General features: G+C 65.0%; 39 protein-coding genes. 11 read left to right on the forward strand and 28 right to left on the reverse strand.

What is annotated here, in order from left to right:
• The 6 genes from J4E58_RS28795 to J4E58_RS28820 form a co-directional block, all read right to left on the reverse strand.
• Positions 1 to 373 (reverse strand): NUDIX domain-containing protein (locus J4E58_RS28795; RefSeq protein WP_207255348.1); only part of this gene is annotated, 373 nt, incomplete at its 3' end.
• 103 nt (positions 374 to 476) lie between these two features.
• Entirely contained in the window at positions 477 to 938 is a 462-nt protein-coding gene (locus tag J4E58_RS28800) for a DUF6392 family protein (protein WP_087090891.1), read from the reverse strand.
• A complete protein-coding gene (locus J4E58_RS28805) occupies positions 939 to 1400 on the reverse strand; it encodes a DUF6392 family protein (protein ID WP_256583242.1) in 462 nt (153 codons plus the stop codon). It lies immediately after the preceding gene.
• 8 nt (positions 1401 to 1408) lie between these two features.
• A complete protein-coding gene (locus J4E58_RS28810; protein ID WP_087090893.1) occupies positions 1409 to 1888 on the reverse strand; it encodes a DUF6392 family protein in 480 nt (159 codons plus the stop codon).
• A 12-nt stretch (positions 1889 to 1900) separates the two neighbouring features.
• Positions 1901 to 2371 (reverse strand): DUF6392 family protein, encoded by a 471-nt coding sequence (locus tag J4E58_RS28815; protein ID WP_087090894.1) that lies wholly within the window; start codon positions 2369 to 2371, stop codon positions 1901 to 1903.
• Between the two features lies 1 nt (position 2372).
• Complete coding sequence (locus J4E58_RS28820) at positions 2373 to 3764, reverse strand: S-type pyocin domain-containing protein (RefSeq protein ID WP_087090895.1); 1392 nt, start codon at positions 3762 to 3764, stop codon at positions 2373 to 2375.
• Between the two features lie 287 nt (positions 3765 to 4051).
• On the opposite strand from J4E58_RS28820, the gene J4E58_RS28825 reads away from it, so the two are divergent.
• Both J4E58_RS28825 and J4E58_RS28830 read left to right on the forward strand, forming a co-directional pair.
• Positions 4052 to 4282: a hypothetical protein gene (locus tag J4E58_RS28825; protein WP_007925461.1), complete on the forward strand. Its 231-nt coding sequence runs from the start codon at positions 4052 to 4054 to the stop codon at positions 4280 to 4282.
• 5 nt (positions 4283 to 4287) lie between these two features.
• A complete protein-coding gene (locus J4E58_RS28830; protein ID WP_087090896.1) occupies positions 4288 to 5058 on the forward strand; it encodes a phytanoyl-CoA dioxygenase family protein in 771 nt (256 codons plus the stop codon).
• A gap of 12 nt (positions 5059 to 5070) precedes the next feature.
• On the opposite strand, the gene J4E58_RS28835 is transcribed toward J4E58_RS28830, so the two are convergent.
• Positions 5071 to 5973, reverse strand: a complete 903-nt coding sequence (locus J4E58_RS28835; RefSeq protein ID WP_087090897.1) for a LysR substrate-binding domain-containing protein — start codon at positions 5971 to 5973, stop codon at positions 5071 to 5073.
• Positions 5974 to 6133: 160 nt separating this feature from the next.
• Here J4E58_RS28835 and J4E58_RS28840 point away from each other — a divergent pair, with 160 nt between their 5' ends.
• Positions 6134 to 9202, forward strand: coding sequence for an FAD-binding and (Fe-S)-binding domain-containing protein (locus J4E58_RS28840; protein WP_087090898.1), 3069 nt, complete (start codon positions 6134 to 6136; stop codon positions 9200 to 9202).
• Between the two features lie 273 nt (positions 9203 to 9475).
• Here J4E58_RS28840 and J4E58_RS28845 read toward each other — a convergent pair whose 3' ends face one another.
• The 4 genes from J4E58_RS28845 to J4E58_RS28860 all read right to left on the reverse strand — a co-directional run bounded on the left by J4E58_RS28845 (position 9476) and on the right by J4E58_RS28860 (position 12485).
• Entirely contained in the window at positions 9476 to 9700 is a 225-nt protein-coding gene (locus tag J4E58_RS28845) for a hypothetical protein (protein ID WP_007925467.1), read from the reverse strand.
• Positions 9701 to 9902: 202 nt separating this feature from the next.
• The gene (locus J4E58_RS28850; RefSeq protein WP_087090899.1) at positions 9903 to 11438 is read right to left on the reverse strand and encodes an FAD-dependent oxidoreductase; all 1536 of its coding nucleotides are present in this window, start codon (positions 11436 to 11438) and stop codon (positions 9903 to 9905) included.
• Positions 11439 to 11686: 248 nt separating this feature from the next.
• On the reverse strand, positions 11687 to 12145 hold the full coding sequence (locus J4E58_RS28855) for a metallophosphoesterase family protein (protein WP_087090900.1): 459 nt from the start codon (positions 12143 to 12145) through the stop codon (positions 11687 to 11689).
• 157 nt (positions 12146 to 12302) lie between these two features.
• Positions 12303 to 12485, reverse strand: coding sequence for a hypothetical protein (locus J4E58_RS28860; protein WP_007925473.1), 183 nt, complete (start codon positions 12483 to 12485; stop codon positions 12303 to 12305).
• A gap of 333 nt (positions 12486 to 12818) precedes the next feature.
• Here J4E58_RS28860 and J4E58_RS28865 point away from each other — a divergent pair, with 333 nt between their 5' ends.
• Positions 12819 to 14765: a PAS domain-containing sensor histidine kinase gene (locus tag J4E58_RS28865; protein ID WP_087091168.1), complete on the forward strand. Its 1947-nt coding sequence runs from the start codon at positions 12819 to 12821 to the stop codon at positions 14763 to 14765.
• Positions 14766 to 14819: 54 nt separating this feature from the next.
• Here J4E58_RS28865 and J4E58_RS28870 read toward each other — a convergent pair whose 3' ends face one another.
• A complete protein-coding gene (locus J4E58_RS28870) occupies positions 14820 to 16187 on the reverse strand; it encodes a sodium:proton antiporter (protein WP_087090901.1) in 1368 nt (455 codons plus the stop codon).
• Between the two features lie 310 nt (positions 16188 to 16497).
• On the opposite strand from J4E58_RS28870, the gene J4E58_RS28875 reads away from it, so the two are divergent.
• The gene (locus J4E58_RS28875; RefSeq protein ID WP_087090902.1) at positions 16498 to 16728 is read left to right on the forward strand and encodes a hypothetical protein; all 231 of its coding nucleotides are present in this window, start codon (positions 16498 to 16500) and stop codon (positions 16726 to 16728) included.
• 47 nt (positions 16729 to 16775) lie between these two features.
• Here J4E58_RS28875 and J4E58_RS28880 read toward each other — a convergent pair whose 3' ends face one another.
• A complete protein-coding gene (locus tag J4E58_RS28880; RefSeq protein WP_007925475.1) occupies positions 16776 to 17333 on the reverse strand; it encodes an ATP-dependent Clp protease proteolytic subunit in 558 nt (185 codons plus the stop codon).
• 197 nt (positions 17334 to 17530) lie between these two features.
• Between J4E58_RS28880 and J4E58_RS28885 the strand changes: the two genes are divergently transcribed.
• Positions 17531 to 17740: a hypothetical protein gene (locus J4E58_RS28885; protein ID WP_053261281.1), complete on the forward strand. Its 210-nt coding sequence runs from the start codon at positions 17531 to 17533 to the stop codon at positions 17738 to 17740.
• 157 nt (positions 17741 to 17897) lie between these two features.
• On the opposite strand, the gene J4E58_RS28890 is transcribed toward J4E58_RS28885, so the two are convergent.
• On the reverse strand, positions 17898 to 19289 hold the full coding sequence (locus J4E58_RS28890) for an aldehyde dehydrogenase family protein (RefSeq protein ID WP_087090903.1): 1392 nt from the start codon (positions 19287 to 19289) through the stop codon (positions 17898 to 17900).
• 101 nt (positions 19290 to 19390) lie between these two features.
• On the opposite strand from J4E58_RS28890, the gene J4E58_RS28895 reads away from it, so the two are divergent.
• Positions 19391 to 20281: a putrescine utilization regulator PtrR gene (locus J4E58_RS28895; RefSeq protein WP_087090904.1), complete on the forward strand. Its 891-nt coding sequence runs from the start codon at positions 19391 to 19393 to the stop codon at positions 20279 to 20281.
• Positions 20282 to 20318: 37 nt separating this feature from the next.
• On the opposite strand, the gene J4E58_RS28900 is transcribed toward J4E58_RS28895, so the two are convergent.
• The 3 genes from J4E58_RS28900 to J4E58_RS28910 all read right to left on the reverse strand — a co-directional run bounded on the left by J4E58_RS28900 (position 20319) and on the right by J4E58_RS28910 (position 25625).
• Complete coding sequence (locus J4E58_RS28900; protein WP_087090905.1) at positions 20319 to 21842, reverse strand: sensor domain-containing diguanylate cyclase; 1524 nt, start codon at positions 21840 to 21842, stop codon at positions 20319 to 20321.
• Positions 21843 to 22011: 169 nt separating this feature from the next.
• Positions 22012 to 24429: a DUF3772 domain-containing protein gene (locus tag J4E58_RS28905; RefSeq protein ID WP_087090906.1), complete on the reverse strand. Its 2418-nt coding sequence runs from the start codon at positions 24427 to 24429 to the stop codon at positions 22012 to 22014.
• A gap of 176 nt (positions 24430 to 24605) precedes the next feature.
• Positions 24606 to 25625 (reverse strand): AraC family transcriptional regulator, encoded by a 1020-nt coding sequence (locus tag J4E58_RS28910; RefSeq protein WP_087090907.1) that lies wholly within the window; start codon positions 25623 to 25625, stop codon positions 24606 to 24608.
• A gap of 79 nt (positions 25626 to 25704) precedes the next feature.
• On the opposite strand from J4E58_RS28910, the gene J4E58_RS28915 reads away from it, so the two are divergent.
• Entirely contained in the window at positions 25705 to 26571 is an 867-nt protein-coding gene (locus J4E58_RS28915) for a phytanoyl-CoA dioxygenase family protein (RefSeq protein ID WP_087090908.1), read from the forward strand.
• A 20-nt stretch (positions 26572 to 26591) separates the two neighbouring features.
• Here J4E58_RS28915 and J4E58_RS28920 read toward each other — a convergent pair whose 3' ends face one another.
• Both J4E58_RS28920 and J4E58_RS28925 read right to left on the reverse strand, forming a co-directional pair.
• The gene (locus J4E58_RS28920) at positions 26592 to 26810 is read right to left on the reverse strand and encodes a hypothetical protein (RefSeq protein WP_087091169.1); all 219 of its coding nucleotides are present in this window, start codon (positions 26808 to 26810) and stop codon (positions 26592 to 26594) included.
• A 42-nt stretch (positions 26811 to 26852) separates the two neighbouring features.
• A complete protein-coding gene (locus J4E58_RS28925) occupies positions 26853 to 28196 on the reverse strand; it encodes an erythromycin esterase family protein (protein WP_102673069.1) in 1344 nt (447 codons plus the stop codon).
• A gap of 372 nt (positions 28197 to 28568) precedes the next feature.
• Here J4E58_RS28925 and J4E58_RS28930 point away from each other — a divergent pair, with 372 nt between their 5' ends.
• Entirely contained in the window at positions 28569 to 29318 is a 750-nt protein-coding gene (locus J4E58_RS28930) for an SDR family NAD(P)-dependent oxidoreductase (RefSeq protein ID WP_007925493.1), read from the forward strand.
• Here the strand turns inward: J4E58_RS28930 and J4E58_RS28935 are convergent.
• Positions 29315 to 30292, reverse strand: coding sequence for an AraC family transcriptional regulator (locus J4E58_RS28935; RefSeq protein ID WP_087090909.1), 978 nt, complete (start codon positions 30290 to 30292; stop codon positions 29315 to 29317). The genes J4E58_RS28930 and J4E58_RS28935 overlap by 4 nt on opposite strands.
• A gap of 108 nt (positions 30293 to 30400) precedes the next feature.
• Complete coding sequence (locus tag J4E58_RS28940) at positions 30401 to 31294, reverse strand: LysR family transcriptional regulator (protein WP_087090910.1); 894 nt, start codon at positions 31292 to 31294, stop codon at positions 30401 to 30403.
• 149 nt (positions 31295 to 31443) lie between these two features.
• On the opposite strand from J4E58_RS28940, the gene J4E58_RS28945 reads away from it, so the two are divergent.
• Positions 31444 to 32217, forward strand: a complete 774-nt coding sequence (locus tag J4E58_RS28945; protein ID WP_087090911.1) for an SDR family NAD(P)-dependent oxidoreductase — start codon at positions 31444 to 31446, stop codon at positions 32215 to 32217.
• A 45-nt stretch (positions 32218 to 32262) separates the two neighbouring features.
• Positions 32263 to 33570 carry an MFS transporter gene (locus J4E58_RS28950; protein ID WP_087090912.1) on the forward strand — a complete coding sequence of 436 codons (1308 nt, stop codon included), beginning with the start codon at positions 32263 to 32265 and terminating at the stop codon, positions 33568 to 33570.
• A gap of 152 nt (positions 33571 to 33722) precedes the next feature.
• Here J4E58_RS28950 and J4E58_RS28955 read toward each other — a convergent pair whose 3' ends face one another.
• The 7 genes from J4E58_RS28955 to J4E58_RS28985 form a co-directional block, all read right to left on the reverse strand.
• A complete protein-coding gene (locus J4E58_RS28955; protein ID WP_007925499.1) occupies positions 33723 to 34136 on the reverse strand; it encodes a CBS domain-containing protein in 414 nt (137 codons plus the stop codon).
• A gap of 297 nt (positions 34137 to 34433) precedes the next feature.
• Entirely contained in the window at positions 34434 to 35663 is a 1230-nt protein-coding gene (locus tag J4E58_RS28960; protein ID WP_087090913.1) for an MFS transporter, read from the reverse strand.
• A 180-nt stretch (positions 35664 to 35843) separates the two neighbouring features.
• Positions 35844 to 36557, reverse strand: coding sequence for an SGNH/GDSL hydrolase family protein (locus J4E58_RS28965; protein WP_087090914.1), 714 nt, complete (start codon positions 36555 to 36557; stop codon positions 35844 to 35846).
• Between the two features lie 10 nt (positions 36558 to 36567).
• Positions 36568 to 39057 carry a TonB-dependent siderophore receptor gene (locus J4E58_RS28970; RefSeq protein WP_087090915.1) on the reverse strand — a complete coding sequence of 830 codons (2490 nt, stop codon included), beginning with the start codon at positions 39055 to 39057 and terminating at the stop codon, positions 36568 to 36570.
• Between the two features lie 36 nt (positions 39058 to 39093).
• Positions 39094 to 39597 (reverse strand): RidA family protein, encoded by a 504-nt coding sequence (locus J4E58_RS28975; protein WP_087090916.1) that lies wholly within the window; start codon positions 39595 to 39597, stop codon positions 39094 to 39096.
• A 39-nt stretch (positions 39598 to 39636) separates the two neighbouring features.
• Entirely contained in the window at positions 39637 to 41211 is a 1575-nt protein-coding gene (locus J4E58_RS28980; RefSeq protein WP_087090917.1) for an FAD-dependent oxidoreductase, read from the reverse strand.
• A 34-nt stretch (positions 41212 to 41245) separates the two neighbouring features.
• Positions 41246 to 43393, reverse strand: coding sequence for a TonB-dependent receptor (locus J4E58_RS28985; RefSeq protein ID WP_087090918.1), 2148 nt, complete (start codon positions 43391 to 43393; stop codon positions 41246 to 41248).
• Between the last annotated feature and the right edge of the window lie 295 nt (positions 43394 to 43688).

The raw sequence follows: 43688 nt of genomic DNA on the forward strand, positions 1-43688 counted from the left end.
CATCTTTGTACATTTGATGCCAGGCTTCAGAGGGCTCACTCATTAATGGATGCCAGAAAAACCTGAACTCATGCCCTCCATCATCCTCAGTATGATGAACCCAGGTATCAGGGAGGTCCTGCGCGACATGGCACTCATGGAATGCCCACATCTGTCCGGTTATAGGCGAGCGCCACGCCCCCAAATCTCGTACCACCTTGCCTTGAATCCCGGCTTCCTCGACCAGCTCTCGGGCAGCGGCCATCTCGGTTGACTCTCCGGGTTCCACGCTACCCTTGACCAGTTGCAGACCTGCCAGCGGATGCTCAAACGCCAAGATTTCTAGCGTTTCACTGCTCCGTAGCACTACCGGACAGGCTTTATCTACTGTCATGCCATCTTCCTCTTGGCTTGTAATTTCGCATCCTGTTCAGCTGAAAAACCTTCCCGGAGGGGATACGGCGTTCATACCAAAGACCAGCATTGTCCCAGCAGAACTAAGCCTGTGATCTTTCGTTCAGCCTGAAGACGATACCTTCCACTTCCATTTCAACGGTGTACTTGAACAACACATGGACGCTCTTGGACATGCCTGGAAAACGATAGCTATCCCAGCCGCCTGTCATGCCGGAGATAGGAACTCTATAAGGCGCTCCTGACTCCAGCGGCTCGCCATATTGAGATTTAACCCACGCCTGATTCATCTTGGTTTTGAGCTGGTAGGGAAGGCTCCCTCGGTATATGGGTTCTCCTTCAAAAACCTCAAGAAAGGTAATGAACAGGTTTTCAAAACGTTGAGTGCTGGCCCAAAAACCCAATTCGACCCCTGGCTCCGGCGACACTGTCACCCTGTCGCTGTCATCAAAGATGCCCTTTGGTGGTCCTCCTGGGAGATACATTCCTGAGGCAATCATTTCGGGGTAGGTGCGGCCAAGGCATTTAACCAAGTCATCGATCATTTAAGCGTGTGATCTTTCGTTCAGCTCGAACACTATCGTTTCAACTTCCATTCTGGCGCTGTATTTAAAAACCACCTGTGTTCCTTTGGGAATGCTCGGAAAGCGATAAATGTCCCACCCTCCCGTCATGCCCCGTATGGGCATTTTGAAAGGTGCTTTTGACTCCAGTGGCTCTCCAAAGCGAGACCTTATCCACCCCTGATTCATTTGACTTTTAAGTTGGTAGGGTAGGCTTCCCTTGTAGAGGGACTTCCCTTGGAAGCTTTCCAGCAAGCTGATGAACAGCATTTCAAAGCGCTGACTCTTAGCCCAAAAACCTAATTCGATTCCAGGCTCAGGTGACATTGCCAAGGTGTCACTGTCCTCGAAAATACCTTTAGGCGGTCCACCTGGAAGATACATTCCGGAGGCAATCATTTCGGGATAGGTACGGCCGAGACTTTTAACCAAGTCATCGATCATTACTGCGTTCATATGCCCGTGTGTGATTTTTCGTTGAGCCTGAACACGATCCCTTCCACTTCCATGTCGACGGTGTACTTGAACCGCACATGGATATGTTTGGGGAAACCTGCAAAACGATAAGTATCCCAGCCGCCAGTCATGCCCAGCACCGGGATTCTATAGGGGGCTCCTGACTCCAGAGGTTCGCCGTGATGGGATCTGACCCATTGCTGGTTCATCTTGATTTCGAGGTGGTAGGGCAGTTTTCCTTTATAGGTTGACTGTTCTGGGAAGCGCTTTAGCAAGGAAATATATAAGGCTTCAAAGCGTTGGGTACTGGCCCAAAACTCAAGTTCGATACCTGCCTCCGGTGATATGGCTATGGTATCGCTGTCCTCGAAGATGCCTTTTGGTGGCCCACCCGGGAAATACATTCCGGAGGCAGTCATTTCAGGATAGGTACGGCCAAGGCTTTTGACCAAGCCATTGATAATTACAGTAGTCATCTCAATACTCACCTAAGTATTGGGCTCAGTGATTAACTTGAACATGACCCCCTCAACATTCATTTCAATGTCGTACTGGAACACAGTTTCAATATTTTTAGCAGTACCGGGAAGGTGATAAGTGTCCCAACCGCCAATCATGCCAAGTACCGGCATTTTAAAAGGTGCTTTTGATTCCAAAGGCTTGCCGTAATGGGACCTGACCCAGTTCTGGCTCATTCGGTGTCGGAGTTTGTAGGGTAAGCCACTCTCATAAACCGGGTCCTCGTCCGAGGTTTTGTGCAAGTAGATTTGGAGAGATTCAAAGTGTTGATTGGCCGAGAATCCTAAATCTATTCCGGATGCAGGAGACATGGAGCTGGTCTCATCACCTGCGAACATTCCTTTAGGTGGCCCACCAGGAAGGTACATTCCAGACGCTATCAATTCGGAATAAGTACTCCCCATACTTTTAATCAGGTCATCGATCATTGCTGCGTTCATATCAATACCAGCCTTGTTCTTGATGAAGGTTATGCAGGTCGGTGCGTGCACTTTCGATCTGATCTTCAGTGAAACCCATGTCTTGAAGGAATGGCTTGATCGCGTCGAGGTTGTTGTCTACTGCTGCGCGTAGATCGGCGGCATCCTCAATCTGTTTGGCCTTGGTGTTTCTACCCCCATACGTTTCACTATATTTTTGATGCACATTGCGCGGGATCGCCATAGCGGGTGCATTCCGCAGTATTTTTTGTAAATTTTGCCGGTCTATCTTCGGGTTGAGTCTAACTACATATTCTCTCAAAGCACCTTGCGACGGTATGTGATCAATATCCAACCCATCCTTGGCGCTTCTACTGGAAAGATCATTCGCCGGGCCGACTTCCAATGGGTTGACCAGGGGCTTGGCGAAGACCAGGTACAACGAGCGCAGGCCGCTGCCGATCGGGAAGGTGATGATGCAGTCTTCGACCTTGAGCTCGTCGATGGGCGCGCCCTGGAGTTGGCTGTCGCCGCCTTCGGCGATGGGGTGGACCATGAGGTTGGCCAGTTCGTCGGTCACCCCCGGGTAGGGCGTCGGGGCGGTGACCACCGGGCCGTTGTGCGGTGTCCAGGTGATGGTGAGTGTGCCGAGGTGGGCCTGCATGGCGTTTTTGTCGGCGTTCCAGTGGGCCTTGATCACCGGGACGCTGTCCTGGCCCGACTGGGCGCTGGTGTGGATGCCATGGATTTGCAGCACACCCTGGCGGTCGCGGCGGAACTGGAAGCGCACCCGGGTGGTGGCGGCGCGCAGCTCGCGCAGTTGTTCTTCGCTGTAGAAGGAATCGTCGCCAAGCCGGGTCGGGGTCATGGCCAGGAGCAGCACCTGTCCCGCCGGGCCGCCGAGGGTTCTGGCCGCGGTGCCGGCCATCTGCACTGACCAGGCGAAGCTCCTGAGGAGCCGTTCGCCGGCGACCCTGCCGAGCCCGACCTCGGTGGCCGAGGATGCCATCAGCATGGTCTTGCCGAAATTGCCCGCGGGCTCGCTGGCGCTGCCGGCCCGGGTGGTGCCCCAGGGCGCGCTGCTGATGGACTTGGCGAAGACCAGGTCGGTGCGAGGAGCGGGATCGGGCCACGGGTCTTGCCGAAGGTAGACCGGCTGCGGTTCGGGCACGGGGCAGAGCAGGCTGCCGCTGGCTGTGGCTGCGGAACTGTCGGTGACCAGCACCCAGTCGCCGTTTCTGACGGCGGCCAGAATCTCCCGATCGCTGTTGATCGTGTAGTGCTCGCGCAACAGCTCGTCCAACCCTTCAAGGCTTGACCTGTTGCGTTGCAGGGCCATGCGCACCTGGGTTTCGGCGAAATACGGATCGTGCGCATTCCATGCCTGCCGGTCGGAGGCTTTCAACAAGCGCATGTCAGTAAGCGCAAATCAGTAGATGCATGAGCGGCCCCGGCTTCTGGATAAGCCACGCATGCTAGGGGGCCATCCTGGCGCGGCGCTCTAGGCCCTTTCTGAAACGCTCGAAAGAAAACTCGCTTGTGGGCCGGCGATAAAACCGGCGATCCGTTTCTGGCGCTAAAAGCTGCCGTTCGTCACGGCGCACGGAGCGGGATTCAACTTTTGCCCACAATGATTTTCACAGCCGTTGTAAGGGCCGCACCAGGCCCGGAGGGGCTGCTATCCGCCGGAGGTTGAGCCAGATGAACGACGACTCCCTGGACGAAACGCTCGAGGAACGCCGTCAGCGCCGGGTGGCGCGGGCGCTGAGCCTGAACCCCGACGAAGTGGCGCGCTGGGTGGTGGCCATGGAAGAGGACGGCAGTGGCATGGGCTATGTCATCGAGTTTTCCGCCGCCACGCCGGTCGGGGTGCTGGCCAGGGTGCCGGGGCTGGGCAGCGACCGGCTGATCAATATCGGCCCCATCGACTAGCCGCCATGGCCCACGTCCAGCCCCCGCCAGCGCTGACCGCCGAGCGTCTACGGGCCTTGCACAGTGAGGGTTTCGTGCTGCTGCCCGGAGTGCTCGACGGGTTGCAGATCCAGCTGCTGCGCCGCGCTATCGACGGCCTCAAGCCCCAGCACTGGGACTACAGCGGCTTGCTCGAACACTACAAATGCGTGTTCAACCGCGACCCGCTGTGGCTGGCGTTTCTCGACCTGCCGGGGGTGATCGAGCTGGCCGAAGCGGCGCTGGGCGACGATTGCCATGTCATCGGCCAGACCGCCTGGCGCTGTCATCCGGGTTTCCAGGGGATGGGCCTGCACCTGGATTACCTGGCGCTGCAGCTGCCCCGCAGCCTGCTCAGCGATCCGGCCTTCGAGCTGCCGATGCAGATCTGCAGCTGCCACCTGTACCTGGACGATATCGACCAGGACCTGTGCCCGACCCGCGTGGTGCCGGGCAGTCATCGAGCCGGGCGGCCGCCACGGGCCGGCGAGGAACATTGGCATGGCCAAACTGCCCAGGCCGTGCTGTGCCAGGCCGGCGACGCGCTGATGTTTCGCAGCGAGCTGTGGCATGCCGGCAGCGAGAACAGCAGCGCCGAACGCATCCGCTACCTGCTGCAGGTGCACTATGGCCGGCGCATGGTGGCGCAGAAGTTTTCGCCGTACCTGCACTGGCGTTTCAACCCCGAGGTGCTGGCGGCGGCCTCGGCGCGCCAGCGGCGGTTGCTGGGTGAGCATGAGGAGGCCGAGTACGACTGAGCGAAGGGACTGTCAGCTGTCGGGAAAGGGGATCGACAGCAGCCAGCGGCTGAACGCCTGCAACGACGGCAGGTGCTGATAGCGGCTCGGGTAGGCCAGGTAATAGCCGCGGCCGCTGTCCACCGGCTCGAACAGCGCCACCAGCTCGCCGCTGTGGATCTCGTCCTGCACCAGGATGCGCGGCACCAGGCCGATGCCGATGCCGGCGACCACCGCCTGGATCAGATGCGCGGTCAACTCGAACCCTGGGCCCATGCGCATCGCCCGCGGATGCAGGCCGTTCTGCTCGAACCATTCGGGCCAGGCATCGGGACGCGACACCACGTTCAGCAGCAACTGCCCGGTCACCTCGGCGACGGACATCGAAGCGTGCTCGGGCAGGGCCTTGGGGCTGGCCACCACCGTGAGCTTTTCCGAGAGCAGCCGATGGGCCTCGTAGCCGGGCCAGTGGCCGGTGCCAGCGCAGATGATCGCGTGCATGTCGGCGGTGTCCTTCGACAGATCGCTGGTGACGATCCGCGAATGGATATGCACCAGGGTGCCCGGGTGGCTGGCGTAAAAGTCATGCATGCGCGGCAGCAGCCATTTCGAGCCGAAGGTCGGCAGCACCGCGAGGTGCAGCGGGCCGCCGCCGGCCTTGTGGGCGATGGTCTGCAAGGTGGCGTTGCGGATCCGCGCCAGGGCCGCCGCCAGTTCGTGGTGATACAGGGCGCCGGCGGCGGTCAGCTCGATATGCCGGCCGTCACGGCTGAACAGCGGCACTTCCAGCAGCGACTCCAGGGCCTGGACTTGGCGGCTGACGGCGCTCTGGGTCAGCGCCAGTTCTTCGGCGGCCTTGGTGAAGCTGCCATGCCGCGCCGCGGCCTCGAAGGCCACCAGCACCGACATCGACGGAGTGAGACGTCTGGGGTTCATTCATAAAACTCATGGAAAAAGCACATGAAATACATTTGCCCACGGTGCAAGGCTTTAGGAAAATAGGCTTTTTCGGCTGGCCGCCGCCCCTCGGGCTGCGTGCAAGCATACGTGTTTTGCATGCACCGCTGCGCCTTTTCTCTGCCTGGAAACCTTTTTGATGATTGCTCTGCTTGCCCCCGAACGTGACCCGCTGGCCCACTACCAAAGCTTCCTCGACGCCCTGGCCGCCGACGGTTTTCGTGGCGAGATCGCCCGTGACCTGGGCCTGCGCACGGTGCTGGCCACCGATAACTCGATCTACCAGCGGCTGCCGCAGGCCGCAGTTTTCCCCCGGGATGTCGCGGACGTGGAACGCCTGGCGCGGCTGGCGGCGAGCCCGGAACACCGCGCGGTGGTGCTCACTCCTCGTGGCGGCGGCACCGGCACCAACGGCCAGTCGCTGACCGACGGCATCGTGGTCGACCTGTCGCGGCACATGAACCAGATCCTCGAGATCAACGTCGAGGAACGCTGGGTGCGGGTGCAGAGCGGGGTGGTCAAGGACCAGCTCAACGCCGCCCTCAAGCCCCACGGCCTGTTCTTCGCCCCGGAGCTGTCGACCTCCAATCGCGCCACCGTCGGCGGCATGATCAACACCGACGCCAGCGGCCAGGGCAGCTGCACCTATGGCAAGACCCGCGACCACGTACTGGCGCTGAGTACCGTGCTGCTGGGCGGCAGCCGCCTGGACAGCGCGCCGATCGACAACCGCCAGTTGACCGAGGAGGCCGCGCAGCCCGGGCGCATCGGTGAGGTCTACCGCTGTGCTCAGGACATCGCCGACCACCAGGCCGAGCTGATCGAGGCGATCTTTCCCAAGCTCAATCGCTGCCTGACCGGTTATGACCTGGCGCACCTGCGCGAGAGTCCGGAGCAATTCAACCTCAACAGCGTGCTCTGCGGTTCCGAGGGCTCCCTGGGCTTTATCGTCGAGGCGCGGCTGAATGTGCTGCCGATTCCCCGGCACTCGATCCTGGTCAACGTGCGCTACGCCGGCTTCATGGATGCGCTGCGCGATGCCAAGGCGCTGATGGCGCTGAAGCCGCTGTCGATCGAGACGGTGGATTCCAAGGTGCTGATGCTGGCCATGCAGGACATCGTCTGGCATGGCGTGGCGCGGTATTTCCCCGAGCAGGCCGACACCCCGACCCTGGGCATCAACCTGATCGAGTTCAGCGGCGACGACCAGGAAGAGCTGGAGCAGCGGGTCGACGCCTTCGTCCGCCACCTGCAACAGGACAACTCGGTGGTGCGCCTGGGCCATACCCTGGCCATCGGCGCCCAGGCGGTGAACCAGGTGTACGCCATGCGCAAGCGCGCGGTGGGCCTGCTGGGTAACGTCCAGGGCGAGGCGCGGCCGCAGCCCTTTGTCGAAGACACCGCGGTGCCGCCGGAGAACCTGGCGGACTACATCCTCGAATTCCGTGCGCTGCTCGATGGCTACGGCCTGCAATACGGCATGTTCGGCCATGTCGATGCCGGCGTGCTGCACGTGCGGCCGATCCTCGACATGAAGGACCCCAAGCAGGCGGCGTTGATCCGGCCGATCTCCGATGCGGTGGCGGCGTTGACCCACAAGCACGGCGGCCTGTTGTGGGGCGAGCACGGCAAGGGCCTGCGCTCGCAGTACGTGCCGGACTATTTCGGTGAACTCTATCCGTCGCTGCAGGCCCTGAAGGCCGCGTTCGACCCGTTCAACCAGCTCAACCCCGGCAAGATCGCCACCCCGGCCTCGGTGCCGGAAGCGCGCCTGACCCAGGTCGACGAAGTGGTGCTGCGCGGCGAACTCGACCGCACCATCGACGAGCGCGTCTGGCAGAGCTATGACAGCGCCCTGCATTGCAACGGCAACGGCGCCTGTTACAACTTCGACCCGGACGACGCCATGTGCCCGTCGTGGAAGGCCACCCGCAACCGCATTCATTCGCCCAAGGGCCGCGCCTCGCTGATCCGCGAGTGGCTGCGCCTGCAGGGCGAGCAGGGGGTGGATGTGCTGAACGGCGGTGGCGCGCGGCTTTCCAACCTGGCCCGGCGCGTCTACAACAGCGCGGCGCGGCTGGCCGGGCGCGAGGACTTCTCCCATGAGGTGTACGACGCCATGGCCGGTTGCCTGGCGTGCAAGTCCTGCGCGGGGCAGTGCCCGGTCAAGGTCAATGTGCCGGAGTTCCGCTCGCGCTTCCTCGAGCTGTACCACGGCCGTTACCTGCGCCCGCTGAAGGATTACCTGATCGGCTCCCTGGAGTTCAGCGTTCCCTATCTGGCGCGCTTGCCGCGGCTGTACAACGCGCTGATCGGCGCGGCGCCGGTGAGCCGGGCGCTCCAGCACCTGGCGGGGATGGTCGACAGCCCGTTGCTCAGCACCCTGGATTTCCAGGCGGTGTGCCGCCGGCGCAACGTGCGCATGGCCAACGCCGCGCAACTGGCGGCGTTGTCTGCCGAACAGCGCGAACGCAGCGTGATTCTGGTGCAGGACGCCTTTACCCGGTTCTTCGAGACGCCGCTGGCGGCCGAGTGGCTGGAGCTGATCGAGCGCCTGGGCTTCCAGATCTACCTCGCGCCGTTCGCGCCAAACGGCAAGCCCTTGCAGGTCCAGGGCTTCCTCGGCGCCTTTGCCCGGGCCGCGCGCTACAACGCGCAGTCGCTGCTGAAGCTGCAGGCCAGCGGGGTGCCCCTGGTCGGCCTCGATCCGGCGATGACCCTGGTCTACCGCCAGGAATACCGCAAGACCCTGGGTGCGGCTCAGGCGCCCGAAGTGCTGCTGCCGCAGGAATGGCTGGCCCGGGTGCTGCCTGCAGTACCTAGTGAGGCATCGGCCGAAGCGAACCCGACCGCCGAGGCCGAGCCCTATCAGTTCCTTGCGCACTGCACCGAGAAGACCAACGAGCCGGGCAGCATCGGCCTGTGGCAACAGGTGTTCGCGCGCATGGGCCTGAAGCTGCAAGTGCTGGCCAGCGGTTGCTGCGGCATGTCCGGTACCTACGGCCACGAGGCCCGCAACCTGGCGACTTCGCAGGTGATCTACCAGCAGTCCTGGCAGCCGCTGGTGGCCCGCCACGGCCAAAGCGGCCGGCTGCTGGCCGACGGTTATTCCTGCCGCAGCCAGGTCAAGCGCCAGGAGGGGCAGGGCCTGCAGCATCCACTCCAGGCTCTGTTGGAACAACTGCGTAAACGCCCTCTAGCGACCTGACGACAGGGGGCGATGTAGCCGCTGCCGAGCCCGCGAGGCTGCGTACGGCAACGCAGTTGCCGCAAAGCCTGAGTCCGTGGTCTGCCTGGAAAAACGCGGTGTCCGGTCCAGCGCCCGCTGCGCGGTCGTGCGCAGCCTGCGGCAGCGGCTACACAGGTAACGTGGTTCCTGTAGCCGCTGCCGAGCCTGCGAGGCTGCGCCCGGTTTGGGCGGCATTCCGACGCAGCGACCGCAAACCCAGCATCCCGGATCTTCCCGCCGGCGCGGGGGGCTTCAGTCGGTGCCGTCCATCAACTGCTTGATGCGCAGCCAGTCGTTGCGCGCTTCCAGGTACTTTTCGTTGGCCCGCTGCTTGGCGCTGCTGAACAGGGCCAGGCGGTCGTCGTCGACATGGTCGGTGTTAAGCAGCTCATAGGCCTGGACATCCAGGCGGTCGGCTTCGGCAAACAGCCGGGCGTTGTTCGCCAGCTCCCGGTTGATTCGTTCTGTCCTGCTCATGGATGCATCGTCCTCCTTAATCCTGCATAGGGCCGGCCACGGCAAGACACCTGAGCCCATGGGTAGTCACCTTGCACCGGGTGCCTCGGCCGCTGGCCGAGCTATCGAGACCCTGCCTGAATTTGGAGAATCGCCTTTTACCCGGGGTTCCATGGCGCTGCCGAGTGGTTGTCGGCAGCGCGCGGATGGGCGCGGGTCAAGGTTATTCCGGCGTGCCATGGATCAGCTCCAGGGCCTCGCTGCGCGACAGCGGCCGCTGCATGCGCTGCGACAACAGGGCCATGGCCCGCGGGTATTCGCAGGCGACCACCGACTCCACCTGTTCGTTGAAGCACAGCAGGGCGATAAAGCGGTACTGCTCCGGCTCGCCCTCGAAGACGATCTGGTTCCACCGGCGGGCATGGCCGAGCACCTCGAAGGTCTGGTCGTAGAAATAGGTCCAGAAGAACGGCACCACGCTGAAACTCAGCTGTTCGCCGAGCATATTGCAGGCGGCGAGCCGGCCCTGTTGCTGGGCCACGCGCCAGTGTTCGATACGCTGCGTGCGGCCGTCGCAGGGGTAACTCACGAGATCGCCGGCCGCCCACAGACCATCGGCCACGGCCAGGCCGGCATCGGCCTTGAGCGAACCGTCCTCGGCCCGGTCGAGGCCTTCGACGAAGGCCGTGGCAGGGCTGACGCCGATGCCGAACAGCACCAGGTCGACGGCGATGCGCTGGTCGTTGTCGAGGACCACCTGTTGCACCTGGCCCTCGCCGACCAGGGCCCGGGCTTCGCAACCGGCGTGGTAGATCACCCCGTGTCGTTCGTGCAGGGCTCGTATGGCGCTGCCGATGCGTTCGCCCAACTGGTGTTGCAGCGGTACCGGATGGCGACCGATCAGGTGCACCATCAGCCCGCGTTTGCGCAGGGCCGAGGCGGCTTCCAGGCCGATAAAGCTGTCGCCGACGATCGCCACGCGTTTACCGGGGAGGGCCTGTTCCAGTAGGCGCGCGGCATCCTCCCGCGAGCGCAGCATGAACACCCCCGGCAGGTCGGCGCCTTCGATGGCCGGCAGGCGCGGCTCGGCGCCGGTGGCCAGGAGCGCGGCGTCGTAGTCCAGGCGCTGGCCGTTGGCCAACAGGATCTGCCGCCGTCCCGGGTCGAGGCGCAGGACCTCGGTCTGCAGCACCTGTAGATCGGCCTTGCGATAAAACTCCGGCTCGAGCAGGGGCGGAACCTCCGCCGGCGGCATTTCGCCGGCCAGCACGTATTTGCTCAAGGCGGTGCGGTCATAGGCGGGCCGCGCTTGCTTGTCGATCCAGGTCAGGTTCCGGGCGTAACCCTTGGCCCGCAGGGTCGCTACCGCGGCTGCCCCGGCGGCGCCGGCGCCGATCACCAGCAACCGGCGCGAGTCGGCCTGCCGTGGCGGGGCGGGTTCGGCCATGGGCTGGTCGGCAACCCAGACCCGGTTGTCATGGCGGATGTCGACTTTGTAGCGCTTGAGGCTCGCCAGCGGAGGCGGCTCGCAGACCAGCCCGCTGTCACAGGCAAAGGCGCCCTTGTGCCAGGGGCAGATCAGTCGCCCCTGATACACCGCGCCCTGTTCCAGTGGCGCCCCGGCGTGGGGGCAATCGGCCTGGTAGGCCTGGACCTGATCGCCGGTGCGAACCAGCAGCACGGCTTCGGCGCCGACCTGGACCCGGGTGCCGCGGTCTTCGGGCAACTGGTCGAGGCGGGCCACGACATAAAAGGTCATCGCTTTTCTCCTGCGCATTGCGCGCCCTCGGCCATCCTTGCGCGCCACCTTCTCGGGGGCGCGGGGCCGGGTACGGAATCTTCTGCTCGAGGGCGCAACGCGGCCCGGCCAAGTGGCTTCGCGCGGCTTTCGTCATGAACGCCGCCAATCGCTGGATTAAGTGTGGACCCTGCAAAGCCCGGCCGAAGGGCGCGCTCCGATAGCCGGTCATGCCCGGGCCTGGGCCAAGCCGCTAGACAGCCAGGCCGCTAGACCGCCAGTTCGATCAACCGGCCTTCGACCTGGCCGGCCTCGATGGTCAGGCAGGCCAGGCTGACCGGCAACTTGAAGCGCCTTGGCCCGGCGCTGCCCGGGTTGATGTAGAGCACATCGTCCTGCCAGAACTGCAGTGGCCGGTGGGAGTGGCCGGTGACCACCACCCGCACGCCCGGCGGCAGGGGCTTCGGCACCTCGGCCAGGACATGGCAGAGCAGCAGGTCGACGCCATCGAGCTGCACGGTGACGTGATGGGGTAGTGCCCGGGCCCAGTCATGGGGCTGATCGACATTGCCGAATACCGCGGTCACCGGCGCCAGGTGTCCGAGGGTGGCGAGCATCTGCGGGTCGCCGATATCGCCGGCATGCAGGATATGCGCGCAGCCCTGCAGCGCCGCCAGCGCGCCGGGACGGAGCAAACCGTGGGTGTCGGAGATCAGGCCTATTTTCATGCGTCGCTTTTCATCGAAGGCTGTCTAACGTGGTTTCACCGTGGTGCAAGCATAGCCGGTCGCGCTCGACGACAACCGGCGCGGGCAGGCCGGTGGCATGGGCGGTCCGGGCAAAAAAAGCCGGAGTGCGTCAGGGACGACACTCCGGCGTTGTGGATCAGGCTTTGCGGGTACCGCCGCCGGAGCCTTGGGTGCCGCCTTTCTTGCCTGCGTCAGGGGCTTTTTGCCGATCGGCGGGGATGTTGCCCCCCGAGCCCTGGCCGCCGGATTTCTTGCCGGCCGGGGAGGGTTTTTGAGTGTCCTTGTTGCCCATGAGTGGGTTTTTTCCGCTGGTAGCCATTTTTTCAATCCTCGATAGTGAGCGATTTGACACCTCGCAAGATTGGGAAACACAACCGCAAACGAAAGTTTGAAAAAGTTTCTTGCGGGACGACGAGTGGCGGGGGATCGATTGCCAGCGGGCAGTTGTCCAACATGAAGTCGGTTTATAGGGCCTGCGGGATCGAGTTGTATGTTCAATTGGAGGACCGGGGGCCTAGCGGTCTGACTGAACGATGCGCGGCATTTGCCGGCTGGCTGGCCGCACTTGCGTTGGCCGCGTGCCGATGGCCAGACAACCGACCCTACTGGCCCATGCGCAAGAATGCATAAAAATAGCCTGGCGGAGACCGATATGGCTGATCAGCCGCGCAGAGTTCTGGACGAGGACCGTTTTCGCTTGCTGGTCGAAGCGGTGGTCGACTACGCGATCTACATGCTCGATCCCCAGGGCATCGTCACCAGTTGGAATGCCGGCGCCAGGCGGTTCAAGGGTTACCAGGAAGCGGAAATCCTCGGTGCGCACTTTTCCTGTTTCTACACCCCCGAAGACCGCCAGGCCGGCTTGCCGGAACGCGCGTTGCATACCGCGCTCACCGAGGGGCGTTTCGAGGGCGAGGGCTGGCGGGTGCGCAAGGACGGTACGCGCTTCTGGTGCCATGTGGTGATCGACCCGATCCGCGATTCCAGCGGGCAGCTGCTGGGTTTCGCCAAGATCACCCGCGACCTGACCGAGCGCAAGATCGCCGAAGAAACCCTCAAGCAGAGCGAGCAGCAGTTTCGCCTGCTGGTGCAGAGCGTCACCGACTACGCCATCTATATGCTCGACCCCGACGGTCGGGTCAGTAGCTGGAACCTCGGAGCGCAGCGGATCAAGGGCTACCTGCCGCAGGAAATCATCGGCGAGCATTTCTCGCGCTTCTACACCGAGCAGGATCGCCTCGACGGCGTGCCCCAACGGGCCCTGGAAGTCGCCACCCGCGAAGGCCGTTTCGAGAAGCAGGGCTGGCGGGTACGCAAGGACGGTACGCAGTTCCTCGCCCATGTGATCATCGATCCGATTCGTGGCGATGCCGGTGAGCTGTTGGGGTTCGCCAAGGTCACCCGCGATATCAGCGAAACAGTCGAGGCCCAGAAGGCCCTGGAAAGTGCCCGCGAGGCGCTGTTCCAGGCACAGAAACTGCAAGCCATCGGTCAGCTCAGCGGCGGCATCGCCCATGACTTCAACAACCTGCTGACGGTGATCCTGGGCAACCTGGAGCTGGCGCGCAAACGCATCGGCGACGACCCGAAACTCTCGCGCCTGCTGGACAATGCGGTGGTCGGCGCCGAGCGTGGGGTGTCGCTGACCCAGCGCATGCTGGCCTTTGCCCGGCGCCAGGAACTCAAGACCGAGCCCGTGGCCCTGACGCAGCTGATGACCAACCTCAGTGGCTTGCTCGGCAGCTCGCTGGGGCCCCAGGTGACCATTCTCACCGAGCTGCCCGAATCCCTGCCGACGGTGCTCGCCGACGTCAACCAGCTGGAGTTGGCAGTGCTCAACCTGGCGACCAATGCCCGCGATGCGATGCCGGGCGGCGGCACCCTCGTGTTCAAGGCCGATCTGTGCGACAGCGGCCAGGCCGCCGGCGTCAACCTGCCCCATGAGCGTTATGTGCGCCTGTGCGTGATCGACAGCGGCGAAGGCATGGACGAGCAGACCCTAGCCCTGGCCGCCGATCCGTTTTTCACCACCAAGGGCGTGGGCAAGGGCACGGGTCTTGGCTTGTCGATGGTGCATGGCCTGGCGGAGCAATTGGGGGGGCGGCTGATCCTCAAGAGCCTCAAGGGGCAGGGCACCACCGCCGAGTTGTGGTTGCCCCTGGCGAGCCAGGCGACTCCCGTCGTCCCGCCTCGCTTGCCGGCTCCGGACTCGCAGCAGCAGCCTTTGTGCGTGCTGGTGGTCGACGACGACAGCCTGGTGCTGACCAGTACCACGCTGCTGCTCGAAGACCTCGGACACCAGGTGCTCTGCGCGATGTCCGGCGCCCAGGCGCTGCAACGTTTCGCCGAATACCCGGCGATCGATCTGATGATCACCGACCTGGCGATGCCGATGATGGACGGCGGACAACTGGCGAGCGCGGTGCGCGAGCTGCGCCCGGACCTGCCGATCATTCTCGCCAGCGGTTACGCCCAGCGCCTGGATGGGCTGGCCGCGGCCTTGCCGCGGGTGCCCAAGCCCTATACCCAGTTGCAGTTGATCGAGGCGCTGGCGCAAGCGGTGAGACAAACGCCGTCCAGCCTCAGGACGTGCCGCTGACCGGTTGAGCTCGCCGGGCGCCGACAATCTCCAGGCGCCCTGCATTCTGCTGGCTTATCCCGGTGCCCGGTCGGGATGGCGCCGGCGTTTCTTATTGCGTTCGTAGCGGGCGAGCATCGGTTGGGTGCTCAGGCCGTGGGCCAGGATGCTCAAGGCCACCACCGACAGGGTGAGGTTGGCGCTGGCATCGGCCAGCGCCGGGTCGAGGCCGTGGTTGAGGGCATAGAACAGGTAATAGAGGCTACCGATGCCGCGGATACCGAACCAGCCGAGCAGCAGGCGCTGGCGGCCGTCGAGCAGGCGGCCCCAGGGGATCAGCAAGACGCTGAGCGGGCGGATCAGCAGGAACAGCAGGGCGCCGACGGTCAGCGCATGCCACTCCCAATGGGCGACCAGCACCACGCCGAGCAGGGTCACGAGGAACACTTCCATGGCCCGTTCCACCAGGCCGCCGAAGGCCAGCATGTCGCCGAGCATGATGCCCGCCGCGACCTGGCTCTCCTGCAGGGCCTCGACGTCGCCATGCACCGCCTGCGTCGGATCGACATGCTGGTGGCCGACCACCGGTTGCACCAGGTGTTCGGCCGGCGCCCGGGCATGGTCGCTGGAGTGCACCTCAGCCTGGCGCAACCCCAGGGCGGCGGCGAACACCGCGAGAAAACCGTAGCCGTGGATCAATTCCGCCACCACATAGGCCAGGGCGATCAGGGCGAAGGTCAGGTAGTCGTTCGGCGAGACCGTGCTGTCGGCGTGCTTGATGCGCAGGTGCAGGGTCAGGTGGCCGAGGCCGCGGCCCATCCAGTAGCCGCTGAGCAGCCCCGCGGGTACCGCCCAGAGCAGGCTGAACAAGGCCCAGTCGCCGAGCCAGGCGCCGGGGTCGTCGCCCTGGCGGGTCAGCAGCAGGCCGAGGATCACGAAGGGAAACGCTACGCCGTCGTTCAGCCCGGCCTCGCCGGACAGGCCGAAGCGCACCCGGTCGTAGTCCTGGGCGTCGCTGACCTGGACCAGGGTCGCCAGCACCGGGTCGGTCGGGGCGAGGATCGCGCCGATCAGCAGCGCCGGTCCCCAGGGCATGTGCAAACCGTAGTGCAGCAGCAGGCCGACCCCGGCGATCGACAGCAGCATCACCGGCCCGGCCAGGCCGAACGCGATGCGCCAGCTGCGGCTGTTGAGCGGCAACCTGAGCTTGAGGCCGCTGACGAACAGCGAGAACAGCACCGCCACTTCGGTCAGGTGTTCCATCCAGCCCGCGGCCTGGTGGATGTCCAGTTGCAGCAGGCCCAGGCCGGCGGGGCCGATGGCGATCCCCAGCGCCAGGCAGACCACCGAGGTGGTCACGGGCATCCAGCGCAGGTAGGAGGAGGTCAGCGCGAGGATCAGCAGCACCGCGCCCAGGACCGCGACCCAGGCAATGAAGGTCATGCCGGCCTCGGGTCGCGCGCAGCGAGGCTGCCTTGAGTGTTGGCAGGCCCGGCCAGCGGCGCGGCGATCATGAACGGGCTCGGGACGACAGGCATGGACAGATCCTCATGAGCGCGGACGTACAAGGCAGGAACACTCGCCAGCTCGAAACAGCGGGCCCTCAAGCTGAAGACGCCCGCCAGGCCCGGACGTTCCACCGGAGAGCCGTACGGCAGGCGCCATGGCCATTCGTCCAGTGCTTCGCACCCGGGGCGCGGGCCGGTATCGAACAAGAACAGGCAATGCCGTCCGGACCGATACGGAGGTGCTTATGACTCGCCAGCCCGTTGATCCGCGCAACGATCCGCAGAACGATCGCACGCGCGCCCCCGAACCGCTGGAACCGCAGGATGCCCACGGGTTGCCCGGCTACCCCGGGCGGGCCGCGTCCAGGGATGAGAAACCGCTCGCCAGGAGCCCGGCCAATCGCCCAGAGCCCGAACCGGGCGCCACTGAACCGGGCAACGAAACCCCGGAACAGGACAACGAAAAGTCCGGTTGAGGCCTTGGCGCAGCGACGGGGCCGCCTGGTCGCCCGGGGCAACAGGGTCAGCCGCCCGAGACTTTCCAGTGCCTGACGTCGTCGGCGAAGACCACCTGGCGCACCTCGTGGGCGATGCCGTAGGCCAGCGACTCATGGGCGGCGATGACCTTTTCCTCGGCCGACAGGCATTTGAAGATATCCAGCTGGGTCGCCGCGTCGGCGGTTTCCAGCTCGTAGATTTTCACGTAGCGCGCCAGGTCGTTGTCCAGGCTGGAGAGGTATTCGCGCAGGCGCTGGTGATCCACCGAGCTCTGGCTGAAGTACCAGTTCATCGGATGGATCAGAAAGCGCGAATGCGGCGCGGTGATGCGCCGGTTGGCGGCGAGAAACATGATGATGCCCATGGACTCGATGTTGCCGGCGTTGATCGCGCACAGCGGCACCGGCAGCGATTTGAGAAAGGTGTAGAGGGTGAAGCCGAAGTTGGTGCTGCCGCCGGTGGTGGAAAGATTTAGCAGCAGCGAGGTGGCGCCTTGTTCGATGGCTTCCAGGCAACTGTCGCGAAAGCGTTCGGTGGTGCCCTGGTCGATCTGGCAGTGAAAATGCACGATGTGCTCGGTCATCGGACGGCCTCCCGGTGTGGGCCACGGTGCGTGACCTGGCTCTACGATTGAGCCCGGGTGGCGGCGAAAGTTTCGCTGAGCAGGTGTCTGGCCAGGAGGGCCGGGCGACCGCTCATCCATTGCCCTGCACCCCCTGGCCCGGCCCGGTGCCTAACGGAGTAGGGCCCGGATTCACCGGGCCTGCCGTGAGGTGCACCATGTCCCAGTCGATGCATGACCCCAGCGAGCCCCGCACTCCTGAACCCGACCCTCTGCAACCGGCTCGCCGGCACGACCCGGTGATCGATCCCAACGTCAACGGCGATGCCGAACGCGATAAGCGGCGTGACGATGACAGGGAGCGGCCAATGATCCCCGATCTGCCGGCACCGAACGAACCGACGCCACTGTCCGATGACCGCCGCTGACCGTGACACGACGGGTGGCTGAAGGAACAGGAGACCCACTGTAGGAGCGAGGCTTGCCCGCGATGAGCCTGAGAACGCCGCGCGTATAGGCTGGATTCACGTCATCGTTGGCGATCATCGCGAGCAAGCTCGCTCCTACAGTGTCGGGGGTGGGGGATCAGTTGCGGTCCAGCCACACCGTCTGCGCGTTGCAGAACTCGCGGACGCCGAAGTGCGACAGCTCACGGCCGAAGCCGCTTTTCTTCACGCCGCCGAAGGTCACCCGCGGATCGCTGGCGCAATAGCCGTTGATGAACACGCCGCCGGTTTCCAGCTCGGCGGTCAGGCGTTCGGCCAGGGCGACATCCCGGGTGTAAATAGTCGAGGCCAGGCCGAATTCGCTGTCGTTGGCCAGTTCCAGGGCGTGTCGGGCATCCCGGGCACTGATGATCGAGGCCACGGGGCCGAACAGTTCCTGCTTGAACGAGGTCATCCGGTCGGTGACGCCGGCCAGCACCGTCGGCAGGTAAAAGTTGCCCGGGCCCTCGGCCTTGGCGCCGCCCAGCAGCAGGGTCGCGCCTTCGCTCAAGGTGGCCTGCACTTGTTCGTCCAGTTCGTCGCGCAGGTCGAAGCGCGCCATGGGGCCGATGTAGGTGGCGTCGGCCAGCGGATCGCCGACTACCAGCTGGCGAGTGGCGGCGACGAACTTCTCGGTGAAGGCCTCGACCACCCCTTGCTCGACGATCAGGCGCTTGGCGGCGGCGCAGACTTGCCCGGTGTTCTGGTAGCGGCCGATGACCGCGGCCTGCACGGCGGCGTCCAGGTCGGCGTCGTTGAGCACGATAAAGGGGTCGGAACCGCCGAGTTCCAGCACGCATTTCTTCAGGGCCGCGCCGGCCTGGGCGCCGATGGCCATGCCGGCGCGTACGCTGCCGGTCAAGGTCACGGCGGCGATCCGCGGATCGGCAATCGCCCGGGAGACGCCGTCCGCGGTGACGTTGATCACCTCGAACACGCCTTGCGGGAAACCGGCGCGTTGGAAGGCTTCCAGCAGCAGGTAGGCGCTGCCCATGACGTTCGGCGCATGCTTGAGCACATAGGTATTGCCGGCGATCAGCGCCGGCACCGCACCGCGCAGCACCTGCCAGATCGGGAAGTTCCACGGCATCACCGCGAGGATCGGGCCCAGCGGCCGGTACTCGATGCGCGCCTTGCCGCTCGGCACCGCGGCCGGCTCGGGGGCGAGCATCGCCGGGCCTTCGGCGGCGTACCATTCGCAGAGCTGCGCGCACTTCTCGATCTCGCCGCGGGCCTGGGCGATTGGCTTGCCCATTTCCAGGGTGATGCTGCGGGCCAGGGTTTCGCCGTTGTCGCGCAGGGCCGTGGCCAAGGCCTGCAACAGGGCCGAGCGCTGTTCCAGGCTGCTGCGGCGCCACTGGGCGGCGGCCAAGGCGGCGCGGGCGAGGGCGGCGTCCAGCGCCTCGGCGGATTCATAGGGGTAATGGGCGATCTGCTCGCCCGTGGCGGGGTTGATCGAAAGGGCGTGTGTCTGGCTAGAAACCGGGGTCATGGCAGCGTCCTGTGGGCTGGGGAATGGTCGCAGGTTAGGCTGGTACATGGCTTATGAAAACTGAATAATAAAGAGCCTATCTTTCACGTTTGGAGAATGAGATGGACCTGGTGCAGCTGGAAATCTTCAAGGCGGTGGCCGAGCAGGGCAGCATCAGCGCCGCGGCGCAACTCATCCACCGGGTGCCATCCAACCTGACCACGCGTATCAAGCAGCTGGAGCAGGATTTGGGGGTGGAGCTGTTTATCCGCGAGAAAAGCCGCCTGCGCCTGTCGCCGGCCGGCTGGAGTTTCCTCGACTACGCCCGGCGGATTCTCGACCTGGTGCAGGAAGCGCGGCTGACGGTCGCTGGCGAAGAACCCCAGGGCCCGTTCTCCCTCGGCTCCCTGGAGAGCACGGCGGCGGTGCGGATTCCGGCCTTGCTGGCGGCCTATAACCAGAAGCACGTCAAGGTCGAGCTGGACCTGTCCACCGGCCCCTCCGGGACCATGATCGATGGCGTGCTGTCCGGGCGCCTGACCGCGGCCTTCGTCGATGGCCCGGTGCTGCACCCGAGCCTGGAAGGCGTGCCGGTGTTCGACGAGGAAATGCTCATCATCGCGCCGCTGGGGCATGCGCCCATCACCCGCGGGCGCGACGTCAACGGCGAGAGCATCTACGCCTTTCGCGCCAACTGCTCCTACCGCCATCACTTCGAACGCTGGTTCAGCGAGGATGGCGCGGTGCCCGGCAAGATCCACGAAATGGAGTCCTACCACGGCATGCTGGCCTGCGTCAGTGCCGGCGCCGGCCTGGCGCTGATGCCGCGCAGCATGCTGGAAAGCATGCCGGGCTGCAGCACGGTGAGCATCTGGCAGCTGGCGCAGCCGTTCCGTTTCCTGCAGACCTGGCTAATCTGGCGCCGCGGCACGGTATCGCGCAGCCTGACCCACTTCGTGCGCTTGCTGGAGGAGACGCAGCCGCAAGCTACAAGCTACGAGCGGCAAGCTTAGAGCTTAGAAGAGCTTGCAGCTTAGAGCTTGCAGCTCCTCACGAGGTTGGTACGGTCTGGTTGCGCCCCGCGCGCTTGGCCATGTACAGCGCCGAGTCGGCCTGCATCAAGAGGGTCTTGAACTCGGGCGTGGCGGGCACGCAGCTGTAGACGCCGAGGCTGATGGTCACGACGCCGCCGGGGTTGTCGACATGCTCGATCGCCAGTTCCTGTACCGCCAGGCGGATGCTCTCGGCCAGCACGTAGGCGCCGCCAGGCTCGGTGTCCGGCAGCAGCACCGCGAACTCTTCGCCGCCGTAGCGCACCGCCAGGTCCGAGGGGCGCCGCACGCATTGGCTGATGGCCCGGCTGACGGCGCAGATGCAATGGTCGCCCGCCACGTGGCCATAGCGGTCGTTGAAGCTCTTGAAGTGGTCGATATCGAGCATGATCAGGCTGATCGACGAGCGCTGCCGGGCCGCCCGCAGCCACTCCAGTTCCAGGTTGCGCTCCAGGTGCCGGCGGTTGGCCAGGCCGGTCAGGCCGTCCTGCAACACCAGGGTCTCCAGCACCGAGCGGGCTTTCTTCAAATGGCTTTCCACTCGCAGGCCCTTGCGCACCTGCTTGAACAACAGGATGCCGACCAGCAGATTGATCAGCAGCACCACGGCGATCATTGCGGTCAGTTGGTAGGTATCGGCACGCCAGCTGCTGAGAATGGACTCCTGGGAGTTGGCCGCCGCCACCACCAGCGGGTACTTGTACAGCACCCGATAGCCGAACAGGCGGTCGACGCCGTCGATGATCGACTTGACCATGACCGTGTCGGCGGGGGCACGGGGTATGTGCACGGAGAAGATTTCGCCCCGGGCCAGGGACGCACCGATGAGCTTTTCGTCGAACGGCCGCCTGGCGATGATCGTGCCCTGGGGCAGGGCGAGAAAGATCGCGCCCTTGTCGTCGATGCTGAAACGATCGAAGAACTTGTCGAAGTACTCCATCTTGATGGTCGCCAGCACCACGCCCTTGAAGTTGCCCTGGGCGTCGTTGACCCGGCGCGAGAACGGGATCACCCAGTCGCCCGTGGTCTTGCTGCGCAGGGCCGCGCCGACCCTGGGGGACAGGGTTGCATTCTCGCGGTGGAACTTGAAGTAGTCGCGGTCCGAGTTGTTTGCCTTTGGCGGCTTGTAGTCGAACGAGGTGAGCACCCAGTTGCCTTCCCGGTCATAGAAGAACAGGCCGTGCAACTGTTCGGTGGTGAACACGCGCTTTTTCAGCAGCTTCTGGGTTTTTTCCAGGGCCTGGGGCGACAGGTCGTCGAGGCGCTCGATCAGCTCTTCGAGAATCAGGTTGGCTTCGTCGAAGGTATCGGTCGCCTGTTGTGCCATGGACAGGGCCAGGTTGCCGGAGATCAGCCGGGCTTGCGCCAGTTCATGGGCCTTGCTGTTGATGACCTGGATGCCATAAATGCTGAGAATCGACACTGCGACCACCATCAGGAAGGCGATGGTGACCGCCAGTGCGGGAAGTCGTTTCGACTCCAGGGCAATATCTTCGGGGCTGATGTCGGGTTTTCCGTCCATGGTGTTCCTTGTCTTGCCGGGAGTGAAACAGGGCTGTCATCGGGTTCCTCGATGACAGCTGCGGCTCGTTGAAAAAAGTTGCCAGGGCCTTAGCCACGATAGCTCAGTGCTTCCCACCGCAAGATAAAAAACAGGGCGCTCGCCGGCAGTGCGCCCTGCAGGGGCTGGTTCATGCGCTAGGCTGGGCCGGTGGCTCGCCAGCCGCCTTGTCCTGGCTGTCGCTGATCAGCATCAGGTTCTGCGGCGACGACAGGGCGATGCCCACTTCGCGCAGGCGCCCGAGGATGGTGAACAGCAGGTCGCTGCGGGCGCCGGACACCGAGCGCGGGCTGCCGACGTAGCCGCTGACGCTGATGATCAGGCCGTTGCTGGTCAGGTCCTTGAACGATACCGAGGTCGCCGGCGCCTTGAGAATCGCCTCGTGCTCGGCATAGGCCTGCAGCAACAGCTCGCGCACCTGCAGCACATCGGTTTCCAGGGGCAGGGTGAGGGTGATGCCGACCACGCCCAGGGCGTTATCCATGGTCACGTTGCGCACGTTCTGCGAGATGAACTGCGAGTTCGGCACGATCACCGTGGAGCGGTCGGACATCTGGATTTCCGTGGCGCGCACGTTGATCCGCCGGATATCGCCCTCGACCCCGGCCAGGCTGACCCAGTCGCCGACCTTCACTGGCCGTTCGGTGAGCAGGATCAACCCGGAAATGAAGTTCTGCACGATGGCCTGCAGGCCGAAACCGATACCCACCGACAGGGCGCTGACCACCCAGGTCAGGTTGGTCAGGTTGATCCGCAGGGTTGACATCACCACGATCGCCAGCAGGACAAAGCCGATGTAGCCGACCAGGGTCACCAGCGAGGCACGCATGCCGGCGTCCATGTTGGTTTCCGGCAGCAGCCGCTCGCTCAGCCAGCGCTTGAGCACCCGCACGGCGAACATCCCGCCGACCAGGAACGCCGCCGCCAGCAGCAGGTCCTGGGGCACGATGTTGAGGTTGCCCAGGGACCGGCCGCTGACATCCAGCTGGGTGAAGCCTTCCAGCAGTTCCCCCGGGCTCGAGCCGGACGGCATGAACGCCAGCAGCGCCGCGGTGAACAGCAGCAGGGTCCGGCCGATGCCCGCCAGCACGGTGGTGGCCTGGGCCTGGTGGCGCGGCGACAGGCCCAGGGCCGCCGCCAGCGCCAGGCCGCCGGGCTGCTTGGGCGACAGCAGGGTTTCGCAGAGGTCGCCGAAGCAGGCGATCAGCAGGTAGGCGCTGGTGGTCACTACGCTGATCCACAGCAGCTTGACGGTGAGGAAGTACGCCAGGCTCAGGTAGCCGCTGAGCAGCGACAGCAGGATCACCGCCACCCAGACCGCCACGATGAAGGGCAGCAGCCCGGCGATGCCGGTGGGGCGCTCCAGCTCGAAGCGCCGGCGGGTACGGCGATGGCGCAGCAGGGCGAAGAAAAAGATCAGCGCGGTGACCAGCGCTGTCAGGCCGTTGACCGCCACGGTCAGGGCCAGGCTGCTGGCGATCACGCTGTTGATCCGCTCCTCGCCGGCGGTGAGCAGCAGCGCCAGCGCGAGGATCAGCGGGAACGGCCCCAGGGCCGTGGCGATCTGATCGGGAATCGGCGGCAGGCGCCAGGACGGCCGCGACAACATCAACATGGCGCGGCCGAGGCCGACGATGAAGGAGCAGAAAATCAGCAGGGTCAGCCACTGGCCGATCAGGTTGAGCACATCGGCGCTCAGCGTCGCGCTGTTGACCAGCCCCCAGCGCAGCAGCGAGGCGGCGGCATTGATGGTGACGATGGTCGCTAGCCCCACGGTCAGCGCCAGGGCGCTGCGGCGCAGGCGGCCTTCGGGCAGCCAGCGGATCATCGACCAGATCGCCAGGCGTTCCAGCAGGCGCCGGCCGACCACCCAGATCAGCGCCGCGATGACCAGCGTGGTAATGAACAACCCGCGATTGCCGGGAGCCAGCGCCGTCTCGAACGCGGTCCAGACTTCGTCGTAGAGGCGGTTCAAGCGCCCGAGGTCATCCTCGGTCGGGCGGATCAGCGTGGACCAGAAGGCCGGGCTGAGGGGGCTCGCCGAGCGAGTGCTGATCTGCGAATTGAACAGGCTGCGCCGCAGGTTGATGATCTGCGCGGCGAGGTCGCGGCCGGACTGGCTGAGCAGGTTGGCCTGGCGCTCTTCGTCGAGCAGGTTGTCCTTCTGCGCGCTCAGCACCTGGCGCTGGCTGGTCAGGCTGGGCGCTTCGTCGGGCAACGGTGGGCCGAGGACCTTGAGCTGGTCGTCCAGGCGCTCGATATCGGTGGCGCGCAGGGCGATCAGGCTGTCGGCCTGCTTCTGCACTTGCAGCGCGGCCTGGCGCAGGTCCGAGAGCAGGTCGTCGTTACCGCTCGCCGACACGCTCTGGCGGATCAGCTCCAGCCGGTCGTTGAGCTGCTCAAGATCCGCGCCCTCGGCCAGCAGCGGCAGCTGGTTGCGGGCAACACTCTGCGGCCCGGACGCCGGGGCCGCGAAGGCCGGCAGCGCAATACACAGCAACAGGGCCAACAGCCCCATCCCCCAGCGGTTCTGTCTCACTCGCTGCATCTGTCATGTCCTCTTTTGCTGTTCACCAGCCCTGACGAGCATAGACCGCGCCATCGCGGCATAAATTCCCCGGTGGGCGGCCCGCTGCCATGGCGATCAGGGTGGCGCAGCATGCCGGTTTACGCGGTGTTCGAGAACGGGGGCGGTGAAAAAATCCCTAAGGGGAAACCAGCCGTTCAGCGCCGGCCGCCACGATAGGCCCCCGGTGGCAGCCCGGTCCACTGTTTGAAGGCGCGCTGGAAGGCGCTGGGTTCCGAGTAGCCCAGGCGTTCGGCCAATTTGGCGACGCTCACCGAGCCGCGGGCGAGCAGGGTGCAGGCCAGGTCCCGGCGCAATTCATCGCGCACCCCGAGGAAGGTCACGCCGAGCGCTGCCAGGCGGCGGGCCAGGGTCTGCCGCGAAATGCCCAGGGCCCTGGCCGCCTCGAGTTCCGACAGCCCGGCAAAGGGCTCGGCGGCGCACAGCAAGGCGCGCAGGTGGGCTTCGAAGCTGGCCAGCGGGCCGGGGGCGATCACCGCCGGCAACAGGTGGCGGGCGAAGCGCGCCGCTTCCGACGGCCGGCGCATCAGCGGCGCCTGCAGGTTTACCGCCGGTAGCTCCAGCCATGCCTGCGTGGCGAAAGTCGGTTGGCGGCCGAACAGAAAGCGCGTTTGCGCGGTGAAGGCGCCGAGGTGCCCGGGCAGGACGATCCGCCGCAGCGGCAGGGTTTCGCCGGTGAGCCAGCTGCCGGTGTGCCAGAGCGCCAACAGCAGCATATGCGGCCAGAGCACCGAGTCGGTTTGCGCCCCGGGGCGCGGCGTCAGCACCAGGCGGGCAATCCTGGCGTGCTTTTCCAGGCGCCAGGGCGGCGAATCGTCGAACAGCTTGTAGAAGCGCGCGGCCTCTTCGAAGGCATCGGCCAGGGTCGGCAGATGCACCAGCAGCCGCAGCAATTGCTCGAAGCTGCCCGGCGGCACGGTGCGGGCGAAGAACCCCAAGGCTTCGTCGGCGCCGACGCCCACGGCCAGGCGACTCAAGGCGCGGTAGTTGAGCGGCGCCACGCGATAGCCGTCGCGCAGGGCCTCCCTGGGCAAGTCGCAGCGCTCGAGCAGCGCGGCGCGTGCGTCGGCGTCGAGACGCAGTTGCCCCAGCATCTCGCGCACAAAACGCGCGGGAATGGTCGGGGCGACGATCCAGTGCGGGTAAGGGCGGGTCATGTCAGTTGAGGCAAAGCGTCATTGGCGGCCACTCCGGCGTCCTGCAGATTGATACGACCCACTCCCAAGGAGCCAGTCGATGACAACAACAACCTTGCCCGAGCGGCACGACTACATGAGCAACGGATGCGCCAGGACCTATAGGTCGACCGCCGGTACCCAGCCCGCCGTGCCCGCCGCGCAACTCGACGAGCTGATGGCCCGCCTGCAATGCGACGGCTTCGTGGTGCTCGAACGGCTGTTCGATGAGCAGCAGGTTAGTCGCATGCGCGAGGATCTGCTGGGACGTTTCTGCCAGACCGGGCGCAACTCGTTCGAGGGCGCACGCACCCAGCGGTTGTACGCGGTGATTGCGAAAACGCGGGTCTGCGATGGGCTGGTGGAGCACCCGCTGATCCTGGGCCTGCTGGACCGACTCCTGGCGCCCAATTACCTGCTGTCGCAGCTGCAGGCGATCAATATCCTGCCGGGCGAGTGCGCCCAGCACCTGCATTACGACGATGCCTTCTATCCCATGGCCCGCCCGCGGCCGGCCTATGGCGCGGCGACGATCATGGCCCTGGACGACTTCACCGGCGACAACGGCGCCACCGTGGTGATTCCCGGCAGCCATCTGTGGGACGGGCGCCTGCCCACCGCCGCCGAACAGGCCGCCGTGCTGCCGGTGGTCATGCCCAAGGGCTCGGTGGTGTTTTTCCTCGGCACCCTCTGGCACGGCGGCGGCGCCAATCGCAGCGGCGCGCCACGCCTGGCGCTGACGGCGCAGTACTGCGAACCCTGGGCGCGCCAGCAGGAGAACTTCATCCTGTCGACCCCGCGCCACGTCGCCCGGCAATGCAGCGAACACATCCAGCGCATGCTCGGTTACTCGATCCACGCGCCGTTCATGGGCATGGTCAATGGCATGCACCCCAAGCGCATGCTCGAAGAGCCGCAGGGGCGCTGAGTGCTGCCAGGCCGAGGGGCTCAGTTGCCATCGGCGACCTTCCTTTCTATCTCGGCGATTTTCCTGGCGATGTCCTCGGCCTCCTGCTCATTGCCTGGCGCAGGGTCTGGCGTGGCGGCGTCATCGACGCCATGGTTCTGCTCTTCCTCGTCGCCAGGGTCCGGCTGCCCGGGGCGTTCTTCGGGGGCGGTCCCGGAGGTCGATGTGGATGCTTTCGGATTGTACGATTCGTGGTTCATGGTGGGGCCCTCGCTGGGGTTCTTCATCGCCAAGGGGGAGGCTTATACCCCGAAAGGAAAGGTGTCTTCTTCATGACTGAGACCGCTCGCCACCGGCAGCGGGGTAACGGCGCCGGTTGTTTCATGCCAGACCAGCGCATCGAACTGCTCGCCCAGCACCGCCTGGAAATAATGGCTCTGGCGCTCCGTCGCGGGCCGGTAGATGACGCCGATCGCCCGCTCCAGCAGCGGCTCGGATAGCGCCTGGCGCAGGTCTTCGCGCTCGGGGGCGCGCCAGTCAGTCAGCGAGGCGGGAATGCCCGCCTGGAGAAACTGCTGCTCCCAGCTGTCCGCAAGGGAAGGCCGCACCTCCTTGACCCCCATGTCACCGTCCCAGTTATCAGCGGCCACCACCTGGCCGCGGTCGGTGCTCATGCCGATCAGCACCGCAGCGTCGCCGTAGGCCGTGCGGCACAGCTGGCCGATGTTGAATTCGCCGCGCCAGCCCATGTCGGTCGCCGCTGCGTTGCCGATGTGCGAGTTATGCGCCCAGACCACTGCCTTGGCGCCCGCGCCGCGGTGCGCGAGCAAGGCTTGCAAGGTATCGAACATGTGCTTGTCGCGCAGGTTCCAGGAGGCGGCCGAGCTTCGGTACATGGCCCGGTAGTACTGTTCGGCAGAGCGTACGACCCGGGCATTCTGAGTGGCGCTGAACAGCGCTTCAGGGTTGCTGGCAAGGCGTTCGCTCAACAAGGTGTTCAACTGCTGGACCACCGCCTCCTCGCAGGAAGCCTCGTGCCCGCGCTCGACGAAATGGCCATACAGCGCCGGGTCGTCCTGCCAGGGCGTCAGGCAGCCATAACGGTGACGTGCTTCATGCGCCAGCCGGGCGTCGGTGCGATCGAGGTAGGCCAGTACTTCGCTGATGGAGTTGCGCAGGCTGTAGACATCCAGTCCACGAAACTCGACGCGCTGCTGCGCGGGCAGGGGGCGATTGTGGCGGTGCAGCCAACGGATGAAGTCGCACACCTCGACGTTGCGCCACATCCAGCTCGGAAAGCGGCTGAACGCCTGCTGCCCGGCGGTGGACGGGCCCAGGTCGCGCACATGCCGGTCGATGTGCCCGGCGTCGGGCCAATCGGCCTCGATGGCGACGATGCCGAAGCCGTGGTGGGTGATCAGCCGTTGGCTGATGGCCGCGCGGGTTCGATAGAACTCACGGGTGCCGTGGCTGGCTTCGCCGATCAGCACCACCCTGGCGTCGGCATAACGGTCGAACAGCTCGCCGAAAGCCGCGGATTCGAGGGCGGGCAAGGGTTCGGCGTATCGGCGCAGCAAGGCCTGGAGCCTACTGACAGGCTCCTTGCCACGCCCGGAGATCTCCTGCCGGCCTTTGCGTGGGTTCATGGCGCAGCCTCCTTCCAGGTAGAGGATCTGAATTGCCAGGGTCGATACAGAGAAGACGTCGCCGAAGAGAGGGCGTTCCCGCCTGGGGACCGAAGGTTGGCCAGTCAACGCCTGGATGCCATCAGCCCACCGGTAAACACCGGCTGTGGCCAGGATATCAATGGGCCTTGGCCACGCCCTGCAGCTTATGAGCGGGCCATCGAAGAAGCGGTGGTGCAAAGGGTCGCCGCGTCTCTGGACGATGGCGAAGCTATTCTGGAGGACCGGCTATTACCCGTTCGTGGCGTCGCTCATAAGCTGGGTTCGTCGACCAAAGGCCAGTTGTTCAAGGCCTGGTCAGCGTTTCTGAACCTGCAAGAGAAGCACACGAGAATGAAAAGACTGCACAAGAAAATCGCCCTGGTCACCGGCTCGTCCAAAGGTATCGGCGCCGCCATCGCCAAGCAGCTGGCCAGGGACGGCGCCACGGTGATCGTCAACTACAGCCGCGGGCGCGAAGAGGCCGAGCGGGTGGTCGAAGAGGTCCTGCAGGCGGGCGGTCGCGCCCATGCCATCCAGGCGGATGTCGCCAATGCCCTGGAAGTGAAGGCGCTGTTCAAGGCCATCGTCCATGAGCACGGCCATCTCGATATCCTGGTGAACAACGCCGGCGTCTATTCCACCGCGCCCCTGGCCGAGATCGATGAACAGGAGTTCCACCGCCAGTTCAACCTCAACGTCCTGGGCCTGATTCAGTGCACCCGCGAAGCGGTCGGCGTGTTCAACCCGGACGGCGGCAGCATCGTCAACATCAGCTCCAGCGTCACTTCGTTCACCCCGGCCCATTCGACGGTCTACACCGCCTCCAAAGGCGCGGTGGACGCCATCACCAGGACCCTGGCCAACGAACTGGGGCCGAAGAACATCCGGGTCAACTCGGTCAACCCCGGGCTGGTGGTCACCGAAGGCGTGCACGCCAGCGGTTTTTTCGAGGATGCCTTCCGGCAGAAGATCGAAGCCATCACCCCCCTGGGGCGGATCGGCAAGCCCGAGGACATTGCACCCGCGGTGGCCTTCCTCGCGTCCAGTGACGCCGGGTGGATCACCGGCGAAATCCTGGTGATCGGCGGCGGTCTGCACTAAACCTTGGAGTCAGCCTTGGAATCAGCCTTGGAATCAGCCTCGACGGTGGCCGACTGCTCGCGCTGGTACTGGCGTGGCGAGTGCGACATGACCCGCTTGAACGCGGTGCTGAAGGCGCTCTCCGATTCATAGCCCAGGGAAAACGCGATGGTCGCCACCGAGTCGCTGGAGTTTCTCAGGCGATCGCCGGCCAGCAGCATGCGCCAGTGGGTCAGGTATTCCATCGGCGCGGCGCCGACGATCTGCTTGAAGCGCAGGGCAAAGGCCGAGCGCGACATGGCCGCCAGCCGCGCCAGCTGCTCGACTGTCCAGCGTCGCGCCGGAGCGGCGTGCAGGGCGCTCAGGGCGGCGCTGAGGTTGCGGTCCGCCAGGCCGAAAAACCAGCCCATGTCATCGCGGTCCAGGCCGTTGCGTTCCAGGGCCGCGAGGTGGGCTCGCAGCACCTCGACCAGCATGATGTGCGCCAGGTGCTCGTTCATCAGCGAGCGGCCGGGCCGCTGCTGTTGCAGTTCGGCGGTAAAGCGTTCCAGCGCCCAGCGCAGGATCGACGCCTGCGGCGAGTGGCCCTGCACATGCACCAGCGAGGGCAGGGTACTGAGCAGGAACCGGGTGGGAATGCCGGTGAAGTCGAAACGCCCGCCCACCAGTTGCACATCGTCGCCGCCGTAATCGAGGGTGAGCTCGTCCGGGGCCGGGGTTTGAAAGAAGCCTGCGGAATCCATGGCCGGCACAGACAGATCGCTGGACAAGGTAAAGGGCAGGCCCCGGGTCATCAGGAAACAATCGCCTTGCTGGAGGTGCTGCGGCGCTTGTTCGCCACTGACCTTGACCCAGCAGCTGCCCTTGACCACGGCCGTGAACTTGATGCCGGCCCGGCTGGGAAAGTCGAAGGCCCAGTCGCCGCCCAGCTTCAAGGCCGCCGAATGGTAGTTACGGATTCTCAGCAGCGAAAGGACACCGGAAAGCGGATCCATGGGGCACCTTTTTGGACGATTGACAAAATTTAACCGACTTTAGCATGCCGATAATCCTGGAGCGGGGCTGCCAGGAGAAAATCCTCGGTCCAGGGTTGTCGCCGAAAATCATTGCCCGCGGCCCTGAAAGAACACGTCGCCGATCACCCCGAACACGGTGCTTTTCAGGGCATTGTCCAGTTCCACCCAGGCCAGGCCAGTGGTCGCCCGGTAATCCCCCAGTTCCAGGGGGCGGACCACGACGTTGGCGGGTACTGCGCGCCCGGCGTGGGCGGGCAGCAAGCCAATGCCGAGCCCGGCGGACACCAGGGCGAGCATGGTGGTGAACTCGCCCAGTTCCGCGGCGACTTCCAGTTGCCGGCCATGGCTGTTCAGCACTTGCATCAGTTGATCGTGAAAGCCCGGGGCGTAACGCCTGGCCAGGATCAACACCGGCAGTTGTGCCAGCGCCGCCGGTTGCAGGGTGGCGCACGAGGCCAGCGGATGATCGCTGGGCAGTGCGACCATGAAACGCTCCTGCAACACCTCCCGGGTCTGGATGCCGGGAATGATCGCCGGCAGGCGCATCAGGCCGAAGTCCAGCTGGCCGTTTTTCAGCGCCGCGGCCTGGTCCGGCCCCGGCATGTCCTTGAGTTCCAGCTCGATGCGCGGGAAGCGCTGATGCAGGGCGCGGATCAGCGCCGGCAGGAACTCCGGCAGTACCGAGGAAACGAACCCCAGGCGCACGCGGCCGATTTCCCCACGGCCCGAAGCCCTGGCCACATCCATCGCGTGAGCCGCCTGATGCAAGGTCGCGCGGGCCTCCGGCAGGAAGATCGCCCCGACCTCGGTCAGTGCCACGGCGTGGCGGTTGCGTTCGAACAGGCGCACGCCCAATTCCTCCTCCAGCAGCTTGATCTGCATGCTCAAGGCCGGCTGGACGATGGCCAGCCGTTGCGCCGCGCGGCCGAAATGCAGCTCCTCTGCCAGGGTCACGAACGAGCGCAGGTGTTTGATTTCCATCGGGCGACTCCAGGCTGAAAACGATTCGAGGCGGTGATCACGAAGGTTGATTACCAGATCACCAATGACGATTGGACAGCACCCGCCAGCTGCGTTGAAGTGCCCGCAAGGCCCATTTAAAAAACAGCGGCCGTCTTGCGGAGAAAAGCATGTCATTCAATCCCGGTTGTTTCCAGCTGGATGGGAGAAGGGCCCTGATCACCGGTTCGGGCAAGGGCATTGGCCTGGAACTGGCCCGGGGCCTGGGCGCCGCCGGCGCCAAGGTGGTGATCAACGATCGTAATAGAGACAAGGCCCAGGCCGCTGCCCGGCAGTTGCGCGACGAGGGCATTGGCGCGGAGATCGCGGTGTTCGACGTCACCGATCGCGCCGGGCTGTTCGAGGCCATAGACACCTTCGAGGCGCAGGTCGGGGCCATCGACATCCTGGTGAACAACGCCGGCATCCAGCGGCGCGCACCGCTGGAGGAGTTCGCCGCCGAGGACTGGCACGCGTTGATGCGGGTCAACCTGGACGGGGTGTTCCATGTGTCCCAGGCCGTGGCGCGGCACATGATCGGCCGGCGCCGCGGCAAGATCATCAACATCTGCTCGGTGCAGAGCGCGCTGGCCCGGCCGAGCATCGCCCCGTACGCGGCGTCCAAGGGCGCGGTGAAGATGCTCACCCAAGGCATGTGCGCCGAATGGGCGCGCCATGGCATCCAGGCCAACGGCCTGGCCCCGGGCTATTTCGCGACCGAAATGAACCGGGCGCTGATCGACGACCAGGGGTTTTCCCAATGGCTGTGCAAACGCACGCCGGCCGGGCGCTGGGGCCGGGTCGAGGAGCTGTGCGGCACGGCGGTGTTCCTGGCCTCGGCGGCCTCGGACTTCATCAATGGCCAGACGATCTTTGTCGACGGAGGATTGACCAGCGTCGTTTGAGCCCCGCACCCATACCTGAAAAACAACAACAAACAGGGGACACCCATGAGCCATCTCAACGAACCGGCACTGCCGCCGCACACCCGCGCCCAGGCCGGGCATGCGCCAACCACCGCCACGGGCTTCGCGCCCAGGCGCTGGCTGTACCTGATCCCGCTGATCTTCATCACCTACAGCCTGGCCTATCTGGACCGGGCCAACTATGGCTTCGCCAGCGCGGCGGGCATCGAGCAGGACCTGGGCATCAGCAAGAGCACCTCGTCACTGATCGGCGCCTTGTTCTTCCTCGGCTACTTTTTCTTCCAGGTGCCCGGCGCCATCTACGCGCAGCGCTACAGCGTGCGCAAGCTGGTGTTCTGCAGCCTGATCCTGTGGGGCCTGTGTGCGATGGCCACCGGCCTGGTGACCAATATCCCGATGCTGATGGTGATCCGGGTGTCGCTGGGCATAGTCGAAGCCGCGGTGATGCCGGCGATGCTGATCTTCATCAGCAACTGGTTCACCCGCCAGGAGCGCTCGCGGGCCAATACCTTCCTGGTACTGGGCAACCCGATCACCGTGCTGTGGATGTCGGTGGTCTCGGGCTACCTGATTCATGCCTGGGGCTGGCGCGAGATGTTCGTCATCGAAGGCGCGCCGGCGGTGCTGTGGGCGTTTGTCTGGTGGCGCCTGGCGCGGGACAAACCCGAGCAGGTCGACTGGCTGAGCCGGCAGGAAAAAGACCGCTTGGCCGCCATCCTCGCCGAAGAGCAGAAAGGCCTGAAGGTGGTGCGCAACTATCGCCAGGCCTTCACCAGCCCGGTGGTGATCCAGCTCTGCGCGGTGCATGCCTTATGGAGCATCGGCGTCTACGGTTTCATCATGTGGCTGCCGACCATCATCAAGCAGGCGGCCGCCACGGACATTGTCACGGTCGGCTGGCTGAGCGCGGTGCCTTATGTCGCCGCCGTCGCCGCCATGCTCGCGGTGTCCTGGGCCTCGGACCGCTCCGGGCGGCGCAAGTCGTTTGTCTGGCCGCTGCTGGGGGTGGGCGCGCTGGCGTTCTTCTGTTCGTACTTGCTGGGGCCATCCCATTTCTGGCTGTCGTTCGCCTTGCTGACCGTCGCCGGCGCCGCGCTCTACGCGCCTTACGGACCGTTTTTCGCGCTGATCCCGGAAGTGCTCCCGGCCAATGTGTTCGGCGGGGCGATCGGCCTGATCAACGCCTGTGGCGCGCTGGGGGCCTTCGTCGGCTCGTGGATCGTCGGCTATCTGATCGGCCTCACCGGCAATCCCGGGGCGGCCTATGTGTTCATGACCCTCGGCGTGCTGTCTTCGGCGCTGCTGATGGCCGTGGTGAAGGTCCGACGTTGAGGTCACGCCGGGCAATACCTCTGGGGCAACCGTTGCGCCGTCTCACCGGGCGACGACAGAACCCGGGGCCGACGGCTGCCTCGCCATTGCGCCGGCCCACCGGGTAGATACCGGCAGTGGCCGCTCGGCCACTGCCGTCTGGGGCCAGGCTATCAATGGGCCTTGGCCACGCCCTGCAGCACCGTGCTGTTGGCCTGGCTATCGTGGGCCTTGACGATATTGCCCAGGGACACCACGCCCACCAGGCGTTTCTGGCGATTGACCACCGGCAGGCGCCGCAGCTGGATATCGGCCATGTTGCGGGCCACCTCGTCGACCTCCTGGTCGTCGAAGCAATAGCGAATGTCATTGCTCATGACGCTGCTGATCGGCATATCGCAGCTTTGGCCCTTGGCCACGGCACGAATGACGATATCGCGGTCGGTGATCATGCCGACCAGCCGGTCCTCGTTGTTCACCAGGATGGCGCCGCTGTCGATGCTGGCCATCATGTTGGCGACTTCCCGCAGCGTCTGTTCGGGGCGTGCGGTCTGTACGTTACGGGTCATGACTTCAGAGATCTTCATCATGCTTCTCCTCGAAAGGCCGGGCCGCGGTGGCCCGGCATGAAAGCAAGGGCCCAGGCCCTCGCAGGTAAGGCTCAACGATCAGCTACGGCCTCCACGGGCGCCGCCGGGCTGGCCGCCTTTCTTGTTGGCGTCCGATGCTTTCTGCCGACACTAATTGGGAGTGCCGGTATTTTTCAAAAGTTGAAATTTGTTCGGCGGCGTACGACGAGTGGTTAGCCGCTAGGGACAGGGCCTTCGAGGGTGCGTTCTGTCCGTCTTCGGCAAAGGTTTCTGAACGCCGCTCACCAGCCCCGATCAAGTGTGCTCGGCGCCTGCGACAAAACGCGTACGGCGAGCCAAGGCGAACAAGGCCAGGCCAATGACCAGGAACAGCCCGAGCGCGAGGTGGCTGGCGGTGACGATGCCGCAGGCGTCCACCAGCAGGCCCATGGGCACCGGCGTGGCGTTGAACAGGTAGACGGTGGCGTAGAAATACGCAATCAATTTGCCGTGGCTGTGCCGGGGCGCCAGCTGGTTGACCAGGCGGGCATTGCCGACGAACAGCGCGCCATAGGCATAGCCACCGATCGCCAGCCCCGGCAGGGCGAGGTACAGGGCCTGGCTGTAGCAGGCCAGGAGCAGGACCAGCAATGCCAGGCATTGGCACAGCCAACCGCTGAGCAGCGCCTGGCGCGCGTCCATGCGCTGGCAACAGAGCTGGCTGATGCCGGCGATCAGCAGATAGGCCGAGACCACATAACCAAAGATTCCGCGGTCCTCCAGGCCGAACACCTGCTGCGCCACCTGCGGGCCGATCACGAACACGCAGGCGGCGAAGGACCAGCTGAAGAACACACTCCAGGCGCACAAGTGAAAGGGCAGGCCGATGCCGCGCAAGGCTTGCCTGAGGCTGGCCGGGCGGGTGTTTGCCACCGCGGGTGCCGCCGCATCGCTGGCCGCCCGGGATGGCCAGAGGATCAGGGTCGCGACCGCCGAAGCCAGGCCGAGCGCGGCGATCAGCCAGAAAGGCGCAGACAGGGGGCGCAGGTCCAGCTGCAACGCCGCGCCGCTGACCAGGGGGCCCAGGGCCAAGCCCGAAACCATCGCCAGGGTCGCCACCAGGGCCGGCAACTTGTCGTTGTGCCCCGGGTTGAAACGCACCAGCGCCACATTCACCGCCGCGGTCATCACCCCCGACCCGAGGCCGGCCAGCAACCGCGCCGCACACAACGGGCCCAGGGCGGTGCCGTGGGCAAAGGTCGCAGCCCCCACCAGCACCAGCAGGCTGGCGGGAACGAACAGGCGGCGCAGGTCGCTGACACTGCCGGCGATCCGCGCCATGGCCACCAGGGCGATCAGCACACCGATGCCATAGGCGCCGAAAATCAGCGTCAGGTCCAGCGCGCTCAGGTCGAACTGCTCTTTGTAGAAGGGGTAGAGCGGCGTCGGAGCACTGCTGTTCATCAGGGGCACCATCAGGGACAGCGCCAGGCAAAACAAAAAGCTGCTCGAACGCCGTCCACCGGCAAGCGTGGATGCGGGCATAAGGTATGGGGTCCGTTGGGTATCGAGGTGAACGTCAGGGCGTCGATTCGGCGCCGGCAGGCTGCTGCGAACCGGCCAGCAAATGATATCGGGCACGCCGCCGGGCACCATGCGCGAAACCCCGGAGTTTGTTGGCCGGCGTCCAGGGCGGGTGCGGGTGTGTGGGAGAGAGGGAGCGGCTTAGCGGCTGCAACGCTGGCGAATGACCCGCGCCGCTTCATCCGCGAGGATCTGGTAGAGCGCCGGGGAGGGGTGGAAGCCGTCCCCGGCCATCAGGCTGGTGGCCGGCTGGAAGCGGGTCGCCAGCAATGCGCAGCGATCCTGGCCGGCCAGCAGTTCGACCAGCAGGCTGTTGAAACGCCGGGCCCTGAGGCCCAGGTACCAGCGCAGCGGCTGGGGCAGGGCGGGGAACAGGTGCATGGGCGGCACGGGCAGGAAGACGATATGCCGGGCCTCGAAGCGCTCGCTCAAGAGTGCGATCAGGCGCGAGATCCGCGCCTGCCATTCGGCCGCGACGATGCGACTGGTGACGTCGTTGACGCCGATGGACACCAGGGCCACATCGAAGGGCTCGGCCGGGCCGTCCTCCAACAGCTGGAACAACTGTCGCGAGTCCAGCCCGGACTGTGCCCGCAGCTGCCATGACAGCTGGAAGTCGCCGGCGAGACCAGCCACCAGCCGGCCGGCAATCGCCTCGTCCTGGGTAAGGGCGCCCACGCCCGCCGCCGCGGAGTCGCCGAGGATCAACAGGCGCAGGGCCGGCCCGCAGGCGTCGGCGTGCCGGCCTTGGCGCGGGCCTTCGGCCTCCGGCAACCTGGGGGTGACCCAGCGGGTGTACAGGCCCTGGGCGAGTAACAGCGGCCCCAGGGCCACCTTGGCGAACACGTCGGTCATGGGCAGTTACTCAGAAGGCATATTGCACCCGAGTGTAGTAGTAACCGCCAGTGAAGCCGAAGGGCGAGTAGCTGCCCCAGTTGTCGCCGAACGACGAGTTGCTGACGCCGATAGGGTCGGGGTACTTGTCGAACAGGTTCTGCGCGCCCACCGCCACGGTCAGTTGTTTGTCGAAGGCATAGGCCACGTCCAGGTCGGTGATCCACTTGGCCGAGTATTCGCGGTCCAGGTCCGGGTTGCTCGAACTGTTGACCTCGGTGTAGGTGCCGTAGCGGGTCAGTCGCAGGTTGACGTCGAAGTCGCGGATCGCCCAGTCGGCGGAGAAAATCATCTTGCTGCTGGGGGAGGTCTTGGTGAGCAGCGCCCGCGACTGGCGCCCGAGCAGCTGGAAGTTGCTGCCCAGGGCGCTCAGTTGCGCGGGGGTGTCGCTGACGCTGAGGATTTGCGTGTGGTTGTAGTTCAGCGCCGCGGTCCATTTCACCGAGCCGTAGCTGGCCAGGTTCTGCCGGTAATTGCCCACCACATCGACCCCGGAGGTGCGGGTGTTGGCGCCGTTGGTGAAGTACTGCGCGCCGGCGGTGGCGGGCACGCCGATGCTGTCGAGCAGGGCGGCGACGCCGGGGCCCTGGAAGCGTTCGCTGAGCACCAGGCGGTCGCGCAGGTTGATCACGTAGCCGTCCACGGTCAGGCTCAGGTCTTCGCTGGGGGTCAGGGCAAACCCCAGGCTGAAGTTGGTCGAGCGCTCCGGTTTCAGGGACTGCGCCCCCAGCGCCTGGGCGCCGGCCGAGTCCACCGGCAGGATCACATAGTTGTAGGACTGGTAGACGCCATTGATGGTGTCGAAGCCGGTCGAGCGGGCGGTGAAGATCTGATTGGCCAGGGACGGTGCGCGAAAGCCGTTGCTGATAGTGCCGCGCAGCGCAAACACCGGGTTGAACTCATAGCGGGTGCTGAGCTTGCCGCTGCGAGTGGCGCCCACGCCTTCGTTGTAATGCTCGTAGCGCGCGGCGACGCCCACATACCACTGCGCCACGGGGTAGAAACCCAGGTCGATGTAGCTGGCGACGCTGTTGCGGCTGATCTTCTGCTCATCCTCGGGGCTGATGCCATTGGTCACCTGGGCGCCTGGGTCGGGGCGTTGCCCGGCGCGCGGGTGGCCGGCGGGGAACACATAGCCGCCATCGATATAGGAGGCTTCGGAGCCGGCGCGGGTCTCGTAGCTTTCGCGCCGGTGCTCGAAGCCGAAGGCCAGGTCCAGCGGCTTGGCCAGGCCGATCTCGTAGCTGCGCTTCAGATCCAGGTTGCTGGTCAACTGGTCGGCGATGTAGATGCCGGAGGTGAACTTGTTCGGGGTGTTTTCCCCCAGCGACGGGTTCTGGTTGTCGTAGGTGCGCTGCTTGGCGTAGTTGCGTCCGTAGGTGCTGCTCAGGTCCCAGGCCCAGCCGCCGAAGTCCCCGCCCTTGGCGCCGAACGCCGACTGGAAGTCGGTTTCGTTGACCAGCCAGTAGGGGCTGTAGCCGTTGGGGTAACCATTGGGGCCGGTGGTGATGGTGTTGCGGCCGTTGGGCAGGCGGAAGTTCTGGCCGTCGTTGTTCTCCCGGGTGGCCAGGGTCGAGAACGAATACAGGGTCACGGCGTCGTTCAGCGGCAGGTCGAGGTTGTAGCCGACATCGGCCAGCTGGCTGCGGGGCAGGCCGTAGCCCTTGTAGGTGTGGTGGCTGGCATCGGCCTCGCGCGGGTCGGGCGAGCCGTCGGCCAGCGGGTAGTAATGGCGGCTGTAGCCGTTGCTGCCGGCCTTGTTGTCGCGCTCCTGGTAACGGCTGTCGAGGGAGACATTCAGCACCCCGGCCTCGCCGACCTGGAAGCCGTAGTTGAGCGCCTCCTGGGCGGTGCCGCGCTTGCCGTCGTAGCCCTGGCCGAGGGTGGTGTCGGAACTGCCGCCGGTGGTCTGCTTGAGGATGATGTTGATCACCCCGGAAATCGCGTCCGAGCCGTACTGCGCCGCGGCGCCGTCGCGCAGCACCTCGATATGGTCGATGGACGCCACCGGGATCAGGTCGAGGTCGCTGGGCGCCGCGCCGCTGTTGATGCCGTTGATGTTCAAGGTGGCGCTGGTGTGCCGGCGCTTGCCGTTGACCAGCACCAGCACATGGGAGGCGGTGAGCCCGCGCAGGGTCGCCGAGCGCACCACGCCGCTGGCGTCCCAGCCGGCGCGGTCGGGCAGGTTGAAGGACGGGATGAACTTGCTCAGCGCTTCCAGCAGGCTGGGTTTGCCCACCGCGCGCAGTTGTTCGCCGGTGACCACGTCGATCGGCGTCGGGCTGGTGGTCACGGTGCGTTCGGCGGTGCCCCGGTTACCCGTGACCACCACCGTATCGAGGGTCGGCGAGGCGCTTTCGGCGGCCGCCAGGTTGAACCAAGCCAGGCCGCAGGCAATCGACAGCGGCAGCAGTAACGGGCGAAACGCAGGCACGGCGTGTTGGACGGTTGAGCTGGGCATAAGCATGAAGCTCCTGAATGTCGGTTTGGGGCCGTGTCACTTCTTGCGAGCGGCGACGGCTTCGATTTCCACCAGGCCGCCGGGCAGCGGCAGGGCGACCACCTGCACCGCGGTGCGCGCCGGTTTGTGCGGCTGCTCGGCGCTGCCGAAGAACGGCGTATAGCCTTGCTGCAACCCGGCGAAATCCAGCTTGCCGCCCTTGGCCGGGTCGCCCACCAGGAACACCCGCAGCTGGATCACGTCCCCCAGGTCCAGGCCCTGGCTGTGCAACACGCCCTTGAGCTTGTTGAGGATCGAGGTGGTCTGGGTCGCGGTGTCGCCGTAGGCGGCAAAGGAGTCCTTCGGCGCTTGCGGGTCGCGCAGGTCGGCGAGCAGGCCGCTGACGAACAGCAGCTCGGTCTGCGCCGGCACCGCCACCGCCAGGGAAATCGGAAAGTTGGAATTGGGCAGGGCGATGCGCTTGATCTCGTCGGCGTGGCTGAGGCTGGTGCAGGCGGTGGCGGTCATAAGCAGTCCTGCGAGCAGTGTCTTGGTTTTCATCGGTCGGTCCTTTTTGCTGTGGAGAAAATGGCGGGAAAATCAGGCGGCAACGCCCGGTTGCAGACGTTCGGCATGGCGGCCGATCAAGGTCACGATGCGGCGCGCCGAATCGGCGGCGCTGTTCTGCCAGATGCCGACGCCGCCATGGGCCAGGGCGTCGCTGGCCAGGTAGGTGCGGCCCTGGGGCTGGTTGAGGATGTGGTAGGCCTGTTCGCCGACCTCGTCGTTGACGATCCACGGGCCTTTGCTGAAGGGCACCTTGGACCAGTTGATGGCCACCGGTTTTTGCAGCTTGGCGCTGTGCCCGGGGTGCAGCAGCTCGACGGCCTGGCGCGAGGAGGCGAACTGCTCGGCCAGGGATTTCTGGCTGAAGGCCTGGGCCGCCGCGCTGGTGTTGTAGGCGGCGATAAGGATGCCCTGGGCGCTGTTCAGCCGGTCGCTGGGGTACCACAGGCCTTTGACCTCGTGGTCCAGGTAGGACAGCCCGCCGAAGATGTTGAAGTCGGTTTCCCAGAAGCGCGGCGACTGCCAGGCCACCTTGTTCGCCTGGTCGCTCTGGGCGCTGAGGATCGCCTGCTTGAACGGCGTGCTGAAGTTGTTCGGCAGCTTGGCCAACAGCGGCAGGGGCACCGTGACGATGGCGTAGTCGGCGCTCAGGGTCTGGCTCTTGCCGGTCTGGCGGTCCTTGTAGGTGATGCGGCTGCCAAGCTCTGCGGTCTGGATGTCGCTGACCTCGGCGTGGAAGCGCACCGCGTCCTTGAGCTTGTCGTAGAACGCCAGGGGAATCCGGTCCATGCCGCCCACCGGTTGGAACATGGTCGAGGAAAACTCGGGGATTTCATCGAACACCAGCGCGCCCCAGAGCTTGGGGTTGAGCAGGGTCTGCAATTCCAGCGGCGCCCGGGTGATGCCGGTCTGCTCGCCCGCGCCGGGCAGGCGGGTGTAGCCCGAACGCACCGAGCCCTTGTATTGGAAGTCGGCGTTGAGGTCGCCATAGACCTTGAGAAAATTCAGCAGTGCCTGGCGGTCGTCGGCGCTCAGGTCCTGGTCCAGGGCCTTGCGGCTGACGCTGCGCGCCAGCAGTTCGGACAGCTGGCCACGGCTGTCGTTGACCGCCTGGCGCAGCTGGAACGCCGGCTGCCGGGCGTCGGGCAAGGCCAGGGCATTGCGGCTGCTGTTGACCAGCACTTGCAGCTCGACGCCCAGCTCGCGGCAATAGCCGAGAAGGGTCTGGTGATGGCTGGGAATACGCGCCGGGCCGGCGTTGAAGAACTGATCCTCATCGAAGTCCACGGTCTGGCTGACGCCGTCGTCGAAATCGACCTTGGTGCCGCGGCGCAGGGTCCAGTTGCGTCCGCCCACACGCTCGCGGGCCTCGAGAATGGTCACGCTGAAACCGGCCTTGCGCAGTTCATAGGCGCTGACCAGCCCGGAAATGCCGGCGCCGACCACCACCACATGCTTGCCTTTGCCGCTGCTGCCCAGTTGCAGCGGGTCGAAGCTCGCCGCCATCGCCTTGGGCGCAAGCCCCAGGGCATCGAGGGCGCCGACGGCGGTGGAATAACCACCGACGGCGGCGATACGGGAAATCAGTTGCCTGCGGGTAAAAGCCATAAGGTGCTCCTTGGCATGTTTGCCGATGAGGGGGTCAGAGGTCGTAGCGCACGGACAGCAAGAGGGTTCGCGGGTCGTTGACCGAGTAGTAGCGGGCGCCGCTGGACGGCACGTAGCCCACCGACTGCGGGTAGGCGCGGTCGAGCAGGTTTTTCACCGCCAGGGTGGTGGTCCAGTGGCCGTCGCCGGAGATGTAGCGGGTGTTGGCGTTCCAGAAGGTCTGCCGGGGGATTTCCTGGATGTCGTCGTTCAGCGCGTTGGCGTACGACTTGGTCTGGAACTGCGCATCGATGCCGGCCAGCCAGGTGCCGGGCAGGCCGGCGGGGATGGTGTAATTGAGGCCGACACTGGTGTTCCAGCGCGGTGAGAACACCAGCTGCTTGCCGTTGGCGTCGACCCCGGCGCCGCTGGCGTTCTCGAAGTCGTCGTACTGGCTTTGCAGGTAGCCGAGGTTGAAGGTCAGCTGCAGGTCGCGGGTCAGGGCGCTGAGGGTTTCCAGCTCGACCCCGTAGGTGTGGGCCTGGCCGACATTGGTGCGCAGGCTGACGCCCAGCGCCGGGTCGTAGGCGTTGGTCTGCAGGTCCTTGTAGTCGTTGTAGAACAGCGCCAGGTTGGCCCGCAGGCGACGGTCGAAGAAGTCGCCCTTGAAGCCGGTTTCCCAGGTGGTCACGTCTTCCGGGGAAAACGCCTGCTCGGCGGCGGCCCGGGTCGGCGCGCGGTTGTCGTAGCCACCGGCCTTGAAGCCCTTGGCCACGTAGGCGTACTGGTTCAGGTGCGGCGTCCAGGCGTATTCGAAGCCGAGTTTCGGGCTGGTGGACTGCCAGGATTTGCTCGAATCGGCACTGAAATTAGTGCCGGTGATCCGTCGATTGCTGTCGATCGCGTAGTTGTCGTACTCGAAGTTCTTGTGCTCGCGGGTAAAGCGCAGCCCGGCGATCAGCGACAGTTGCGGGGTGATCTTGTAGCTGCCCTGGCCATACAGCGCATAGCTCTCGGTGTGGGTGGTGCTGTACTGGCCCTGGCCGATCACCCGGTTGCGCGCCACCGAGTAGGTGAGGTTGTCGCGCTCGGCGTCGAACTTCTCGCGGTACAGGTACAGGCCGGTGCTGAAGCTTAGGTCGTCGTAGTCGCCGTTGAGCTGGAACTCCTGGGTGGCGTAGTCCTGCTTGTAGAGGATCAGGTTGTTCTGGATCAGCGCCGCCTGGCCCGAGTTGTCGTAGTCCACCGGCTGGTGGAAGGCCGAGTAGGCGGTCACCGACTTGAAGTTCAGGTGCTCGTCGATGGCGTAGATCGCCCGCAGCACCGAGCTGCCCTGGTCGAGGCGGTTCTTCGGATCGAGGCTGCTGTAGCTCTTGAACTTGTCGAAGTGGCCGTTGGCATCGAAGGGCGTGTAGCTGGTGGTGTCGCCCCGGTCGAAGGTGCCGGCCAGGGTCAGTTGCACATCCCAGGGCGAATCGTCCGGCTTGTAGCGCAGCTTGCCGCGGTACGACTGGATATCGACGTTGTTCACGTCCTTGCCACGGGTGGGGTTGGAGACGGTGCCGTCGCGGCTCAGGCGGATCGCCGAAAAGCTGCCGAACAGGGTGTTGTCCACCAGCGGTCCGCTGATCAGCAGGCGGCCGTTGCGGGCGTCGTAGTCACCGGCGCCGAGTTCGAGGAAACCCCGGGTTTCCTGGGTCGGGTCGCGGGTGATCACGCGGATCGCCCCGGCGCTGCTGTTGCGTCCGTACAGGGTGCCCTGGGGGCCGCGCAGGACCTCGACGCGCTCGACGTCATTGAAGTCGAGCATCGAGGAAATCGCCCGCGGGATGTACAGGTCGTCGGCGTAGACCGCCACGGCCGCTTCCTGGATCGGATCGGTCTCGCCGATGCCACGGATGCCGTAGGTCTGCGCGCTGTAGGAGATCGACTGGCGGCTGAGGGTGAGGTTCGGCACCTGCCCGGAGAGGTCGCGGATGCTCTTGATCTGCTTGTCTTCCAGGGCTTTTTCGTCGAACGCGGAGATCGCCAGCGGGGCCTTTTGCAGGTCCTCGGCGTGGTGCTCGGCGGTGACGGTGACCACCGGCAGGGCAGCCTTGTCGGTGCTTTCTTCGGCGTGGGCCGGCAACCCGGCCAGGTTCAGCGAGACGCCGGCGCTCAGGGAGACGGCCAGCGTCAGGTGGTGTGCGGTGAAGTGCTGCATGGTGAACCCCAGGTGTGTAGGTTGGCGTTGTTATGTTTTTTCGGGCAAAGCTGCGCCGGGGCCATGCTTTGAAAGCCATCGCGGCGGGGGCTTGAGCCGGTTTCAGGTTCGGGTGGAGCTATTGACCGTGGAGTGGTGTCGGCCGGAAAAAATGCAGTTCCGTGGGCCTCCACCTGGTCGGGTGGTCGGTGCTGGATGTAACAGTATTTGTATAAATACGCCGTGTAAAAGTCTGAATAGTTATAAGTTAATTATAAAAATATGTAATTTAATGCGATTAATAAATGCGTATTTC

It is taken from the genome of Pseudomonas sp. FW305-25 (genome assembly GCF_017351415.1).
Taxonomy (GTDB): domain Bacteria; phylum Pseudomonadota; class Gammaproteobacteria; order Pseudomonadales; family Pseudomonadaceae; genus Aquipseudomonas; species Aquipseudomonas chlororaphis.

What these genes read in the sequence shown, in the direction of transcription:
- J4E58_RS28925 (WP_102673069.1), bottom strand. Translation starts at nt 28,196, where the DNA reads ATGAACCCACGCAAAGGCCGGCAGGAGATCTCCGGGCGTGGCAAGGAG.
- J4E58_RS28935 (WP_087090909.1), bottom strand. Translation starts at nt 30,292, where the DNA reads ATGGATCCGCTTTCCGGTGTCCTTTCGCTGCTGAGAATCCGTAACTAC.
- J4E58_RS28815 (WP_087090894.1), bottom strand. Translation starts at nt 2,371, where the DNA reads ATGAACGCAGCAATGATCGATGACCTGATTAAAAGTATGGGGAGTACT.
- J4E58_RS28970 (WP_087090915.1), bottom strand. Translation starts at nt 39,057, where the DNA reads ATGCCCAGCTCAACCGTCCAACACGCCGTGCCTGCGTTTCGCCCGTTA.
- J4E58_RS28805 (WP_256583242.1), bottom strand. Translation starts at nt 1,400, where the DNA reads ATGATCGATGACTTGGTTAAAAGTCTCGGCCGTACCTATCCCGAAATG.
- J4E58_RS28855 (WP_087090900.1), bottom strand. Translation starts at nt 12,145, where the DNA reads ATGAAAATAGGCCTGATCTCCGACACCCACGGTTTGCTCCGTCCCGGC.
- J4E58_RS28885 (WP_053261281.1), top strand. Translation starts at nt 17,531, where the DNA reads ATGTCCCAGTCGATGCATGACCCCAGCGAGCCCCGCACTCCTGAACCC.
- J4E58_RS28810 (WP_087090893.1), bottom strand. Translation starts at nt 1,888, where the DNA reads ATGACTACTGTAATTATCAATGGCTTGGTCAAAAGCCTTGGCCGTACC.
- J4E58_RS28920 (WP_087091169.1), bottom strand. Translation starts at nt 26,810, where the DNA reads ATGAACCACGAATCGTACAATCCGAAAGCATCCACATCGACCTCCGGG.
- J4E58_RS28980 (WP_087090917.1), bottom strand. Translation starts at nt 41,211, where the DNA reads ATGGCTTTTACCCGCAGGCAACTGATTTCCCGTATCGCCGCCGTCGGT.
- J4E58_RS28950 (WP_087090912.1), top strand. Translation starts at nt 32,263, where the DNA reads ATGAGCCATCTCAACGAACCGGCACTGCCGCCGCACACCCGCGCCCAG.
- J4E58_RS28905 (WP_087090906.1), bottom strand. Translation starts at nt 24,429, where the DNA reads ATGCAGCGAGTGAGACAGAACCGCTGGGGGATGGGGCTGTTGGCCCTG.
- J4E58_RS28840 (WP_087090898.1), top strand. Translation starts at nt 6,134, where the DNA reads ATGATTGCTCTGCTTGCCCCCGAACGTGACCCGCTGGCCCACTACCAA.
- J4E58_RS28865 (WP_087091168.1), top strand. Translation starts at nt 12,819, where the DNA reads ATGGCTGATCAGCCGCGCAGAGTTCTGGACGAGGACCGTTTTCGCTTG.
- J4E58_RS28955 (WP_007925499.1), bottom strand. Translation starts at nt 34,136, where the DNA reads ATGAAGATCTCTGAAGTCATGACCCGTAACGTACAGACCGCACGCCCC.
- J4E58_RS28895 (WP_087090904.1), top strand. Translation starts at nt 19,391, where the DNA reads ATGGACCTGGTGCAGCTGGAAATCTTCAAGGCGGTGGCCGAGCAGGGC.
- J4E58_RS28845 (WP_007925467.1), bottom strand. Translation starts at nt 9,700, where the DNA reads ATGAGCAGGACAGAACGAATCAACCGGGAGCTGGCGAACAACGCCCGG.
- J4E58_RS28945 (WP_087090911.1), top strand. Translation starts at nt 31,444, where the DNA reads ATGTCATTCAATCCCGGTTGTTTCCAGCTGGATGGGAGAAGGGCCCTG.
- J4E58_RS28960 (WP_087090913.1), bottom strand. Translation starts at nt 35,663, where the DNA reads ATGCCCGCATCCACGCTTGCCGGTGGACGGCGTTCGAGCAGCTTTTTG.
- J4E58_RS28975 (WP_087090916.1), bottom strand. Translation starts at nt 39,597, where the DNA reads ATGAAAACCAAGACACTGCTCGCAGGACTGCTTATGACCGCCACCGCC.
- J4E58_RS28835 (WP_087090897.1), bottom strand. Translation starts at nt 5,973, where the DNA reads ATGAACCCCAGACGTCTCACTCCGTCGATGTCGGTGCTGGTGGCCTTC.
- J4E58_RS28860 (WP_007925473.1), bottom strand. Translation starts at nt 12,485, where the DNA reads ATGGCTACCAGCGGAAAAAACCCACTCATGGGCAACAAGGACACTCAA.
- J4E58_RS28830 (WP_087090896.1), top strand. Translation starts at nt 4,288, where the DNA reads ATGGCCCACGTCCAGCCCCCGCCAGCGCTGACCGCCGAGCGTCTACGG.
- J4E58_RS28850 (WP_087090899.1), bottom strand. Translation starts at nt 11,438, where the DNA reads ATGACCTTTTATGTCGTGGCCCGCCTCGACCAGTTGCCCGAAGACCGC.
- J4E58_RS28875 (WP_087090902.1), top strand. Translation starts at nt 16,498, where the DNA reads ATGACTCGCCAGCCCGTTGATCCGCGCAACGATCCGCAGAACGATCGC.
- J4E58_RS28985 (WP_087090918.1), bottom strand. Translation starts at nt 43,393, where the DNA reads ATGCAGCACTTCACCGCACACCACCTGACGCTGGCCGTCTCCCTGAGC.
- J4E58_RS28900 (WP_087090905.1), bottom strand. Translation starts at nt 21,842, where the DNA reads ATGGACGGAAAACCCGACATCAGCCCCGAAGATATTGCCCTGGAGTCG.
- J4E58_RS28910 (WP_087090907.1), bottom strand. Translation starts at nt 25,625, where the DNA reads ATGACCCGCCCTTACCCGCACTGGATCGTCGCCCCGACCATTCCCGCG.
- J4E58_RS28820 (WP_087090895.1), bottom strand. Translation starts at nt 3,764, where the DNA reads ATGCGCTTGTTGAAAGCCTCCGACCGGCAGGCATGGAATGCGCACGAT.
- J4E58_RS28965 (WP_087090914.1), bottom strand. Translation starts at nt 36,557, where the DNA reads ATGACCGACGTGTTCGCCAAGGTGGCCCTGGGGCCGCTGTTACTCGCC.
- J4E58_RS28880 (WP_007925475.1), bottom strand. Translation starts at nt 17,333, where the DNA reads ATGACCGAGCACATCGTGCATTTTCACTGCCAGATCGACCAGGGCACC.
- J4E58_RS28890 (WP_087090903.1), bottom strand. Translation starts at nt 19,289, where the DNA reads ATGACCCCGGTTTCTAGCCAGACACACGCCCTTTCGATCAACCCCGCC.
- J4E58_RS28870 (WP_087090901.1), bottom strand. Translation starts at nt 16,187, where the DNA reads ATGACCTTCATTGCCTGGGTCGCGGTCCTGGGCGCGGTGCTGCTGATC.
- J4E58_RS28915 (WP_087090908.1), top strand. Translation starts at nt 25,705, where the DNA reads ATGACAACAACAACCTTGCCCGAGCGGCACGACTACATGAGCAACGGA.
- J4E58_RS28825 (WP_007925461.1), top strand. Translation starts at nt 4,052, where the DNA reads ATGAACGACGACTCCCTGGACGAAACGCTCGAGGAACGCCGTCAGCGC.
- J4E58_RS28800 (WP_087090891.1), bottom strand. Translation starts at nt 938, where the DNA reads ATGATCGATGACTTGGTTAAATGCCTTGGCCGCACCTACCCCGAAATG.
- J4E58_RS28930 (WP_007925493.1), top strand. Translation starts at nt 28,569, where the DNA reads ATGAAAAGACTGCACAAGAAAATCGCCCTGGTCACCGGCTCGTCCAAA.
- J4E58_RS28940 (WP_087090910.1), bottom strand. Translation starts at nt 31,294, where the DNA reads ATGGAAATCAAACACCTGCGCTCGTTCGTGACCCTGGCAGAGGAGCTG.